This window comes from Paenibacillus sp. O199, assembly GCF_001636635.1.
Lineage (GTDB): Bacteria > Bacillota > Bacilli > Paenibacillales > Paenibacillaceae > Paenibacillus > Paenibacillus marchantiae.
This window is the reverse complement of sequence record NZ_LGRP01000006.1, coordinates 230686-285940: the sequence shown is the minus strand read 5'-3', so window position 1 is coordinate 285940 and position 55255 is coordinate 230686. Positions and strand designations below refer to the sequence as shown.

The 55255-nt window shown below is 45.0% G+C and carries 75 protein-coding genes (2 of these 75 running past the window's edge); 64 read left to right on the top strand and 11 right to left on the bottom strand.

The window, feature by feature from the left end; translation table 11 throughout:
* The 20 genes from A6049_RS12030 to A6049_RS11950 form a co-directional block, all read left to right on the top strand.
* Window positions 1-1647: the 3' portion of an AAA family ATPase gene (locus tag A6049_RS12030; RefSeq protein WP_063564861.1), read on the top strand. The gene continues 342 nt to the left of window position 1, outside the view; only the last 1647 of its 1989 coding nucleotides appear in the window; the start codon falls outside the window, past its left edge; it ends in the stop codon at window positions 1645-1647.
* Complete coding sequence (locus tag A6049_RS12025; RefSeq protein ID WP_063564860.1) at window positions 1648-2685, top strand: recombinase RecT; 1038 nt, start codon at window positions 1648-1650, stop codon at window positions 2683-2685. It abuts the gene before it with no gap.
* Entirely contained in the window at window positions 2685-3392 is a 708-nt protein-coding gene (locus tag A6049_RS12020; protein ID WP_063564859.1) for an MBL fold metallo-hydrolase, read from the top strand. The genes A6049_RS12025 and A6049_RS12020 overlap by 1 nt, the downstream gene beginning before the upstream one ends.
* A 4-nt stretch (window positions 3393-3396) precedes the next feature.
* Window positions 3397-3585, top strand: a complete 189-nt coding sequence (locus A6049_RS12015; protein WP_063564858.1) for a hypothetical protein — start codon at window positions 3397-3399, stop codon at window positions 3583-3585.
* A 2-nt stretch (window positions 3586-3587) separates the two neighbouring features.
* Window positions 3588-3782 carry a hypothetical protein gene (locus A6049_RS12010; RefSeq protein WP_063564857.1) on the top strand — a complete coding sequence of 65 codons (195 nt, stop codon included), beginning with the start codon at window positions 3588-3590 and terminating at the stop codon, window positions 3780-3782.
* On the top strand, window positions 3779-4060 hold the full coding sequence (locus tag A6049_RS12005) for a hypothetical protein (protein WP_063564856.1): 282 nt from the start codon (window positions 3779-3781) through the stop codon (window positions 4058-4060). Before A6049_RS12010 ends, A6049_RS12005 begins: the two co-directional genes overlap by 4 nt.
* 51 nt (window positions 4061-4111) lie before the next feature.
* Window positions 4112-5053, top strand: coding sequence for a DnaD domain protein (locus tag A6049_RS12000; RefSeq protein WP_063564855.1), 942 nt, complete (start codon window positions 4112-4114; stop codon window positions 5051-5053).
* Complete coding sequence (locus A6049_RS11995; protein ID WP_063564854.1) at window positions 5040-5381, top strand: replicative helicase loader/inhibitor; 342 nt, start codon at window positions 5040-5042, stop codon at window positions 5379-5381. Before A6049_RS12000 ends, A6049_RS11995 begins: the two co-directional genes overlap by 14 nt.
* Complete coding sequence (dnaB, locus tag A6049_RS11990; protein ID WP_240321376.1) at window positions 5353-6774, top strand: replicative DNA helicase; 1422 nt, start codon at window positions 5353-5355, stop codon at window positions 6772-6774. Before A6049_RS11995 ends, dnaB begins: the two co-directional genes overlap by 29 nt.
* A gap of 11 nt (window positions 6775-6785) precedes the next feature.
* Window positions 6786-6944 carry a DUF6906 family protein gene (locus A6049_RS33615; protein WP_162842437.1) on the top strand — a complete coding sequence of 53 codons (159 nt, stop codon included), beginning with the start codon at window positions 6786-6788 and terminating at the stop codon, window positions 6942-6944.
* A 53-nt stretch (window positions 6945-6997) separates the two neighbouring features.
* On the top strand, window positions 6998-7132 hold the full coding sequence (locus tag A6049_RS34395; RefSeq protein WP_275078626.1) for a hypothetical protein: 135 nt from the start codon (window positions 6998-7000) through the stop codon (window positions 7130-7132).
* Window positions 7120-7278, top strand: a complete 159-nt coding sequence (locus A6049_RS33240; protein ID WP_161490579.1) for a hypothetical protein — start codon at window positions 7120-7122, stop codon at window positions 7276-7278. The genes A6049_RS34395 and A6049_RS33240 overlap by 13 nt, the downstream gene beginning before the upstream one ends.
* Complete coding sequence (locus tag A6049_RS11980) at window positions 7275-7694, top strand: RusA family crossover junction endodeoxyribonuclease (protein WP_063564851.1); 420 nt, start codon at window positions 7275-7277, stop codon at window positions 7692-7694. The genes A6049_RS33240 and A6049_RS11980 overlap by 4 nt, the downstream gene beginning before the upstream one ends.
* A 21-nt stretch (window positions 7695-7715) precedes the next feature.
* Entirely contained in the window at window positions 7716-8573 is an 858-nt protein-coding gene (locus A6049_RS11975) for an ICP22 family protein (RefSeq protein WP_063564850.1), read from the top strand.
* A 55-nt stretch (window positions 8574-8628) separates the two neighbouring features.
* The gene (locus A6049_RS11970; protein WP_205412009.1) at window positions 8629-9075 is read left to right on the top strand and encodes a zinc-finger-containing protein; all 447 of its coding nucleotides are present in this window, start codon (window positions 8629-8631) and stop codon (window positions 9073-9075) included.
* Entirely contained in the window at window positions 9075-9347 is a 273-nt protein-coding gene (locus tag A6049_RS11965) for a hypothetical protein (RefSeq protein ID WP_063564849.1), read from the top strand. Before A6049_RS11970 ends, A6049_RS11965 begins: the two co-directional genes overlap by 1 nt.
* Entirely contained in the window at window positions 9344-9901 is a 558-nt protein-coding gene (locus tag A6049_RS11960) for a hypothetical protein (protein ID WP_063564848.1), read from the top strand. Before A6049_RS11965 ends, A6049_RS11960 begins: the two co-directional genes overlap by 4 nt.
* Complete coding sequence (locus tag A6049_RS11955) at window positions 9898-10077, top strand: hypothetical protein (RefSeq protein WP_063564847.1); 180 nt, start codon at window positions 9898-9900, stop codon at window positions 10075-10077. Before A6049_RS11960 ends, A6049_RS11955 begins: the two co-directional genes overlap by 4 nt.
* A gap of 2 nt (window positions 10078-10079) precedes the next feature.
* Window positions 10080-10205, top strand: a complete 126-nt coding sequence (locus A6049_RS34390) for a hypothetical protein (RefSeq protein WP_275078625.1) — start codon at window positions 10080-10082, stop codon at window positions 10203-10205.
* A 94-nt stretch (window positions 10206-10299) separates the two neighbouring features.
* Window positions 10300-10791, top strand: coding sequence for a hypothetical protein (locus tag A6049_RS11950; RefSeq protein WP_063564846.1), 492 nt, complete (start codon window positions 10300-10302; stop codon window positions 10789-10791).
* A 55-nt stretch (window positions 10792-10846) separates the two neighbouring features.
* Here A6049_RS11950 and A6049_RS11945 read toward each other — a convergent pair whose 3' ends face one another.
* Window positions 10847-11668, bottom strand: coding sequence for a hypothetical protein (locus tag A6049_RS11945; RefSeq protein ID WP_063564845.1), 822 nt, complete (start codon window positions 11666-11668; stop codon window positions 10847-10849).
* Window positions 11669-11778: 110 nt separating this feature from the next.
* Here A6049_RS11945 and A6049_RS11940 point away from each other — a divergent pair, with 110 nt between their 5' ends.
* The 7 genes from A6049_RS11940 to A6049_RS11910 all read left to right on the top strand — a co-directional run bounded on the left by A6049_RS11940 (window position 11779) and on the right by A6049_RS11910 (window position 17202).
* Window positions 11779-12123: a hypothetical protein gene (locus A6049_RS11940; protein ID WP_063564844.1), complete on the top strand. Its 345-nt coding sequence runs from the start codon at window positions 11779-11781 to the stop codon at window positions 12121-12123.
* 319 nt (window positions 12124-12442) lie between these two features.
* Window positions 12443-13279: an ATP-grasp domain-containing protein gene (locus tag A6049_RS11935; protein ID WP_063564950.1), complete on the top strand. Its 837-nt coding sequence runs from the start codon at window positions 12443-12445 to the stop codon at window positions 13277-13279.
* 514 nt (window positions 13280-13793) lie between these two features.
* Window positions 13794-14051 carry a hypothetical protein gene (locus tag A6049_RS11930; protein WP_063564843.1) on the top strand — a complete coding sequence of 86 codons (258 nt, stop codon included), beginning with the start codon at window positions 13794-13796 and terminating at the stop codon, window positions 14049-14051.
* Between the two features lie 18 nt (window positions 14052-14069).
* On the top strand, window positions 14070-14444 hold the full coding sequence (locus A6049_RS11925) for a DUF6173 family protein (RefSeq protein ID WP_063564842.1): 375 nt from the start codon (window positions 14070-14072) through the stop codon (window positions 14442-14444).
* 237 nt (window positions 14445-14681) lie between these two features.
* Window positions 14682-15500, top strand: a complete 819-nt coding sequence (locus tag A6049_RS11920; RefSeq protein ID WP_063564841.1) for a hypothetical protein — start codon at window positions 14682-14684, stop codon at window positions 15498-15500.
* 51 nt (window positions 15501-15551) lie between these two features.
* A complete protein-coding gene (locus A6049_RS11915; RefSeq protein ID WP_063564840.1) occupies window positions 15552-16856 on the top strand; it encodes a site-specific DNA-methyltransferase in 1305 nt (434 codons plus the stop codon).
* Between the two features lie 136 nt (window positions 16857-16992).
* A complete protein-coding gene (locus A6049_RS11910; RefSeq protein WP_063564839.1) occupies window positions 16993-17202 on the top strand; it encodes a hypothetical protein in 210 nt (69 codons plus the stop codon).
* Here A6049_RS11910 and A6049_RS11905 read toward each other — a convergent pair.
* Entirely contained in the window at window positions 17197-17622 is a 426-nt protein-coding gene (locus A6049_RS11905; protein ID WP_063564838.1) for a hypothetical protein, read from the bottom strand. The two genes, A6049_RS11910 and A6049_RS11905, sit on opposite strands and share 6 nt — an antisense overlap.
* Window positions 17623-17758: 136 nt before the next feature.
* On the opposite strand from A6049_RS11905, the gene A6049_RS11900 reads away from it, so the two are divergent.
* The 5 genes from A6049_RS11900 to A6049_RS11880 are packed head-to-tail and all read left to right on the top strand — an operon-like array spanning window position 17759 to window position 22683.
* Window positions 17759-18028 carry a hypothetical protein gene (locus tag A6049_RS11900; protein WP_063564837.1) on the top strand — a complete coding sequence of 90 codons (270 nt, stop codon included), beginning with the start codon at window positions 17759-17761 and terminating at the stop codon, window positions 18026-18028.
* Window positions 18029-18085: 57 nt separating this feature from the next.
* Window positions 18086-18976 carry a phage terminase small subunit-related protein gene (locus A6049_RS11895; RefSeq protein WP_063564836.1) on the top strand — a complete coding sequence of 297 codons (891 nt, stop codon included), beginning with the start codon at window positions 18086-18088 and terminating at the stop codon, window positions 18974-18976.
* Complete coding sequence (locus A6049_RS11890) at window positions 18957-20291, top strand: PBSX family phage terminase large subunit (protein ID WP_095206062.1); 1335 nt, start codon at window positions 18957-18959, stop codon at window positions 20289-20291. Before A6049_RS11895 ends, A6049_RS11890 begins: the two co-directional genes overlap by 20 nt.
* Window positions 20292-20303: 12 nt before the next feature.
* Window positions 20304-21803, top strand: a complete 1500-nt coding sequence (locus tag A6049_RS11885) for a phage portal protein (protein ID WP_063564835.1) — start codon at window positions 20304-20306, stop codon at window positions 21801-21803.
* Window positions 21790-22683, top strand: coding sequence for a phage minor head protein (locus A6049_RS11880; protein ID WP_063564834.1), 894 nt, complete (start codon window positions 21790-21792; stop codon window positions 22681-22683). The genes A6049_RS11885 and A6049_RS11880 overlap by 14 nt, the downstream gene beginning before the upstream one ends.
* Here A6049_RS11880 and A6049_RS11875 read toward each other — a convergent pair.
* Window positions 22680-23402 (bottom strand): hypothetical protein, encoded by a 723-nt coding sequence (locus tag A6049_RS11875; RefSeq protein ID WP_063564833.1) that lies wholly within the window; start codon window positions 23400-23402, stop codon window positions 22680-22682. The two genes, A6049_RS11880 and A6049_RS11875, sit on opposite strands and share 4 nt — an antisense overlap.
* A gap of 76 nt (window positions 23403-23478) precedes the next feature.
* On the opposite strand from A6049_RS11875, the gene A6049_RS11870 reads away from it, so the two are divergent.
* From A6049_RS11870 to A6049_RS11750, 25 genes are all read left to right on the top strand, one after another.
* Window positions 23479-24714: an XkdF-like putative serine protease domain-containing protein gene (locus A6049_RS11870; protein WP_063564832.1), complete on the top strand. Its 1236-nt coding sequence runs from the start codon at window positions 23479-23481 to the stop codon at window positions 24712-24714.
* Window positions 24715-24744: 30 nt separating this feature from the next.
* The gene (locus tag A6049_RS11865) at window positions 24745-25686 is read left to right on the top strand and encodes a phage major capsid protein (RefSeq protein WP_063564831.1); all 942 of its coding nucleotides are present in this window, start codon (window positions 24745-24747) and stop codon (window positions 25684-25686) included.
* 34 nt (window positions 25687-25720) lie between these two features.
* On the top strand, window positions 25721-26044 hold the full coding sequence (locus A6049_RS11860) for a hypothetical protein (RefSeq protein WP_063564830.1): 324 nt from the start codon (window positions 25721-25723) through the stop codon (window positions 26042-26044).
* Between the two features lie 5 nt (window positions 26045-26049).
* Window positions 26050-26436: a protein YqbG gene (gene yqbG / locus A6049_RS11855; RefSeq protein ID WP_063564829.1), complete on the top strand. Its 387-nt coding sequence runs from the start codon at window positions 26050-26052 to the stop codon at window positions 26434-26436.
* Window positions 26433-26777, top strand: a complete 345-nt coding sequence (locus A6049_RS11850; protein ID WP_063564828.1) for a DUF3599 family protein — start codon at window positions 26433-26435, stop codon at window positions 26775-26777. The genes yqbG and A6049_RS11850 overlap by 4 nt, the downstream gene beginning before the upstream one ends.
* A complete protein-coding gene (locus A6049_RS11845; RefSeq protein ID WP_063564827.1) occupies window positions 26774-27322 on the top strand; it encodes an HK97 gp10 family phage protein in 549 nt (182 codons plus the stop codon). Before A6049_RS11850 ends, A6049_RS11845 begins: the two co-directional genes overlap by 4 nt.
* The gene (locus A6049_RS11840; RefSeq protein ID WP_063564826.1) at window positions 27319-27753 is read left to right on the top strand and encodes a phage tail terminator family protein; all 435 of its coding nucleotides are present in this window, start codon (window positions 27319-27321) and stop codon (window positions 27751-27753) included. Before A6049_RS11845 ends, A6049_RS11840 begins: the two co-directional genes overlap by 4 nt.
* Window positions 27754-27757: 4 nt before the next feature.
* Window positions 27758-27967: a hypothetical protein gene (locus tag A6049_RS11835; RefSeq protein ID WP_063564825.1), complete on the top strand. Its 210-nt coding sequence runs from the start codon at window positions 27758-27760 to the stop codon at window positions 27965-27967.
* A gap of 2 nt (window positions 27968-27969) precedes the next feature.
* Window positions 27970-29295, top strand: a complete 1326-nt coding sequence (locus tag A6049_RS11830) for a phage tail sheath family protein (protein WP_063564824.1) — start codon at window positions 27970-27972, stop codon at window positions 29293-29295.
* 3 nt (window positions 29296-29298) lie between these two features.
* Window positions 29299-29763, top strand: a complete 465-nt coding sequence (locus A6049_RS11825; protein WP_063564823.1) for a phage tail tube protein — start codon at window positions 29299-29301, stop codon at window positions 29761-29763.
* Window positions 29764-29795: 32 nt separating this feature from the next.
* Window positions 29796-30224, top strand: coding sequence for a phage tail assembly chaperone (locus tag A6049_RS11820; RefSeq protein WP_063564822.1), 429 nt, complete (start codon window positions 29796-29798; stop codon window positions 30222-30224).
* 210 nt (window positions 30225-30434) lie between these two features.
* The gene (locus A6049_RS11815) at window positions 30435-33314 is read left to right on the top strand and encodes a phage tail tape measure protein (RefSeq protein WP_161490578.1); all 2880 of its coding nucleotides are present in this window, start codon (window positions 30435-30437) and stop codon (window positions 33312-33314) included.
* Window positions 33311-33958, top strand: coding sequence for a LysM peptidoglycan-binding domain-containing protein (locus tag A6049_RS11810; RefSeq protein WP_063564820.1), 648 nt, complete (start codon window positions 33311-33313; stop codon window positions 33956-33958). The genes A6049_RS11815 and A6049_RS11810 overlap by 4 nt, the downstream gene beginning before the upstream one ends.
* Entirely contained in the window at window positions 33955-35115 is a 1161-nt protein-coding gene (locus A6049_RS11805; protein WP_063564819.1) for an XkdQ/YqbQ family protein, read from the top strand. The genes A6049_RS11810 and A6049_RS11805 overlap by 4 nt, the downstream gene beginning before the upstream one ends.
* A gap of 6 nt (window positions 35116-35121) precedes the next feature.
* Window positions 35122-35520, top strand: coding sequence for a DUF2577 family protein (locus tag A6049_RS11800; RefSeq protein ID WP_063564818.1), 399 nt, complete (start codon window positions 35122-35124; stop codon window positions 35518-35520).
* Window positions 35504-35920 carry a DUF2634 domain-containing protein gene (locus A6049_RS11795; protein WP_063564817.1) on the top strand — a complete coding sequence of 139 codons (417 nt, stop codon included), beginning with the start codon at window positions 35504-35506 and terminating at the stop codon, window positions 35918-35920. Before A6049_RS11800 ends, A6049_RS11795 begins: the two co-directional genes overlap by 17 nt.
* Window positions 35913-36995 carry a baseplate J/gp47 family protein gene (locus A6049_RS11790; RefSeq protein ID WP_240321375.1) on the top strand — a complete coding sequence of 361 codons (1083 nt, stop codon included), beginning with the start codon at window positions 35913-35915 and terminating at the stop codon, window positions 36993-36995. Before A6049_RS11795 ends, A6049_RS11790 begins: the two co-directional genes overlap by 8 nt.
* Window positions 36988-37569 (top strand): putative phage tail protein, encoded by a 582-nt coding sequence (locus tag A6049_RS11785; protein ID WP_063564816.1) that lies wholly within the window; start codon window positions 36988-36990, stop codon window positions 37567-37569. Before A6049_RS11790 ends, A6049_RS11785 begins: the two co-directional genes overlap by 8 nt.
* Window positions 37569-37850, top strand: a complete 282-nt coding sequence (locus A6049_RS11780; protein WP_063564815.1) for a hypothetical protein — start codon at window positions 37569-37571, stop codon at window positions 37848-37850. Before A6049_RS11785 ends, A6049_RS11780 begins: the two co-directional genes overlap by 1 nt.
* Entirely contained in the window at window positions 37850-38893 is a 1044-nt protein-coding gene (locus A6049_RS11775; protein WP_063564814.1) for a pyocin knob domain-containing protein, read from the top strand. Before A6049_RS11780 ends, A6049_RS11775 begins: the two co-directional genes overlap by 1 nt.
* Window positions 38894-39520: a hypothetical protein gene (locus A6049_RS11770; RefSeq protein ID WP_063564813.1), complete on the top strand. Its 627-nt coding sequence runs from the start codon at window positions 38894-38896 to the stop codon at window positions 39518-39520. It abuts the gene before it with no gap.
* Window positions 39521-39524: 4 nt separating this feature from the next.
* Window positions 39525-40085 (top strand): hypothetical protein, encoded by a 561-nt coding sequence (locus A6049_RS11765; protein WP_063564812.1) that lies wholly within the window; start codon window positions 39525-39527, stop codon window positions 40083-40085.
* A 170-nt stretch (window positions 40086-40255) separates the two neighbouring features.
* Window positions 40256-40669 (top strand): phage holin family protein, encoded by a 414-nt coding sequence (locus tag A6049_RS11760; RefSeq protein WP_240321380.1) that lies wholly within the window; start codon window positions 40256-40258, stop codon window positions 40667-40669.
* On the top strand, window positions 40662-41384 hold the full coding sequence (locus tag A6049_RS11755; RefSeq protein WP_063564811.1) for an N-acetylmuramoyl-L-alanine amidase: 723 nt from the start codon (window positions 40662-40664) through the stop codon (window positions 41382-41384). Before A6049_RS11760 ends, A6049_RS11755 begins: the two co-directional genes overlap by 8 nt.
* A gap of 267 nt (window positions 41385-41651) precedes the next feature.
* Window positions 41652-42326 (top strand): hypothetical protein, encoded by a 675-nt coding sequence (locus tag A6049_RS11750; protein WP_063564810.1) that lies wholly within the window; start codon window positions 41652-41654, stop codon window positions 42324-42326.
* Window positions 42327-42504: 178 nt separating this feature from the next.
* Here A6049_RS11750 and A6049_RS11745 read toward each other — a convergent pair whose 3' ends face one another.
* The 4 genes from A6049_RS11745 to A6049_RS11730 form a co-directional block, all read right to left on the bottom strand.
* Entirely contained in the window at window positions 42505-43656 is a 1152-nt protein-coding gene (locus tag A6049_RS11745) for a helix-turn-helix domain-containing protein (RefSeq protein WP_063564809.1), read from the bottom strand.
* The gene (locus tag A6049_RS11740; RefSeq protein ID WP_063564808.1) at window positions 43643-44302 is read right to left on the bottom strand and encodes a hypothetical protein; all 660 of its coding nucleotides are present in this window, start codon (window positions 44300-44302) and stop codon (window positions 43643-43645) included. Before A6049_RS11740 ends, A6049_RS11745 begins: the two co-directional genes overlap by 14 nt.
* A 148-nt stretch (window positions 44303-44450) precedes the next feature.
* Complete coding sequence (locus A6049_RS11735) at window positions 44451-44852, bottom strand: type II toxin-antitoxin system HicB family antitoxin (protein WP_095206069.1); 402 nt, start codon at window positions 44850-44852, stop codon at window positions 44451-44453.
* A 259-nt stretch (window positions 44853-45111) separates the two neighbouring features.
* On the bottom strand, window positions 45112-45327 hold the full coding sequence (locus tag A6049_RS11730; protein WP_063564806.1) for a type II toxin-antitoxin system HicA family toxin: 216 nt from the start codon (window positions 45325-45327) through the stop codon (window positions 45112-45114).
* Window positions 45328-46037: 710 nt separating this feature from the next.
* On the opposite strand from A6049_RS11730, the gene A6049_RS11725 reads away from it, so the two are divergent.
* The 6 genes from A6049_RS11725 to pfkA all read left to right on the top strand — a co-directional run bounded on the left by A6049_RS11725 (window position 46038) and on the right by pfkA (window position 50246).
* The gene (locus A6049_RS11725) at window positions 46038-46799 is read left to right on the top strand and encodes a hypothetical protein (RefSeq protein ID WP_063564805.1); all 762 of its coding nucleotides are present in this window, start codon (window positions 46038-46040) and stop codon (window positions 46797-46799) included.
* Between the two features lie 123 nt (window positions 46800-46922).
* The gene (locus A6049_RS11720; protein WP_063564804.1) at window positions 46923-47126 is read left to right on the top strand and encodes a hypothetical protein; all 204 of its coding nucleotides are present in this window, start codon (window positions 46923-46925) and stop codon (window positions 47124-47126) included.
* A gap of 2 nt (window positions 47127-47128) precedes the next feature.
* Window positions 47129-47422: a hypothetical protein gene (locus A6049_RS11715; protein ID WP_063564803.1), complete on the top strand. Its 294-nt coding sequence runs from the start codon at window positions 47129-47131 to the stop codon at window positions 47420-47422.
* 14 nt (window positions 47423-47436) lie between these two features.
* Window positions 47437-47775: a YolD-like family protein gene (locus A6049_RS11710; protein WP_063564802.1), complete on the top strand. Its 339-nt coding sequence runs from the start codon at window positions 47437-47439 to the stop codon at window positions 47773-47775.
* A 365-nt stretch (window positions 47776-48140) separates the two neighbouring features.
* Complete coding sequence (locus A6049_RS11705) at window positions 48141-49220, top strand: tetraprenyl-beta-curcumene synthase family protein (protein WP_175381611.1); 1080 nt, start codon at window positions 48141-48143, stop codon at window positions 49218-49220.
* A 54-nt stretch (window positions 49221-49274) separates the two neighbouring features.
* On the top strand, window positions 49275-50246 hold the full coding sequence (gene pfkA / locus A6049_RS11700) for a 6-phosphofructokinase (protein WP_053783630.1): 972 nt from the start codon (window positions 49275-49277) through the stop codon (window positions 50244-50246).
* Between the two features lie 81 nt (window positions 50247-50327).
* On the opposite strand, the gene A6049_RS11695 is transcribed toward pfkA, so the two are convergent.
* The 4 genes from A6049_RS11695 to A6049_RS11680 form a co-directional block, all read right to left on the bottom strand.
* On the bottom strand, window positions 50328-51689 hold the full coding sequence (locus A6049_RS11695; RefSeq protein WP_063564945.1) for an MATE family efflux transporter: 1362 nt from the start codon (window positions 51687-51689) through the stop codon (window positions 50328-50330).
* A gap of 205 nt (window positions 51690-51894) precedes the next feature.
* Window positions 51895-53076 carry a putative glycoside hydrolase gene (locus tag A6049_RS11690; protein ID WP_063564801.1) on the bottom strand — a complete coding sequence of 394 codons (1182 nt, stop codon included), beginning with the start codon at window positions 53074-53076 and terminating at the stop codon, window positions 51895-51897.
* 162 nt (window positions 53077-53238) lie between these two features.
* Window positions 53239-53427, bottom strand: coding sequence for a hypothetical protein (locus A6049_RS11685; RefSeq protein WP_170867818.1), 189 nt, complete (start codon window positions 53425-53427; stop codon window positions 53239-53241).
* 175 nt (window positions 53428-53602) lie between these two features.
* Window positions 53603-54415: a YitT family protein gene (locus tag A6049_RS11680; protein ID WP_371121400.1), complete on the bottom strand. Its 813-nt coding sequence runs from the start codon at window positions 54413-54415 to the stop codon at window positions 53603-53605.
* Window positions 54416-54729: 314 nt separating this feature from the next.
* On the opposite strand from A6049_RS11680, the gene cshA reads away from it, so the two are divergent.
* Window positions 54730-55255, top strand: the 5' end (the start) of a protein-coding gene (cshA, locus tag A6049_RS11675; protein ID WP_063564799.1) for a degradosome RNA helicase CshA. The gene runs 1067 nt beyond the window's last position; only the first 526 of its 1593 coding nucleotides appear in the window; the start codon lies at window positions 54730-54732; its stop codon lies beyond the right edge, outside the window.

Here is a 55255-nt window from a genome sequence, read left to right as displayed (position 1 = left end):
GGTCATACAACGGATTATTACGTTGATGGGGTGCCAGTCAAACTCAGTCAATACACTGCAGAAGTCGATGGGCTGATCAGTGAGGACATATTCAAACTCCTGACAAGTCCTTCCTACTTTAACGAGATCCTTAAACCGGATGCGCGCCGCAAAGTGCTTCTGGAAGTGTGTGGGGAAATGACGGATGCCGAAATCATTGCAAGTAGCAAGCAACTCGCGCCATTAGCTGACATTCTTGGAGATCGAAGCCTTGAGGATCACCGCAAGGTAATCGCAGCTCGTCGATCAGAGATCAATAAGGAACTGGAGAAGATCCCGGTTCGCATCGATGAAGCTCGCCGGAGCATGCCTGACGTATCCGATCTGGACGCTGAACTGCTTCAGGAGGACATCGAAACGATGCGCGGCAGGGTCGATATCAAGACAGCCGAACTTCAACGGATTCAATCCGGTGGTGAATTGTCGGCTAAGGAGATCCGCTTGCGTGAAATCAATGCGGAGCTGGCCGAAATCAAGCAAGTGATTCAGGCGGATAGCTTGCAGGCAGTTGCTGATCAACGTGGATGGGTCATGCAACTAAAAGGCGAATCTAGTGAACTACAATCCCGGTTGAACGCGGGACAACGCGAGGCAGAACGTTATAAAGGACAGATCAATCGTATTGATAGCCAAGTTAAAAGGCTGCGGGCTGAATGGACGTCACTTGATAGCCTTCAGTATCCGGTTCACGAACACGAACATGATGCCAATTGCCCAACATGCGGGCAAACACTTCCGGATGATCAAGTACAGTCTGCTCAGGATAAAGCCCTTGAAGCCTTTAATCTGGATAAATCCAAGAGACTTGAAGCGATTAGTGCAGATGGCAAGCTGGCTGCAGCAGAGAAAAATGAACTGGAAAAGGCATTGAAAGCACTTGAAGGCGAGTTGACCAATCTGCAGGACGAAATTGCTTCAAAGGCTGCAGAAGTCATGGCAGCAGAAGCGACCCTGCAAAGCCTGCAAACCAACATTGCTGATCCTGCTGACAATACCAAGTATCAATCCATTCAACGAGATGGAGATCAAGTCCGTGCTGAAATCGAGCAGCTACGTTTTTCTGCTGCAGATGCTATGGGCAAAGTACAAGCTGAAATCCGAATCCTTCGCGGTCAGGTTGACGACCTGGAAGCGGACAAAGCGAAGCTGACGACTGTTGCGGCTACTGAAAAACGTATTGCTGAGCTGGCCGAAGAGGAACGCAAGCTCAGTTCTGAATTTGAGAAATTGGAACATGAGTTATTCCTTACCGAAGAGTTCACACGGACGAAGGTTAGCATGTTGGAATCCAAGATCAATAGCAAATTCAAGCATGCACGATTCCGGTTGTTCGAAGAGCAGGTCAACGGCGGTCTGAAAGACGTTTACAAGACACTGTATAACGGCGTGCCGTATGAAGGCGGCCTGAATAACGCTGCTCGAATCAACGTTGGATTGGACATCATCAACACGCTTGGACAGCATTACGGATTCTCGGCCCCGATTTTCGTGGACAATGCCGAAGCCGTGACGCAGCTCATCGATACAGATGCCCAAGTGATTCGACTTGTGGTATCTGAAGGCGACAAGAAGCTCCGTTTGGAGCATAACATCCAGGAGGCGATTTAATTGAGTACACAAAACCAACAAGCTCCCCAAACAGGGGAGCAAACTATTGCTAAAACGGAACCAACGCAATCTGAACGTTTCATGACGAAAGTCATTTCCGAGTTTGGTTCAAGCGTTGGTGAAGTTGCTCTTACCAACTTCCAGAAACGCCTTGCACAGAATTACTTCATTGCACTGGATGCAGTGCTGAAGACTGCAGAAGAAAAGCGCCTCAAAAAATCTGATCAGTATCGTGATCCTGTGGCTATGACGTGGGCGAACGTGAACATGGATAAGTTGTCACGGGATGTAGTTGCTTATGCTCGTATTGGTTTCGATCCAGCGCAGCCGAATCATATTAGCTTGATTCCTTTTAAAAACAACAATACAGGTAAATACGATATCGGCTTCATCGAAGGGTACCGGGGCCTTGAACTTAAATCAGTGAAATACGGTCTGGACGTTCCGGATCATGTAACTGTTGAACTGGTTTACTCCAATGATTACTTTGCACCTATTAAGAAAGATGCAAATCACCCGCATGAAAGTTACGAGTTTGAAATTAAAAATCCATTTGATCGTGGCACTATCCTTGGGGGATTTTATTTTCACTCATACATCAGAACCCCTGAGAAAAACAAGTTGGTGATGATGACCCTCAAGGAAATTGAGAAACGTAAGCCAGAAAAAGCGAGTGTTGAGTTCTGGGGCGGAGAGAAAGACGTTTGGGAGAATAAGAAAAAGGTTGGTAAGGAGACAGTTGAAGGATGGCACGAAAAAATGTGTTGGAAGACCGTTTATCGTGCGGCGCACAACGATATCACCATTGATTCACAGAAGATAGACGATGATTATCTGCGCTTGAAACAGATAGAGAGCGACTTGTCAGATGCTGAGGTTTCAGAAGAGATTAAAGCGAATGCAAATCGTAACGTAATCGATGTTACCCCGCCACACCTGGATGATGTTCCTAATGACGATCAACCTTCAGGTGATGGTCAGCCTGAAATGACTTTCGGTGATGAAGAGTCTTCCAGTGGAACAGGACCCGGATTCTGATGATAGAGATTACTTCTCTCGGCTCCAGCAGCGCGGGTAACGCCTACCGGATTACGGACGGGAAAACCCCGCTCCTGCTGGACGCTGGGCTACGGTATAAGGACATTCAGCGCGGTCTTGCCTTCCGCGTGTCGGAGCTGGCAGGATGCCTTGTGAGTCATGATCATGGCGACCATAGCATCGCTATCAAGGATCTGATCAAGGCAGGCGTGGACATTTACACCAGTTCCGGTACCGCTGAAGCCTTACGGATAGACAGTCATCGTGTGCGGCGTGTATCGGCACTTGAGCCATTCACCATTGGTACCTGGTCAATTCTACCCTTTGATGTTCAGCATGACGCAGCGGAGCCCTTGGGGTTCCTCTTGGCTAATACAGCAGGGGACAAGCTTCTGTTCGCGACAGATACCTATTATATTAAGCATCGATTTACTGGCCTGACTCACATCATGGTGGAGTGCAATTATTCTATTCAGATCCTTAATCAAAATATTGCCGCTGGCCGTGTGCCGGCGGTCATGAAACATAGATTGTTACGTTCTCACTTCTCGCTCGAGAACGTGAAGGAATTCATCCGAGCAAATGACATGCGGCGTGTGCAAGAGATTCACTTGCTACACCTCTCCGACAACAACAGCGACGAAGCATTGTTTAAACGGGAAATAGCGGCCATTACAGGCAAGCAAGTATATGTAGCGGGTAGGTGATCGCATGGACGATTTGACAGGCAAGCCGCTTCTCAAAAGCATGATGGGCAAACGGATATGGCAGCTGTTTGATACAGACAAAACAGCATTTCAACGGGAAACACGAGCGTACTTTGAACGTGGTTACCCGGATTGGGAGGTCAAGCGGGTCAAATATCCGCACGTATTCTTGCAACATAGAAAGGGGCACTGAAAATGCCTAAGGTAAAACAAATTTCTGTCGGTGCTTCATTTACGAAAAACCTTGGAAATTTCCAAAGCCTGAAGGTGGAGGCAACCATCGTTATGGAGTTGCATGACGGAGACGATCCGAGCGTTGCTTATGAAGATGCTTGGGCAAGGGTACAAGAGCAAGTCCGAAATGGATTAGGGAAGGGGCAACCAAAGTGAATAGCACTAAACAAAACAGAAAAGCAGTGTTCAACCAGTTGCAACAAATGTTTGAAGATGCCGCAATAGAAGGGCCGGAGGCTATCCAGTCCCATTTAAGAGACGTCGCTTTCTCGTTGGGGGCACAGGCTGCAGTGTCGTCAGAACCGGATCAAATGCCGCAAGCTATTAATGATTTGGTTACTCAATTTGGTCGTGGAATCCAAACCATTATTCAGGAGATAACAGGCAATGAAAGTAAGTTTGATGTCGCTGTTTACGCTGTTCAACAGAAATAACATTTGTTTATGGAACTGAAATCACGGCTGCTACGGGAGGGGGAGACGCAAGTGACCGAGACAGCCAGACCGACCCTTTCCGGGCTTCTGGAACAATTTGAAGCCATTGGCGGGCCGGAGGAATTTGGTCCTGAAGGGATAGCCATAATGGTTGCCTTATGGCGACGCAGTGCAAAGCTTGGATGGCGTAAGGCATGGAAAATGACCAATACGGATCTCATGGTACAAACGGGAATCACGAACAAAGGTACGCTAAATGCTCATCGGAAAAAGCTGGTTGAAGCAGGATTGATTGCTTACATTCAACCGCCAAGAGGACAATCCAAAGGAGATTACAGTGTCGAATTCGACTTGTTGGGTGTCGGAGTGGAACAAAATTTGAACCACTTCGATAGCTACTCCGAAGAAGTAGGACAGAAAGTGGAACAGAATTTAGACCACTTTGACGGGGTAGGTGAGAAAGTGGAACAAAATTTAAACCACTTTCCGCAAGTAGAACAAAAAGTGGAACAAATTTTAGACCCTGTATTAAAAGATCTTCTTCTTTCTTCTTCTGCTTCATCATCTGCTACTACAGACGCAAATCAAATTGATCGTCCACCTGATCCGGGGTATGAATCATTTTACTCTGCTCACAAGCGAGTGTTTGGATTCGAGTGCAATCCATTCCAAGCACAGCAACTTATCGTTTACATCGATGAGGACAAAATGGACGAGGCTGTGGTCATACGTGCAATGGAACGAGCGGCATTGGCTGCTATAGGGTATAGGTTCACCCTTATTACCAAAATCCTTGGTGACTATCTAAGGTCTGGGGCTAAGACGATTGAAGCAGCCAAAGCGCTGGACGATGCTTTCGAAGCAAAAAAGGGTTCCTCAGTTACAACAGGTTCGGTATCGAGTGGTCGGAGACAACAACCGTCAAGGCAGCAGCAAAAGAGAGACAGTCTACAGCAACGGTTGAGGGAGGAGGAGGCACGTGGAAAAGGCTGATGTTATTCGTTTGTTCATGGTCATCACTGATGAATATCCGAATTTTGATGACAGTGATGAAAACGTGGATCGCCATCTCAAGGCGCTGAAAGATTTCTCTTTTGAAACGGCTGTACAAAACGTTCAACGGCACATCGAGACAAACAGTTTTTACCCCAAAATCTCTGAGATACGGGGGTTTGCTGCTGATCAGGCTACGAGAGAACGAGAGCTGGAGGCAACCAGAGCGTACCTGGATCAACGAGAAGCTAACCGGGCAAAGGCAACACTGCCCCCCGCAGGATGGAAGGATGGTTTACTTGCAAAACTTCGCAATACCAGGGATTGATCTGCCACAGAACATTGAGACTGAACAAGCCATATTGGGTGCGGCTCTCATCGATGTTGAAATGGCTGAAGAAATCGCCACTAAACTTGATTCAGATGAATTCTTCAGCGCAAAGCATCGCTTGATTTTTCAATCACTCGTGGAACTGGCAGAGAATCAGGAACCTGTTGATTTGGTAACAGTGGTCGGGAGGCTCAAAGACAAGGGTGAGCTAGATGATATTGGCGGTGTAACTTATCTTTCCGAATTGGCAGGTTCAGTTCCAAAGGCGTCCAGCGTTGATCACTACAATCAGTACATCCATCAGCTGAAAGACACAGCGATTCGTCGGGATTTCATCCGGACAAGCATGCTGCAGATTCAACAAGCTGCGGCAGGGACTGAGGTTCCAAAACTGTTGGCTAGTGCTCATCAAACTAATGCGAAATTGGCAGACAGAGCAGCGCCTGAAAAAGACTTCAAGCCGATTCAATCAGTGTTGGTCGAATTCGTGGAAACGACTGAGACCAAGGCAACCAACTTGAAAAATGGCATTGTCACGGGCTTACAAACAGGTTTCGCTGATCTTGACGGCATCACAGGCGGTCTACAAAAGACGGATCTTATTATAGTCGCAGCTCGGCCATCCGTTGGTAAGACTGCTTTTGCACTCAACCTCGCACAGAACGTGGCAATTAAAACGGATGAGACTGTAGCGATTTTCAGTTTGGAGATGTCAGCGGGTCAGTTAGTGCAGCGGATGGTCAGTGCAGAAGGTAACTTGAATGCCAGTGTGATGAAGAGCGGGGATTTGATGGATCAAGACTGGACAACCCTCGCAGATGCGGTTGGCACATTGGGCGCAACTAATATTTTCATTGATGATTCGCCAGGTATAACGGTTCAAGACATTTGTTCTAAATGCCGCAGGCTCAAAAAGGAAAAGGGTCTTGGGCTGATCGTCATCGATTACCTGCAGCTGATTGAGGTGACCGGACGTTCTAAAGCTGGCGAGAACCGGCAGCAGGAAGTTTCCCTTATCTCTCGGACATTGAAACAATTAGCCAAAGAAATGGATGCTCCTATTGTTGCCCTCTCCCAGCTCAGCCGGGCAGTAGAACAACGTCAGGACAAACGTCCGATGATGAGTGATCTTCGCGAATCGGGTTCCATCGAGCAAGATGCCGACATCGTATCGTTCTTGTACCGGGACGACTACTACAACCAGGATTCGGAGAAGAAAAACATCATTGAAATCATCATAGGGAAGCAGCGGAATGGTCCTGTCGGTACTGTGGAGCTGGTCTTCCTGAAACAATTTAATAAATTTGTGAATTATCAACGCACTCATAACGATTCATTCGGGCCTAAACCGCCACAACCAAACGATATAGAACAACGCCAATGGGCATAAGGAGAATGGCCATGAAGCAAGGGAAACGGCCTACAAAACGGCAGAAAATTGAGATTAAGGCTAATGGCTTGAATGCAGAGAACTGGTTGGTTGAAAGGGATTTGCCAGACCAAATGGTCATTGTTCATCGCTTCTCAGGTAAGCCAAGAACTATTCGGCGGGGAGCATGATGGGCAGTCCTTATACCAGATGGTCCGTGTCAGAGTACATGAGGCATCGATTCATGAACACGGGACAAGTTCCTGATCAGGACGAGCTGCAGGCGGAATTCGCGGGGATTGATCAGACTGAGCTCCATGAAGGGATCGCTGAGTTTGATGCAATTGTCGGAACTGGAGGTGCAGCATGCGAAAGCTGATTGATCCGCACCATCAGACACATTTGAGTTACGACGTACGCGGTGACGATGGTCGGAAACTGGCTGAAATTTTTGTCATTCGGCGGGACATGCTGCCGGTACGGCAACGCAGAAAAGTAAGTGTGAAAGGACAGAAAGCCAAATGATCACTTTTACGGTATATGGGGAACCAGTAGCACAGGGGCGACCCCGAGCTTCCACGCAAGGCGGGTTCGTGAGAATGTACGACCCTGAGAAATCGAAGGATTACAAGGATTATGTCCGACTGGCTGCCGCCGAACATGCACCGGGTGCATTGTTGGAAGGGCCGCTCGGAATGATGCTGACAGTGTACAGGTCAATTCCTAAATCCTTCAGCAAGAAGAAAGCAGCATTGGCTGAGGTCGGGGAGATCCGGCCAGTCAGCAAGCCAGACGTGGACAATTACCTGAAAGGCGTAAAGGATGCACTTAAAGGAATCGTCTGGAAGGATGACAGTCAAGTGGTCGAAGTGTTTGCTCAGAAGCGATACAGTTCCCGACCGCGTATCGAAGTGAAAATCAAGGACTTATCAAAATCATAAAATTCGAGGAGATGAATGATCATGGCAAATGATTTCGCAAAATTTATGGCAACTACGGACAAAAAAATTGTATTCGGTGATAAGGATGTTGAGCTGAAGCTGACGATTCCTCACAAGGTGGCGCAGCAAAACCTTCAATTCCTGACAGGCTGCTTGAACAAAGAGATTCATGTCATTCTGGGAGATCCGCAAGCCGCATTTGATTTCGATGACGAAGAACGTGATGATATGTACCGCAAATGGAATGGTCATCGCGTGACCACTGATCAGTCTGGTGTAGTAACGCGGATTGAGAAGCAGGGAGATGAACCCGAGCAGGACGAGAACCAAGCTCAGATGTTTGGGCCAGACGGTGAGCCGATTCAGCCTCAGGAACCGACCGGAGACGGTCAGGAATCGGAGAATGAGAACGAACATCCTACTGTTCCGCCAACAGCTGGCGATGATCCGGGTAGCGATTCGGATGATCCTTACGGTGATAACGATAACGATGATATTCCGGACTGGATGAAGGAAGGCGGGGATGATCAGTCCGGATCGAAGGAAATGGACTTTACTTCTGAAGGTGGAGAAGGTGAAACGGAGCCGCCAATAGATGAACAGCAGGAAGTGAAGCAAGATCCACCTGCAGGTGATGCAGAAGGGTCTTCTGGTGAAATCGACAAGGATGCACTTGAACAATACATCATCACTGAACGTCCTGCCTACCCCGACATGCAACTTGATTTCCCTAATCTCTTCGAACAGAAGCGGGACCAAGGAGTCACATGGCGTGAAATCGCTAATAGCGTAGGCATGACCTCTGGACAATTCAGCGGCAAGCTGACCAAGTACAAAGAACGAGTAAAAGAACAAATGGCAGGTAGCGGAGTAGCTTAAAACCCTTAATATAGCAGCGTTCCCCGGTCGAAAGTTGGCGGGGGTGACCTACTGCATGTATCAATTGGAACGTATGATCGCAGAAAGGGGCGGTTTCTATATGAAGATTGCCAGATATCCGATACCCGTCACGTGTTCTTACTGCAGCAGTGACGTTATCTATACCATCAACGCAGCGATTTACGGTAAAGAGTATGGTAACGGCCGGGTGTACAAATGCACCGGTTGTGACGCTTATGTGGGTGTTCACACAGGTACAAGCATTCCGCTCGGACGTTTGGCCAACCGGGAGTTGCGGCAGCTCAAAAAGAAATGTCATTCCCTGTTCGATCCCGCTTGGAAAGGGAAGAAGGTTAAACGCCGCCAGGCATACAGCATCTTGGCCACGAGGTTAGGCATACCCGTTAATGAATGCCATTTCGGGTGGTTCGACAAGGATCTGCTGATTAAGGCTATTGTTGTCATGCAGGAACCTGATTGGTACAAGGGGGAGACAGCTTGATGGCCATCTCACCGAAGGTAATTCAGTTAATCGATCAGAAACTTGCACCGTTAATTCGAACCGGCTGCCGCATCGATCAGATCAAGATGGTATGCGCTGCAGGTACGGAACTGGTACAACAAGGATCAGTTGAAACGGGGTTTGGTAAGTTGCGGGTAGAGCCGAGTAATTTTGTGCCGCAGGGTAAGTCATATCTGATCGAAGATCGGTACCGAGGATTCACATGGGTACGAAATTCAAAAGACAAGCAGTCGGAGGATGAACGATCATGAGTATTAAACGAGATGTGAACGGATATATGATTATTGACATTCCAGCAGGTGGGCAGCTCCTATGGGCTGGAGAGGATCGGGTGTTGTTCGCTAGACCGAATGAAGATTGCACACCGTTGACTACTGATCCGAACGATCATTTAGAGGATGTCCTCGAAGCACTGGAACATTCACTCAATGAACAGGAACGACTCGCGGGGAGAATGGAACAATCACATAGAGACGCTGTACACGCCCGTGTAAAACAGGAAGAGGCTGAAGAAGAAAGAGATAGAGCCATTCAAGAACTTCGGGACTACAAGGCCAAACGCGGTGAGAATCTTGGTGAAATGTTGGATGCACGTGCTGAAGTTGATCGGCTCCGCAAGAAGCTTCAAGATTCACAAGTAAAGTGCGATTCACTTATGCACGTAGTTAAGGAAGTGTCTGAATTGCTGACCTGGAAGTATAGAAACAGGGAAGTAGCTAGGGAAGATGCAGTTAAAGTGATTTACTCCTGGCTGAAAGATAACAAGCCTGCTGCATTTCAAGAAGAGAAGGATGGGTCGAGATGACAGACTACCAAAAAGTGAAATCAGAAGTGTGGACACAGGAGCGAATAGCGGAACACCTGAAAGCAATTGGTGCTGAATATCCCCCGGAGCCACCCAAGAAGGGAGTAAAGAGTGTTACGGCTCCACAACAGCGCAACGGTAGCCAGAAGTATTACAAGCGAGGAGGTGAGTGGTAGGTTTGGATAGAGATTATAGAGCATTGCTTCTCCGATACGGTTATCCGGAAGAATTGGTAAGAGGATGGACATCAGATGATTGTGAAGCGGAGTGGATGCAATTTTGCAGCAAGGTCATTCCAGAATAACGAAAAGACCCCCAAATCCTTGGCCGGGCCGGGGGTCAATTCAAATAAGAAATTCAATCCTCTTGACATTATAACATAAAGGGGATTGAGGGGAATGGCGATGGTATGGGGTCAAGGGGAGCTCTTTGCAAAAGCATCTAAACAGGAAATCCAGCGAACAAAGTTCCTGCTCGATAAATATACAGATATGGTCTCCTTGATGAGAGACTTTGATCAATTCGAGCAGGATATGCAACAAGTAGGCATCGATGGCGAAGCAGCTCGCCGCATCGATCAGACAGATTTGCATGCTGACAAAACGGCAAACGCTACGATTCTTATAGAGAAACAACGCTGGGTGTACAAAAGATATGACTTCTATACACACCAGTTGGAAAGGGCGCAACGTCTAATTAAAGACGAAGAAGCCCGTAAGGCAGTTGACTACAGATACATCCAAGGCTACTCACGCAAGGAAACGATACTCTTCTTCAGGCGTTCCCTCAGTGATAGTACCATCAAGCGGAAGATCGATGAGGGTATTGAGAGCGTTGGCAATACATTGAAGCTTATCGGATTCTTTGAGCAAGATGATGCAAATTTCTAACTCTAAAAATAAAGAAGCTAAAATCCAGTTGGATTTTAGCTTCCATATAAGAAGGTCAAATAGGACTCTGACCTTTAATTTTTAATTCCCACCCATAATTGAAAACCTTATTATTATTAGACTGATTTATAAAACTCGTTTGAACTTTGAGACCTACTTGAGATGCCAATCCATCTTCAAGAACTTCTACCCAACTTGAAGGAGGGGTTACTAAATATGTTTTACCAAAATCTACAAGTGTAAAATTTCGGGAACAATCATATTTTTGATTCTTTGCCTTGGTGTCGATTCCTGGACCAATTTGAATTACTTGACATGAATTTGTACCTGTGGGTTTAGCATTATTGGTGCTCCAATTGGTGCCTTTATCATACCGATAGTAAACTTTATCCAAGCCGTTGTATATGAATCGATTTTTAGTTGTTGCATGATAGTACAGTGTGATTGTTAAATTAACTGTATTTTCGCTATTTTTGTTAGTGCCTGTCCAATGAAATTGGTCAGCATTCACTACCATATCGGTCTTGAATTGAGTAACTACTTCGCCTGTTTCAATATTTTGTAAATCTCTGTAGATATATGTCTCATTCTTTATAATTTCATAATCTACTTCTTCTGTAGAGTTGGTAGATTGAGATGTACTAAAAGTATTAGTATTAGTTTCATAATCAGGGTTGAAGCTACGTCCCTCTACTTGCATATCAACTTTATTACTTTCGTCAGCGGTATCATATTCCTTAATTACTTTGAAGCCTTCCGGAACGGTTGATTCATTAGGAAATACTTCTCCGTTTGGTGAAGCGGCTGCAACGGAGACGGAGCCAAATAACATCGTTGTTGCTAATAATGTACTAAATAACTTCTTTACTTTCCTCATCTTATCTCTCCTAAATTTTGGATTTTTATTTCATTTCTTAATTAACCTAAGTCCCAGTTATTGAATCAAAATTCACATTTTAGGTTATAATTAGGTAGGAGGGAAATAACATGAGAAAAATATTATCGTTATTTATTTGTTTGACTTTTCTTTTGATTATTTTAGGCGCATGTGGAAATGGTGATATTAAACATATTAAAAGTGAACACTGGGATGTCGCATTCCAGAGATCAACAGGATCATTTGGCATCACATATATTGGGGATGAGACACAAATAAATGATCTGGTATATGGTGTGACTGGTACGAATATCGACCAAGAGGGTAAGGCTTATGGCACAAAGGAAACACCATTTAAGATTTCTGGATTGGTGACCGATTCTGATAAAACCAAAGATCCAATCATATTTAAAATTGATTGGAATGGTAAAAGTGAGAGTGTAACTTTCGAATAAACTGAATTGTCAAACGAGCCTTAAAGAATTTAAGGCTCGTTTGACTTTAGTACAACATTATATTTTCAGAATTTTGAACCTATAATGACCCAATAATGGTTTTTCTTGAGACCATTTTGAACCCCACATGACCAATTTTCCATGATACATTAGGAGCATAGAAAAAGGCGCGAATGAAACGCACGGCTGCACAATGCGGCACATGACCGGGGCGTTCCTCTTCTCGCTTTTTCTTATTTTCTTTGAATAGGAGATTAACATCGTATAATATGTTAAGAATGAATTAATGAAAAAAAATACGAAAGTTAGGTGCTCCTACTTGAAGAAGTTGTTATTTGTAACAGACCTTTATTATCCAGCTAAAGGCAGAAACTATTATGAAGAAGACCTGTACCTCACTTCCCAGCTTAGAAAAGAGTTTGACTTGATTATTTGCCATCCGGAGGATGTCGAGAGCTTCGAGGATGTTGTAGATTTAATCGTCTTTCGAAATGCAGGTCCTGTTGCCAATTTTAAAGAAAAGTATCAAGCTTTTCGCAAGAGAATAGTGGATAAGCAATTAAATACTTACAATTCATTTAATGGCAAAGCAGATATGAATGGAAAAGAATATTTGCTGGAATTAACAAATATGAATTTCCCTGTTATACCCACGATAGATTCCGTTGAAAATGTTAAATATCTACCTGATGTTGAACACTTCATTGTTAAACCAAAAGATGGCGCTGATTCAATCGGAATGAAGCGAATTTCTCAAGAAGAACTAACTAATGAGATTGATAATGAAAACAATAGTATCCTAGTACAGCCGTTTATCCCCTTTGAATACGAGGTATCCTTTTACTTCATTGACAAGGACTTTCAGTACGCATTGTATGCACCGGATAAAGAGAAACGTTGGGAATTGAAAGAATATACACCTACTGAACAAGATTTATCTTTTGCTCAAAAGTTTATTGATTGGAATAACATTGACTGCGGTATTCAACGTGTGGATGCGTGTCGCACACCATCAGGAGAACTACTATTAGTTGAACTGGAGGACTTAAATCCTTATCTGTCTCTGTTGGAACTTTCTCCTGAAACTCGCGCCGAGTTTATTCGAAATATGAAGGATTCTTTAATAAAAGCCTTGAAGCCTAATCCTTTAGGATAAACCCATATCATTCGGTTGATAGTAACGAAATGATCGTAAACATGTCGAGGCAAAGTACGCTAGGGTCTAATTGCGAAATAGCAAGGGATAAGCAGGAAACGACGGGTTTGTTCCAAATCATCGGGACTCACCCGTTTTCTGTTCCTTGACCCGCTTTTGGTATCTTCAGTAAAATGGTCTTGTTCTTCCTCTATAGTTACAAAGTTCGTATGCTTTAAAGCGAAGAGCGCAGCGTTTTTGCGGCGACCGTCCGGGCGCATGCTTTTAGGACGTAACAACATAATACATAACACATTTAAAGTCGTTCCTTCGCGGATCGGCTTTTTTTTATTGGAGGTTTATATGATTAGCGGCAGAAGACGTAAAAGGAAACGGGCACGACCCAGAAAGCAGCCAGAGAAATGCAAAGGTTGTGTATGGGGCAGATGGGATGGAGTGAAGCAGTTCTGTAGTAGACCAGTTTGTCCAAAAGAGGTAAAATATCCCTAAACAACATAAGAAGGGATGTTACCAGATGTCAGATCGAGATGTAGTTTATGAAATTCTAAAGGTTATTCAATCAGGCAAAGAGCCGAAGAAAGAAGATATCGGAGCAGATAAGGAATCATTCCATGAATGGATGGAACAGATTCACGATGATAAACTTGCTGAAAGCATATCTTTTTCCAGGGGCGGATCGACCAACAAGATTCTAATCGTCTTCGCTAATGGTGCAAAACTTACTAAAGCTGGTCGAGAATACGTCGAACTTAAAGAGGCAGGAAAAATTTAAGATTGAGGAGGTTAAAAAATGGATTTTAAAGTACCGCACTTTGATTTACCAAGTTTTGAAGTGGTGAAACCTGTCAACACGCCAGCAGAAAATACCGCGAGTGAGTTTTACAAGAAAATCGTTAGAATGATCAATAACTTTGATCAGAGTTTGGACGATTCAAAAGAAGTAGGGGTAAGGTTAGTTTCTTATGGTCAAGCACTTACTTTCCATATCACAGATGTAAGCTATGAAAACCCTAGCTTGATTATGTTCAGTGGCATCTTAGATAATGGTGACCCTGTACATCTAGTACAACACGTTACCCAAATCAGTTTCTTGCTTACGGCAATGCAGAGAAAAGAACCGGAAGAACCAAAGAGACAGATTGGATTTAATACCACGACACCTTAACGGGTGTTTTTCTTTTGCTCTCATATGACGAGATGTGAGCCGTTTTAAGCTTGATTCAGTGAGAACGTCCGTTTGCAGGCGCAAGTCCTTTGAAGAGCGGAGAACAGCATCTGAGTGAGTGTACGCATGCATATGATGGTCACCCAATCGTTGAAACCAACTCAACACTAATAAAGGGAAACGAATATGGAATGTCTAATATAATTACTAGATTCTTAAGGAAGTGAGGATACATAAATGAATATTATTAATTTATTGAATAACGGTTTGTATAGTTCAATGAGAATTGCAGGAAGCGAGTTCTGGGAAATCGATGAATTGTTTAATGGAAACATAAGTTATGATTGTTTCTGTAAAGAATGTGGGCGAGATAGCGTGTTTCATAAGTTGAAAGATACAGGACCTAAGACCATTGGTGTAACTCCACAAGTAATTGATTTTTCAGATAGCATTCCATATGGCAAAACTGTTTTTAGAACTCTGACTTTGAGATGTACGAGGAAAGAGGATCACTTTGTAACATTTTATTTTTCTGTTTATAAAGAATTGACTAATTACATTGATTTTATAAAAATTGGACAATTCCCCACAGTTGCGGATTTATTAAGTGCAGACACTAAAAAATATAGATCTGTTTTGGATAAAACAGACAATCATGAATTAAATAAGGCTATAGGTTTATTTTCTCATGGGGTTGGAATAGGTTCATTTGTATATCTCAGAAGAATTTTCGAAAAATTAATTGAAAAAGCACACCAAGAAGCTATCAATGATCCACAGTGGGACGAGTCACTTTTTTTATCTGCCAGAATGCATGAAAAGGTAGCGCTTTTGAAGCAGCACTTACCTGAATTCCTTGTAGTAAATAGAGTAATATATTCGATTCTTAGTAAAGGGGTACATGAACTTACAGAGGAAGAGTGCTTAAAGGCGTTTCCTATAGTCCGAATTGGTATTGAACTAATCTTAGATGAGGAATTGGCTAAAAAAGATAGGGATAAAAAGAAGCGAGAAGCTACCCAAGCATTAGCATCACTACATCAAGAATTAAAATAAGTCACTCTATGAGTGGCTTTTTTATTTTTTAGTTAGGAAGGAGAGAGTTTTATGAACATCAGAATCATGCCAATCGATCAGATTAATGTAGCTGCCTACAACCCCCGCGTTGATCTCCAGCCAGGCGATCTGGAATATGAGAAGCTTCGCCGCAGCATAGAAGAATTCGGTTATGTTGAGCCGATTGTCTGGAACGAACGCACTGGGCATATGGTCGGTGGCCATCAACGGTATAAGATCATGGTCAACGAGCTGGGTCACACTGAGCTGCAGGTATCCGTGGTGGATCTCGACGATCAGCAAGAACGGCTCTTGAATATTGCTTTGAACAAGGTTTCAGGGCGCTGGGATGATGAAGCTTTGGGCAGGTTGTTGGACGAATTGCAGGAAAGCGGGGCAGATTTAACACTGTCCGGCTTTGACCAGGAGGAATTTGAGGATCTGATCGCAGAGTTTGGTACTGTTCCAGATACGGAGATTGAAGTTCCGGTCATTGAGGATGATTTCGACGTTCAAGGTGCACTGGATAATATTCAGGCTCCTGAGACACAACGGGGCGATATCTGGCAGCTTGGTCCACATAGATTGATGTGCGGGGATTCCACTAGCGAAGAGGATGTCAGTTGCCTGATGGATGGGGAGCTGGCCGACCTGGTAGTGACCGACCCGCCATACAATGTTGCTATAGAGAGCGATTCGGCGCGCCTTGCCGCAGACGGCCGGAGCAGTATACAAAACGATGACATGCCTGCAGAGGAATTTGCGGGCTTTTTACATGCCGTTTTTCAGAGGTATTCGGGCCTAATGGAACATAAAGCGGGCATCTATGTGTTTCACCCATCGTCTTATCAACGAGAATTTGAGGATGCCATGAACGCTGCAGGCATTGTGGTCCGTAGTCAATGTGTCTGGGTGAAGAACGCAGCATCTTTCGGCTGGTCACAGTACCGTTGGCAACATGAACCTGTTTTCTATGGACACATAAAAGGGAAGGCTCCTGGCTGGTATGGTGACCGCCGGCAAACTACAGTTTGGCGTTCTGGTCTGCCAGTAGAAGAGCCTGAGCAATCGACGGTCTGGGAGGTATCCCGTGGAGATGTCGGAAAGTACGTTCATCCCATGCAGAAGCCACTGGAACTATTGGCCATACCAATTAAGAACAGCAGTCGACCTGGAAATAACGTTGTGGATCTCTTCGGAGGCAGCGGGTCCACGTTGATGACTTGTGATCAGATGGATCGAGTATGTAGGACGATGGAAATTGACCCAAAGTTCTGCGATGTAATCAAGCAGCGGTATCAGGAGTCCACCGGCACTAAGCCTGTACTTATTCATCGTGTAGTTCCCATGACATGATAAAAAGGAGGACGCGGTAACGTCCTCCTTAACACCCAGGGTATCCCCCGGCTGAGATAGCGGCCCGCCGCGCGCGGCATTATCGACAACATCCGCTATCTCGCATTCCATAATACAGGAAAGCCGAGGGATACGCATGAGAACACCAAGTGAAATTTTGTTGCAGCACGAGCTTGAAGTCGCCGAGGGTATCCTTGAGAGTAAAGAGCAATACAGGAAGATCGTTAAGGCATCCATTGCCCAGTGGGTTAAAGACCTGCAGGCTGGAAATATAAAGATGCAGACCGTTCAGGATCTGGAACGTCTCATCGAGTTGGATATCAAGCTTCAGCAGGACGACCTATGATCCCATAGAATTTTGATCTTCTAATATCTCATCAATGAGTTTAATGAGAATTGTGTATGTACTGCATTTTTTGTAAGCATTACTATTAATCTTAACAAAATATAATAGCAATCCTGTGATGCTTAACAAAAAGAATAAATAAACGATTGCGAGAAAACCCTTATCAGACGTACTCAAACTAAATGATCCCATCGCAACAGACATTATGATAGCGATAACTGCTAAATGATTTGATAGGGCAGATGGTGTGACTAACTGGCTCTCAAATTTGGTTTTCGTATTCTTCAGTTCTAACGTAGTAGTTTGTTCAAATTTTAAACAATCGACCAACTTGTTTTTTGCATCTTGAATATCGTCTGGGGTAACTACTTTTATTGACCTCAGTTCCTCTTCAATTTTATAAATTCTATTGAAAGACATGTGCTTAACCTCCTGTAGTTTTATGATTATATCGGTGTGATTGAAACTTAACATTAGTATTTTACGGGGGTAGTGATGAATGTAGATGGTCAACAAATAAAGAAATTAGTAATGTAAAATGAATGGAGGGAGAACAATGTCCGTTAAAAGCTATCAGAAAATCATTCCGGCCACGGCCATTCAGTTCGAGGGAAACAGCTCAACGCATACAGACGAGATCTTCGCTTTTGTTCAGTTTCCCATTTCGATCAATCTGGCGGGGAACGTTGTAGAGCTTCGCGTAATCGTAGACCCGTTGAAACCCTTGGTGGTGCTAGTCGGTGATTATATTGTTAAGGACGCAACGGGGACACTGAAACATATGAAGCAGGCTGAATTTGAATCTGAATACACTGTAGTGAAATAGGGGCTGTGATGGGTGACTGTCACGGTCCTTCTTTGTTGGGGGTGGTGATGAATGTAGATGGCCAGAGAGAGAAGTCCTGAACGGGACAAGGCTAAGCTGATGTGGCTGGAGAGTGGCGGGTTGATGAAGTTAAAGGACATCGCCGCCGCTCTTTCTGTTGGGGAGACTCAAATTCGAAAGTGGAAGTCTCAGGACGGTTGGGCGGCTGAGTTGAATAGTAACGTTACCATTGAAACCATTAGTAACGTTACCAAACGAAGAGGCCCGCCGAAAGGTAACAAGAACGCTGTTGGGAATCGCGGGGGAGCACCGCCAGGGAATAAACGTGCTGTCGGCAATAAAGGCGGAAACGGTGGACCATACGGGAATAAGAAAGCCGTAACCACAGGTGAATATGAAACCATTTGGCTTGATGCTTTGGAAGATGACGAGCTGGATCTCATCGATCTGATTGATACTGACCCGATTCTACAAGCTGATGAAGCCATAATGAAGTTTGAGATCCGCGAACGTAGGATGTTGCTTCGGATCAAGAGACTGACCGACGGTCTGACCGAGAGGGAACGGCGTGTTCTTTACGAGCTCAAATCAATCAAGGAAGCCATGACGGTTCATGATGAAATGACGGGTAAAACGAAGACCATTCCTGTGACACGAACGGAGCTGGTCGAATCTCAGGTCGAAGAAAAGACCTTCCGCGTAATCGATGACATCATATCACTTGAAGAAGCGTTAACCCGTGTGCAGACTCAGAAGCTAAAGGCAATTGAGATGAAGGCCAGACTCCTGGACGAAGAGAAACGCGTCCGGATTGAGATGCTGAAACATGAGCTGATGATCAAACGCGGCGGTACTGAACCGGATAAAGTTGAGGATGACGGCTTTATGGATGCTCTGAGGGGACGAGCTGCGGAGGTGTGGGTTAAAGATGGCAACACTGAAGCTTAAACCTTCACCTTTCAAGTGGCAGCCTTTCTCTGATAAGCAAGTCCAAGTCCTGACATGGTGGATGCCTGAAAGCCCTCATCATGATAGGGATGCCATCATTTGCGACGGGTCGGTTCGTGCCGGCAAGACAGTGGCCATGTCCTTTTCATACATCGTTTGGGCAACGGAAATGTTCCGGTCTGAGCAATTTGGTATGGCAGGAAAGACGATCGGTGCGCTGCGCCGTAACGTTGTTGGTCCACTTAAAAGGATGTTGGCCAGTCGTGGGTACCAGGTGCATGACAACAAGACAGATAACGTACTGACTGTATCCCGTGGTCTTGTAAGTAACCAGTTTTTCCTCTTTGGGGGTAAGGACGAACGTTCACAAGAATTGATTCAAGGTATCACCTTGGCGGGCATGTTCTTTGATGAGGTAGCCCTGATGCCTAAGTCCTTCGTGGATCAGGCAACTGCCCGTTGTTCGGTTGAAGATGCAAAGATGTGGTTTAACTGTAACCCTGCAGGTCCGTACCACTGGTTCAAGGTGGAATGGCTGGACAACCTGATCGTTAAGCGTGCCGTTCATCTTCACTATACGATGGAGGATAACCTATCACTGTCCGAACGTGTTCGGGATCGGTACCGGAGGATGTACACGGGGATATTCTATGACCGTTTTATTCTTGGACTGTGGGTTATGGCTGAGGGCGTTATATTCTCCAAGTTCAGCGACAAGCTCCACAAGAAACCGCGTGAGTGGTTTCCTACAAAGTTTGATCGTAAGTTCCTTTGTGTTGACTACGGAGCCAACAACCCGACCACATTTCTTAAATACGGGGTCCTGGGTGATGTTTATTACGAGTTGGATGAGTATTACCACGACATCAAGTTAAAGGGAGAGAAGACGAACAGCGAATATGCCGATGACCTTCAAGGTTTTGCTGATGGTGATGAGTATGCAATATTCATTGACCCAAGCGCCAAGGCTTTCATCATTGAGCTGAAGCGCAGGGGCATAGGTCATATTCGTGCGGCTGTAAACGCCGTATTGGATGGCATACAAACTGTTTCCAATCGATTTCAGAACAACGAACTTTATATTTCTGCCGACAACTCCAACTCACTCAAAGAGTTGGTTTCTTACATTTGGGATAATAAAGCCGCTCAGCGCGGTGAAGACAAGCCCATTAAGCAGAACGACCATACATGTGATGCACGGCGGTATGGTGTCCATACGGATTACCTGATGCAACGTGCGAAGCAACGACGTTCCGAAAGGGAGAACGCACCGACACCGCGGCCGAAGCGAGAACGCCCGAGCCGAGGTCGGTAGAAGGGAGACCGCATGCGAAGAGTCAACGCACGAATTATTAAATCGACTTCAGTCAGCAAGAGCAGCACTTCAACTGCCATCAAGGATGATCCCAGTTCCTTCGGTGATCTCATTTATCCTCTCTATCATCCAGTCGATTTAATCGAGATGAGTAAGGAAAGCACAGTAGTCCCTCAATGTATTGATGCATACAAGCAAAATATCGCTGGTTTCGGGTTTGGTCTGCGTTACAAGCGGGACGACACCGATGTCGCAGAGACAACCGAAATGAAAGCCGAGTGGGATCAAGTAAAGGACATCCTGCAATTCTTCAATTTTGATAAACCATTCAAAGACATTTGGGCAGAAGCGATTATGCACCGTGAGCAAACGGGGAATGGATACATTGAGATTATTCGTGACGGTACCAATATGCCCATTGAAGCGGAGAACATGGAACCAGAACATATTAAGGCTTCCAAACTCGGTGATTATGTGGAAGTATCCGTTATCCGCAATGGTAGGGAATTTAAACGTAAGAAGCGATTCCGTCGTTACCAGCAGGAGATTGATGGAAAGAAGGTCTGGTTCAAAGCGTTTGGCGATCCCCGTAAAATGTCCTGGAAGACAGGTCAGTATGGCGAAGGTATTCTCCCAGAAGAAGAAGCTAACGAAATCCTGCATCTGAAAATTGGCAGCGGGGCATATGGCGAACCACGCTGGATTAGCCAGTCGCCGCATATGTCGGGCAGTCGTAAGGCGGAAATCCTGAATCTGAACTATTTTGATCAAGGCCGCCATGTGCCAATGGCCATACTTGTCAAAAACGGACTGCTAACAGACGAGAGCGTGAAGCAACTCGAAGAATATGCAAGCAATCTGAATGGTGTTGATCATGCGCATAAATGGTTAATCCTTGAGGTGGAAGGATTGGACGAAGGAATTACTGAGGATGAAAAGACCAAGGTCGATATTGAAATGAAATCGTTGGCCGACATCCTTCAAAGTGATGCACTTTTTCAAATATATGACGATAACTCACGTATGAAACAGCAGTCCGCATTCCGATTGCCGGATATTTTTGTCGGACGCAGTCGGGATTTCAACAGAGCTACCGCCGACAAAGCCAGGGAAATCACTGAGGAACAGGTTTTCCAACCTGAACGTGATAGCCTGGCTTTCATCCTGAATAATGTATTGCTTGAACCATATAACCTTCAGCATGTCGAAGTCTTCTTCGAAGGACCAGACATTTCGGACAGCGAAGACAAAGCCAAACTGTTGACTGTTTATAATCAGATCGGTGGAGTATCCCCGAATGATGTTCGCGATGATGTGGGCAAGATCCTCGGCAAAACGGTTGAACCCTTCGAAGACGAGGGAGCCAATATACCGTTGTCTCTTAGACAACAGCAGACAGGCAGTACATTCCCGATTGCTTTGCAAAAGGGGGCTTCACCATCGTCTGAGATCGTCAATGTGCTGAAAGACTTGCGGGACGTACTGGAGGGCATGGGCCATGGAACCAATTGACCGTTTGCTGACATCCATTGCAACCATCGTCAAAGCCGAGGAAGGCGACATCACAGAGGATATCCCGGATTTCCCCGGACTCCAAAAGGTGCCGGATTACGTGGAAGACTTTGAATCGGCGGTCGCCAAGCTGCTACGTGGTCAACGTAAGCATTTCGTGAACGGCATAAATTCATTCGTTGCCAAAGATGAAACCCTTGAAACGATCATTAATTATGTCATGAATGATCTATTTGCTGCTGATGAACTCGCTGAACTTTTGGGGATTGAAGCATCTGTCTTTTTGACACTGACTATCACGGATCTGGTGGCCGACATGATGTTTGCCATTGATAAGGACGTTTCTTTTAAAACCCTATCAGGTCGTACGACCAAATGGATTAAGGAGTGGGGCGATGATCTTGGTAAGATTATGGCCCTCAACTCACACAAGGCCGTGGAAGAAGCCCTGATCACAGCCGTGGACGAGGGTGAATCGGTTCAGCAAGCTGTTCAGCGGATCAAGGATCTTCCGCAGTTTGATCGTGAACGTGCTCGGGTCACCGCACAAACGGAGATACTGGCCGCGTCAAGTCGGAGCCAGTGGGAAGCGTACAAGCAAAGTCCATCAGTAATCTCCAAGCGGTGGAGGCACAGCGGGAGTAAAAACAATAATCCGCGGGAAGCTCACGTAAAGATGGATGGGGATGAGATTCCGGTTGACGATCCCTTTGACGTAAATGGTCATAGTGGAGATTATCCCCGAGACCCTTCTCTTCCCCCGGAAGAGCGAATTGGTTGCAAGTGTGTTATGTCACCTGTGACAGATAAGAATATCCTTGATCTTAGTCAGGAAGAGAAGGAGGAGATACAACAAAAAGTTTTGAGAGATTTAACTTAGTTCATGTTAGGAATGGGTATAGAACGGAGCATGGATGCAAGTACAGTTTTCTCTTTAACAAAATTATCTGCTAGATCCACGTAATCGGAGTTTGAGATAACAACTTCATATAAATCTAGCATATTCATGACCGATGTTGAATAAGCGAAAAGCTCTAACTGAGTCATATTAATATTCAGGAAATCATCATATGAATTATCAAAAAAACGTGTAGAAAGAATTTGGCCATTATTCATTTCTCTAACATTTAGGGCGACTGTTTTGAAATTAGAATGTGTGTAACCATTGAGGACTTTTTTATCAGACTCTATAATCTTTGATTGTTCAGGATAATCGTCCTTGATCCAGTCATACACTTTTTCCATAAACTTTTTTTTGAATATCAATTCTTCACCATTAACTGTATAAAATTTTTCTTGATCTGGATTATCAAGTGCATAGCATGCACTCATTGAAGCTTCCAAAGAGTGCCTCATAGTTAACTTTGCTTGAATCGTATGATGTCTTAGAATCGAGAGCAGTGAAAGAAGAGAAGATGTATTAGATTGATTCATAAATCCAATAAAAAAATTGGCTTCCTTTTGAATATTACTTTTTAAGAAATTAGATTGGAAAGTAGCTAAATGATTAGCTAAATCAAAATATATATGATACTTTTCTTGAGCAATTTCAATTAATCGGTTTTCTTCTTTCGATAAAGAATGAATATTTGGAAACATTTGTAATCCTCATTTCTTTTATGTATTTAGTGCAATTGTAATTATACACCAATTATTGAGAGGAGGTGAAAATTGAATGCCAAGAGAATTAACCAACGTGGATATCACGCATATAAGTTATGTTGATAAGGGCGCGAACCAAAAACGGTTCTTCCTTACTAAATCCGCTAAGAAGCCAGATTTCCAGAAGCAAGTCAGGCTGATTGCAAAGGCAGAAGACGCGAATAAGCTTGTATATGGTGTGGTGTATGAGCCAGGAGCAGAAGATACACATGGTGATATGATGACCGCAGCTGAGATTGAAAAAGCTGTTCATGGATTCATGAGCAACCTGGCAATTGCGAAAGGTGCTGTCATGGATACGCAGCATGATTTTGATCCTGGTGTGGGTGATGTCGTTGAGTGTTACATTGCCCCTGTAGATTTTGAATTGGGTGACGAGACGATCCTTAAAGGGTCGTGGGTACTCGTTACGAAAGCAAGTGATGAGATTTGGGAACAAATTCAGAGCGGTGAAATTACCGGATATTCGATGGCCGGGACCGCAGAAGCAATTGAAAAGCAAGATCAGGAGCCTGTGGCCAAGTCGGATGACGAAGCTATGGGCTTTTTTCGTACCATGAAAGCATTCTTCACGGGTGGAAGCACTGAGAAGATCGCTAAAGGCGAAGTGGCTGAAAAATACGAACGTGATCGTCGACGTCGTGAATTTTGGGCGGCACAGGATGCGCTCAATAGTGTCATCTTCAATTGGGACGATTGGAACAGTGAGGTAGAACGCGATCCTGAAACGATCCGCGAAGCACTCCAAGACTTCATTACAATTGCCCAAGAAGTGTTGATCCAAGAGGATATTGCAAAAGCCATTGGTAAATCACCTGAAAGCATTGTTAAGGCAGGCAAGAAGATTTCCGACGGTAACATGAAGCATATCGATGATGCCATTGCTGCACTAACCGACTTGAAAAACAAAACAGTTCCTGCAGATGACGAGCAGGACGATGAGGGGGACGAAGAAGTGAAGAAAGAAGACATTGCGCAGATCGTGAAGAGCGCACTTGCTCCGGTTACTGATCGTTTGGACAAGTTAGAGAAGGGTGAAGGTGACAATCCGGAAGGGACTACACCGGAGACTGAAGGCGGTATTGCGGATCAATTGAAGGACGTTCTTAAGGAAGCTTTAGCGCCGATTGAATCCCGGTTGGCAACTGTGGAGAAAGCTCGTGGTATTTCCCGTCAAGAAGAAGCTGGCGGACAGCAGGAAGTTACGAAATCGGCTGGCCCCTCTTACATGGCTCATTTTAACAACTAATAGTAATAACTAATCGAGAGGATGAATCAATTGGATAATCAAACAATTATCAGCAAAGACAAAGGGCTTGCTTCAATCCGCAAGTCGGTTAACATTACGATGCCACGAAACGATGCGCAAGCGTTCTTGGTCGATACCGTTGGAAAAGCAACTACATTGGCAAAACTTGCTCCATTCTATCGCAATACCCCAGCGGGGCAAATTGATACGTTGGGCGTGAAAAAACGCCGTATTCGCCAACACACTGGCGATGAGAGTCCTACGGGAGTCGGTGGTATCACTAACGGTAAGATTGATTACGCAGTGAAGAAAGTTTTTTGGGATGAATGGATCGCGGATGATGACGTTTGGTACAACGATAATGCTCGTGACGAAGATATTGAGAGCAAGGTAATTGACCTTGTGCAAACGCAATTCGGTATCGACCTCCAAGATCTGATGTTTAACGGCGATACAACGGCGAAACTGGCTGACGGTACAACCGCTGACCCGTTTTTGTCCATCTTGGACGGCTTCGTCAAAAAAATGAAGACATCTGATTTCAAAACAGAATTGGGAGCTGCCGAACCTACCATTGATGATTTCATCAACCACGCTCTGGTTCTTGACGAAAAGTACTTGAACTTCCCTGATATGACATGGTTCATGAGTAGACGCCTTTATCAAAAAATTGTGGCTCTAATCACAAAACGGCCTACGAACCTGGGGGATACAACATTGGTTAACGGTAAGCTGACTGAAATCGGTGGCTTCCCGATTGAAGTGGTAGAAAACTTGGGCAGCGGCTTTGCAGCACTAACCCCAATGAGCAACCTGAAGCCTGTGTTTACACGCGAATTGCGTTATAAACGTACCGCTGAGGGTGCTGTTGCTGCTGTGAAAGACTCTACTTATCACATCTTGTTTGCCTACGCTGATGCAGTTGTCCGAGAAATCGATGCGGTTGGTTGGATGTCTGGTGACAAGCTGTAATATCCCACACTTTAAACAGGAGGTGCATCAAAAGATGCCGTATTTGAAATATAACAAACAGAAGGGCGCGCTTCACATTGGTGGAGGGCGCTTTTTTTATCCCAATGAGCCGATCGAGGTTAGCGAGGATGAAGCTGAAGCGTTGTTGAAAAGACATTCGGATCTGGAGGAAGTCAGGGCAGATGATAAGATTACTCCTGCAGCCGGTACCGATGTAACCAAGAAATACACTAAAACGCAGCTTAAAAAGCTGACGGAAGATGAACAACTTTCCCTCCTGGTAGAATTGGGTGGTAACCCGGAAGATTCGAATTCGGAGGACGAGCTGATTGAGCAAATCCTGAAGCTTCAGGGGTAAAGAATATGCTTCTAATCACACCGCAAGAAATCATTGATTACACGGTGTTCAAGAAGGTCAAGGCGAGAGCCCCACAGTTGCTGCAGATGGACATTTTGCAGGCGGAGACGGAAGTATTTGAAGAGGTCGGTCACGATTTTAGTGATTCGACCCTTTACCCTGTTCTGCCACCTGCAGCACGCTTAGCTTTGGTCCAGCTGGCGCAATACTATGCCTTGATTAATGGGGATGAGTCAATTGCCAAAGGTATCAAGTCCGAAAACATCGGCGGTTATTCATACACCTTGGATAACGGCCAGATTATCAGTAAGGCGTCTATCCTGGCCATGTTGCGTAAATTCAAAGCGCAGCCGGTGCAGGGTAACGTCAATATGAGGATGCGATTGTTATGAGCTACGAGGATTTGTTGGTTGATCGATGCGATATCTACCATATGCAGTCAAGCGCAGGACCTGGCCGTTTCGGCGTGCCGGGTGCGCTTGAACTTAAATATGGATTGGTACCAGACACGGCTGATGTGCCGTGTTGGTTCGTGGAGAAAGGCCAAACTATCAACCAGGCTGAACCAAATAACGAGATCCTACATTCCTTTCTTGTCCATTTTCTCCCGGATGTTGATATCAGGGTAAATGACAAGGTGGTATGGAACGGGGTTGAACTGACGCTGCAGGTGACGCGGGATCTCCGGGGGCATCATTGGGAAGTCACAGCAACCAGGAGGGGAAACCTATGAGCAGGAACCGTGCAGAGATCCGCGGGTTGGACGAATTGATTAGCGGTTTGGATCGGGCAGCCAATGGTGGATTACGACAAGAATATGCTGTTTGGTTGGATGCCATGGGTTTCGAATTTTTGGAGCTCATCCAGGATGAAATTATCCGGACGAAGACGGTAGACACTCGGCGGCTGCTTAACAGTTTTGACAGGGGCGATGGTGATAACGTTTGGTCAATGTCTAATGGGGGGTTGCGGCTTGAGGTCGGTACCAATCTGGAATATGCCCAATTCGTTAATGACGGCCATTGGACGACAAAAGAGGGTGTGCAACAGCGTTGGGTTCCTGGCCGTTGGCACGGTGAACGGTTTGATTATGATCCCGGAGCAAGCACGGGCATGATGCTCAGACGCCAGTGGATTGAGGGTACACATTATTGGGACACGGCGCTGATGATCTTTGAGCGCTTATTTGAGCGATCCCTGGAACGTCGTCTGCAGGAATGGCTGGATGCTTTGCCGAGTGGCCGACGTGCCAATAGGCGAGGGGGACGACGCCGGTGAATAGTGACGTAGGATCGATCATGGCGGCTTGCTTTCGGGTACATCCCGTTCAAGTTTACACCGATCGAATGCCGCAGGATTTTGTTGTGCCGTCTCTTTATTTCCCGCAGCCGATTACAACGGACGCGCCCAGCTCTATCAGTTCGTACCGATTGGATTGTTCTTTGGCAGTTAAGGTATTCGCCAAAACGGACGAGCAAGCAGCTGATGAGGCTGAACAAATCGCTCAGACAATCAGACAATCCCGTATGGCCATTCCCATCATCGATGAGGATGGCCGTAACATGGGCAAATACATGCGACTCCGAAAAATGGACTCTCGCACTATAGATGAAGGCGTGGCACAGCTCACTTTTGCGTGGACTTCCCGGTATCAGTACAACCGGGTGGATTACGACAAGATGGGCTCTTTAATCTTGAATCAGAGGTGAAATCATGAGTGATGTAAAAGAAGCACGGGCAACGAAAGCTGCAAAGACTGTACCTTCAGACCAGCGTTTCAGCAAGGAACAGTTCTTGCAGTCGACCATGTACAGTAATGCAGAAAAGGACGTGTTCGTGGCCTTGCTGCAGGACGGTCAAACGTATACGCATGAAGAAGTACAACGGCAAATGAATGCATTTAAATCAAGGGAGGTGCGCTAATCATGGCCGGAGGAATTTGGACAAGACAAAATAAAGTGCGCCCAGGCGTATATATCAATTTCGAATCTGTTGGAACTGCAACAACTGCCCTCGGAGAACGCGGAACAGTCACAATGGCTGTTCCGCTTAGCTGGGGGCCGAGCAAGCAACTAGTGAAAGTGGAAGCTGGAGCTGATCCGTTCGATACACTGGGTTACGACATAACGACAGCAGAAATGTTACCCGTTCGTGAGGCACTGAAGCGAGCGCAAAAACTGTTGCTATATCGCTTGAATACAGGTATCAAAGCAACCGCCACAAGCGGGAACTTGACTGTAACTGCCCTATATGGCGGCGTGCGTGGTAATGACATCACTGTGGTTATTCAAGCCAATATTGACGATCCATCTAAATTCGACGTCCATACTTTGCTGGCAGGAGCGGAGCGAGATAAACAAACCGTAGCTGACATTGACGGACTGATCGGAAACGCGTGGGTGAAATTTGCTTCGACGGGAACTGACAAAGAGTTTGCTGCTTCCGCGGGTGTGCCGCTTACTGGCGGCTCAGATGGAACGGTGACCAATGCTGATCACACCGGATACTTGGAGCTGCTTGAAGTGACTGACTTCAATACTGTGGGTCTGATGTCGGATGATATGACCCTCAAAGCGCTATACAATGCCTTTGTTAAACGGCAGCGGGAGAATGAAGGTAAGAAGATTCAACTGGTACTGCCGAACTATCCGACGGCGGATTACGAGGGTGTCATCAGTGTCAAGAACGGCGTGGTGCTTTCCGATCAGACAGTTATTGACCGAATCAAGGCGGTTGCTTGGGTCGCAGGCGCAACTGCAGGTGCCCCGGTGAATGAGTCTTTGACGTATTCGGTGTACGAAGACGCTGTAGATGTGGATATCAAATACACGAATACACAGATTGAGGATGCGCTGTTGGCCGGGGAATTTGTATTTGTTGCAAGCAAAGGGCGCGCCATCGTAGAACAGGACATTAACACGTTCCGTAGCTATACGATGACTAAAGGTCGGGAACGCTCCAAGAACCGCGTTATCCGGGTGTTGGATGGCCTGGCTAACGACTCCAAAGAAACCTTTGATCAATACTACATTGGTAAAGTTGGTAATTCAGCAGATGGCCGTAACTTGCTACGGTCTGCGCTCACTAATATCGCAAACACCTATCAAGGATTCGGCGCTATCCAAAATTTCAATAGTCAAACGGACATTACCGTTCTTGCTGGTGAAGCAACTGATGCGGTGTATGTCGAAATGGATATCCAGCCGGTGGATGCAATCGAGAAAATTTACATGAGAGTGAAGGTGAAGTAATCCATGGCCTTTTTAAAAGCTCAAGATACTATATCGGGTCAAGAAGGGCGGGCGTACGCAACCATTGACGGCCAATCAGAAGAAATGTTTTACGTTAAATCTTTGGAAGCATCCATTGAGAAGCAAAAGGCCGAGGTAAAGACGTTGGGCCGCCGAGGTGTGCAACATAAAGCGACGGGCTGGTCCGGTTCTGGATCGATGACGATCTTTTATACCACATCTCGTTATCGTGAGTTGATGATGAAATACATCAAAGATGGCGTGGATACGTATTTTGACATCCAAATTGTCAATGACGACCCGACATCTTCCATCGGACAACAAACCGTTGTTCTCAAAGGAGTCAACTTAGACAGTGTGGTCATGGCGAAAGTCGATACCGAGTCAGATGCATTGGATGAGGAAATTAGTTTTACATTTGATGATGTGGATTTGCCGGATATTTTTAGTGCGCCGACATTGGGATAACAAACTTATAATAGAAGAGGAGCAAACAATACATGAGTAAGAATATGGCGTTTTTCATGAAAGGCAAGGCTGCTGAGGTTAAGGAAGAGGAAGTCATCATCACTCAACGGTACAAGGACGACGAAGGCAAGCCGATCCCATTTATTATGAAGGCATTGAACACAACCAGGATTGATGAGCTGGAATCTGAGTGCACTAAACCGGAAATCAAGAAAGGCAAGAAGGTTGGTGAAAAGCTTGATGGCAAACGGTTATCCCTCCGGATTGCCATTGAGTCGACGGTGTATCCAAACTTTAGGGATGCCGAATTGCTCAAGTCATATGGCCTGACCGATCCAGTTGATTTGGCTAAGGCTGTCCTTTCCGTTGGTGGTGAATACATGGAGTGGATGCAAGAAGCGAACCGGATCAACGGTTTTGACGAATCGGAAGATGAGCTGAACGAAGACGTAAAAAACTAATCAAGTCCGGTGATCGGGATGCCGTATACGCCCACTATGCCTTGCATAAGCTTCATATCTTGCCGCAGGATCTATGGGGGATGGACCCGTACCATCGGGCTTTTATTTACGGCTCAATCGATCAGTATCTTACTGATCAAGAACGAGAAAATAAGAAACGTAAGTAGGGGGCCAAAATGGCCCCTTTTTTGCGTAGGAAGGAAGATGTTAATGGCAACGTTAACCGCCATGTTTGACATCCGAGATCGTATAAGTAATCGCGTTAGGCAAATGAGCGGAAATTTTCAACGACTGAGGGATACTGTAAACCAAGTGCAGCGGCGGGTTGAATCGTTGTCGCGTACCAGGGCGATTATCCAAACTAGACTTCGTGATAATGCAACACGGGGGCTAAATCGGATCAGGGATCTGCAAAACTATTTGAATCGGCGTGCCACGGTTATTCGGACAGCTGTTCGAGATCGGGCCAGTCGAGGTTTAGCACGACTGAGACGCTTGGCTGATGATATTCGTCGCAGACCAGTAACGGTTGCAGCTCGTGTAAGAGACTGGGCTACCAGGGCTCTTAACGATTTAGCCGCACGAGTACCGCGTATAAGTCGCCTGGTTGCTGTAATCAGTACACGATTGCGTGACGATGCATCAGCTGGATTGGTTCGGATCAGGGCGACCATGGCTTATCTCAGATGGCGCCGAGCTGTATTAAGGACACATTTGAGAGATATGGCGACTAGAGGACTTGTACGCATACGCCGTTTGGGGGATGCCTTACATCGTAGAGCTGTAGTAATTGGGACTAAACTTAGGGATATAGCCAGTCGAGGATTGACCCGCTTACAATCCATGGCTACAGCGCTTAGTGGATACACAGCTACAGTCAGGACTAGACTGCGTGATGTGGCGATGCGAGGATTAACTCGATTGCGTTCGTTGGCCCGTAACCTTGGGCGTATGAGAGTTACGATACAAACACGAGTTCGGGACATGGCTATCCGAGGATTAAATAAAGTACGTGCGTTGGCTCGTCGAGTGGGGGCTGTAACGGCAACTGTAGTGGTCAAGGTCAAAGACTTGGCTACTCGTGCCATAGCACGGATTGAGAGCAGTTTGGCTAGGTTGCAAAACAAATTCTTGGGCATCGGGGCTGCACTAGGTGGTACGGCCATTCTGGCACAAAGTGCAAACGCATTTGAGACCGACGCACGGGCATCAGCAATCAGCGGTATTAGCCAACCACAAGTTACAACCATGACCGATCAAATCTATTATGGCGAAAATATCGGCACTGAACGTTCCGGCGTCGCTCAATCTCTTGTTGATTTCGCTCAGCAAACTAACCTGCAGGGCAAGGCGCTTCAAGAAGCCGCCCGAACATCAGCCATGTTTGCGCAGTTGTATGGTAAAGACATACCTGAGGTGGACCGTGCCTTTGCCGCAGCTTATAAAAACCAACTGGGTAGTATGAGTGAGATTGGCGATGTGTCTGCCTATGTCATTAAAAACGCAGGGGATCAGTACGATGATTACCTGGATACGATCAATGAGTACAGTTCTACCTTCAAGGATTTGCAGCTCAACATGGGTCAGGTCGGGTCTGCATTCGTTGCAGCCGTTCAAGCTGGTGGTCGGAATTTTGATGAACCTGCCGATATGTTCCGTGAATTTAATATCAGACGTAATGAGCTTACAGACAACCAGATTACAGCAATGGCTAAAGTATTGGGCAAGTCCCGTACCAGGGAACTTTACAAGTCTATGGATGCGGGAACGTTATCCGGTGAAAAAGTTATGTTTGAATTTGCTACAGCCTTGTCCAAAATACCCAGCGAAGCCCAACGTGCCTTGTATGCTACGGAACTACTCGGCACCAAGTATGAAGACATCAAGGAGCCGGTTTTGGCAGCAGCGCGTGCTATCAATGAGCCAATCGAAGCCAGCAAAGAACTGGAGAAACAATTCACATCGATGCGGGAAAACAATCCCATGACACCTATCAACGATGCAAGTCGTACCCTCGCTAAGACACTTAAGACTATAGGGCAATCAGTGATAACCGCAGTTACTCCAGCGTTCATTGAGCTTAACAAATGGGCATCCTCACCCGAAGGACAAAAATCGATAGCCAAGTTTACCGAGAGTGTAGCTGAACTGTCGGGCGAACTTGCCAATGGGTTGTCCAAAGGCATCCAATGGGTGATTGAAAACTGGGACACTTTACTGCCCATCCTGAAGGTTGTAGGTGCAGCATTTTTAGGTGTCTATGGTGCTGCGAAAGGATATCAGGCTGTAAAAGTCGCGACTCCTGTGTTCAAAGGATTGTGGAAGGTGCTCAAGGTCGTATGGAGTGTATTGAAATGGGTAGGAAGTGCACTACTTTGGTTGGGTAGAGGATTTGTAACGGTCCTCAAATGGGCTAAACCATTTTTACCTTGGATCGGTAGAGTGATTGGTGGGTTGGTGCGATTTTTGCCCGTGATTGGATGGGTTGTAACTGCGCTTACTGTGCTCTGGGAGGCCTGGAAAAATTGGGATACGATAAAAAGCGTTGTGGCAGGTGCCTTTGAAGGAGCCAAAGACATTGTTGCACGTGGTGTTAACTGGATCATAGAACGAATTAACTGGATGATTAATCAACTAAATAAACTTAGTATACCAATGCCAGAAATTTTAGGCGGTGGATCTGTTGGTTTTGACATACCAGAAATTGGACTAATTGAGACTCAAGGAATGCGCGACACAAATAAGACAGTTTCCCAAGTTGCTCACGAATCAGGGTTACCCAATCTCGTTGAAGCGTACACCAAAAACAAATTTGCAAAGGGAATATCCGATGTTCCTTTTGATAATTTTCCTGCTACCTTGCACAAAGGTGAAACCGTTCTTCCACGCGAAGAAGCTGATCTGATCCGTGGAATGGCAGCATCCGGAGGAAGTCAAACTGCTTCAACTACAGCAGCGCCAATCAGCATTAATATTACAGGTGATAACCACTACTCCAACGACATGGATGCTAATAAGGTGGTTCGTGTCATCAAAAAGGCATTGCAAGAAGAATTGAATCTTGGACCTCAGGGGGTGCAATTCGTATGAGTCGTGAAGTCTGGCTATCATGGAACAACAACGCTGAGCGGTTGCGCCTGCCGGTCAATCCGCCGGATATCACAATCGGTAACGCCAGCCAAACGACAACAGTGGACGTGGCCGGGATTGGTGAGGTGGCCATAATTAATGATCCGGTTCTCAAGACGTTTGAATTCAGCAGCTTCTTTCCCGCTACTTGGGGGCCGTATTGCGAATATGAAGATATACCTGTCCCTAAACAGGCGGCAGCTACCATAAGCAAGTGGAAGGAGTCAGGAAAGCCGATTCGCTTTCTTGTCTCCGGTACTGCTTGGAACTTTGCTGTCACCATTGAAGATTTTGTATATCGAGAAGAAGGCGGCGATGTCGAAACGATCTATTACGACCTTTCATTGCGAGAATACAAATTCGTGACTGTCCGGAAGTTGGATACCTCCAAAAAGGCCAGTAATGGAAGCGCGAAGGTTACCACGAGCAGCACGGCGGCACGACCCAGTACAAAGACGACACCAGCCAATTACACAGTGAAGCCTGGCGATAGCTTATGGAAGATCGCGCAAGCAAACGGAACAACCTGGCAGAAGCTTGCCGAGTTAAACAAAATCAAAGCGCCGTACTCTATTAAGCCAGGGCAGGGGCTGAAGTTGAAATGATGGAACTGTTTGTTGTTCGAAGCGACGGGACGTATGAACTGCCAGTGCAAGATGCGGAATGGTCTGGCCAAAAGTTGAGAGCCCCCCGAACTCTTTCCGCGAATATCCTATCTACGACGCGTGGAATGCATCGCAAGCAGCCAGTGGATGTGGGGGATCAGCTATTATTCAAGTGGAAGGGTGAGGAGCTTTTCCGTGGAACGATCTTTTCAAAGGAAAGGACCAAGAGTGGCAGCCTTGCTTTAACGGCTTATGACGATCTGGTGTATCTGACCAAAAGTGAAGACAAATACGTATTTACCGGGAAAACGCTGGGTGAGATAGTCCGGCGTATTTGTGGTGACTTCGGTATCCCGATAGGGAAGATTGCAGACACACCGCATAAGCTTACCCGCATCTTGCAGGGAACGCTATTTGATATGATCTTGACGGCCATCTCCCTGACCTACAAGCATACTCGTGTTAAATACTACTTGTATTCCGACAAGGGCAAATTGCACCTGACTAAGCGCGTGGATCTGGCTCGTAAATGGGTGATCGAGGACGGCGTTAACCTGGTGGATTATTCATTCGCGCAATCGATAGAAGACACCTATACCCAAGTTAAATTGACGTCTACAACCAATACGACCATTGAAACCAAGGTCAAAAAGGGTAAAAAGGAAACGGTCCAAAAGAAAAAGGTCAGTGCCACTCACATTGCGAAGGTGGATAACTCTACAACCAAAAAGCGGTTCGGTACTCTTCAATATTATGAAGAGGTCAGCGATGAGTTAAACAAAGCGCAACTGATGCAGCGCGCAACGTCCATGATGATGGAAAAAGGCAAGATAGGCGAGACGTTTTCCATCGATTCGCTGGGTATTGCTCCTGTTATATCTGGATCTGCAGTATATGTAATAGCGAAAGAGCTCGGCGTAAGCCGGGCCTTTTATGTTGATGAGGATAACCATTCCTTTAATGGCAATGAACATTTGATGTCAGTCACTTTGACCAAGACCGATGACCTACCGGATATCGACGTGACTGTTGAACCAGAGGAAAGCGATTCTGATAAAGACAAGGACAAATCCAAGAAGAAAGACAGCAAGAAAAAGAGCAAGGAAGATGAGGACAAAGAGTTTGCAGAACAACTTCGCAAGGAGATATTGGGGTGATTTACGATGTTGGACATTATCAAACAGGCCGCTGTGGCTGCTGTAGCCGCTGCAGGTCCTGTTCAATTGCTTGAAGCCACTGTATTAACTCCGCCGCCTGGACTGAGTATCCAAATAGGGTTGGACACCAAGAATCCGATACCAGCCGAAATGCTGTCAGTGTCGGAACGTCTTACCTCCTATACTCGTGAGGTGGAAATAGAAGGTGATTTTGAAATGGAAGGTACGATTCAAACCGATGAGTATTCAGGGAATGGAAAAATAACGGGTTCGGGTATTTGTTCGGGAACGGTTACGTTCCTTGATGAGCTGAAAGCAGGAGACAAAGTGCTGGTTATGAGTGTACAAGGTGGTCAGTCTTTCGTCATCTCAGAAAGGCTGGTGAAGTATGGCGCTGACTCCTGATTTAAATATACAAGTCCCGGATCTCTTCAGCTCAGATATCCAGCCGACACGGACTTATTCGTTTGATCCGGTCACTGGTGAGATTGGTCGTGTTATAGATGGGCTTCCGGCCATGAAGCAATTCATAATCAAGGCACTACGGACCATTCGCTTTGAACACGTCATATACCCGGAGAGTTACGGAACTGAATCGGACACGGTTGTCGGTCTGGCGACAAGTGCGGGTTTTGTAGCTTCGGAGTTGCCGCGAGTCATAACTGAGGCATTGATCTACGATGAGCGGATCAGAGAAGTTAAAGATTTCGATATTGAGCAGGAAGGCGACACCGCGACGGTCACATTCACCGTTATCACAAACGAAGGAAATCTGCGGCTAACGGAGGTGGTCGGTAGTGTATAACACGGAGGAATACGAATATGAAGCCATCTTGCAACGGATGCTGGACCGGGTACCGGAAGATGTAGACAAGCGGCCTGGAAGTATTATTTATGATTCTTTAGCACCTGCAGCAGCTGAATTCGCTCAGATGTACATCAATTTATCTGCCGGTGACGATTTATACAATGTCGATACAGCAACAGGTGATTATCTTACGGAAGGCGCAGCCGAATGGGGTGTCAACCGGAAGGAAGCAACGTTTGCAGTGCGAAAAGGTACGTTCTTGGATGCCAATGGAGCAGGGATTGATGTAGCGATCGGCAGTCGCTTTTTTATTGAGGATTTGAACTATGCAGTTACCGAAAGAGTTTCACAAGGCGTGTACAAAGTGACTTCTGAAACTGCAGGAGTTTTGGGAAACGCCCCATTTGGATCGATGTTACCTGTGGAGTACATCAACGATTTAGCAACGGCAACTCTCAGCGACATTCTGGTACCTGGGGAAGACGAAGAAACGGACGATCAGCTGCGTGAGCGGTTTTTTGTTGAAATAAATGAACAACCCTTTGGCGGGAATGTTGCTGACTACCGGCAGATGATGAGAGCGTTGGAGGGGGTGGGGGCTGTGCGGATTACTCCTGTTTGGCAGGGCGGCGGGTCGGTGAAAGCAACCATTATGGCAACGGGGCATGTACCACCTTCGGCCGCGCTGATCAATCAGTTGCAGGAGCAGGTGGACCCTGTACTGTTTGGAGGACAGGGTCTCGGTTTAGCTCCAATTGGCCACACCGTTACATTGAATGGAGTTGACTGGATCACAATCAACATCACTACCACGCTGACGTTGGGGGATACAAGCGTTGGACAAGTGCAACAGGACATCGAAGACGTGATTGATGCATATTTGTTGGCTCTTAGATCAACGTGGGAAGAGGATGCCCCGCTTGTTATACGTGTCGCACCTCTTGAATCACGCATATTGACCGTTTCAGGCGTTGTAGACGTGATTGGTACACAGCTAAACGGATCTACTGCCAATATCACTCTGACGGTTGATCAGGTGCCGCAACGAGGGACGGTGACGCTTAATGAGTAGACTCATGGAGTATCTGCCGCCGTATTATGTGGACAGCAAGCAGATGACTTCATTACTGATGGCACAGGAAATGGAGCTGGACAATATTGCTGCTGGGATCTTGCGACAGCGTAATGACATGTTCATCATGACGGCCAGTTCGCAGGCGATCAGACGCCGCGAAAAAATGCTGCGTATCCAGGCTGATCCTTCGAAGGAGTCTTTGGATTTCCGGCGCCGGCGTATCATCAATCGACAATCCACCAAGCCCCCATTCACACAACGTTGGCTACAATCGCAACTGGATCGTTTACTTGGTCCGGGATTGGCGGTGGTAACGGTGAATGCGGCAGAGTTTTTGCTATTGGTAACGACAAACATTGAAAATGCCAACCTGTTTAAAGAAGTGCAGCATACCATCCAAACCGTCAAGCCTGCTAACATGGTGTATCAGCAAAATACGTCTCTGCGGCACAAGATAGGCATTAAACATACGACCGTCAGAAGGGATGTATCCTGGAATTACAAGCTTGACGGCAGTTGGAAACTTGGCGAGAAGTCGTTTGCGGATTTAGGGCCGGAGGTGACATTGTAATGGATCAAGAGATATTGAACGATCTGGCTGTACATCTAAATTCGCGAATAACGAAGGTGGTCCTGAATGGCGTGTACGAGATCACGGATTTTGTGGAAAAAGCGGTCACGGAATCAACAGTTGCAATCAACTTCTTGATTCCGGCTGCAGATGTATCTATGGTTACATTGATTGAATTAAAAGGCCCAAATATCCGAGTCAGTTCAAAAGCTGTAAACGTCCCAAACCAGTCGGATACGCTCATGCTCGAAACTTTTGAAATAGAAGAGGTGACAGATTAATGGCAAGGACGAATTGGACAGTTAAGGATTCTGTTTTGCCGAGTGATATGAACGCGATCGGAGAGGAAATTAATGAGCTGCAAGATGGATTCGTTAAGAAATCGATTGTCATTCCTGCTGGATCAGACCTTAATACCTACATGGAAGAGGGTGGTTACTACTGCCCAGCAAATGCCACTGTAGCAACATTACTTAATTCTCCGACAGCAGAGGCGTTTCATTTGACGGTTGAGCCACATGCTGGAGTGTTACAAACCTTGACCACTTTTCAGCCTGATAACATGGAAGTGTTCCAAAGAAACTACTATTTCGGCTGGGGGCCGTGGGAGAAAGTGCCTTCAAGAGACGAACTTGAAGAAATAAAGCAATCTGGTGATAATGCGAAACAGGAAGCAATCGACGCAGCGCTGGCAAATGACGAGGAAGTTATTTTGCCGCAGGCTAACGCGAATGCCCAGGGATATGCCAATGCAGCGGTATTGCCTATTATCAATGCTGAAAACTCAAACGGAATACTAAACTCAGCAGCGAACCAAGGTTTGACTAGCTGGAAGAATATCGGAACAGTGTTGTGGGATACCAGCTGGATCACCCCTAATAACAGGGGTTTCAACTATTTCGCCGTGACCGCAGCGGTGCCCATTAACGCTAATGCAACACTGGAAGCGGTGGATCAAGTATTGGTGAGTTCCGGCCCTTACAATCTACAAGCTGTTTTTAATACATCGGGCATGGGGGCGACAGGGCAACTGAAGGTTGAAATCATAAACACATCAAGTGGGCTTCAGATTGGTACACTTGAGGCTAATCCGAATACGACATGGCACCGTAAATCTACGACAATAACGATCCCGGCCGGGGTTTTATCTGTTAAAATTCGATTGGTTGTTTTTGGTGGTTCAACCGGGGTGGGGGCGACGGTCAAGGGGGTTACAAGAATTAAATTTTCCGCTGGTGCGGGTGATGTGCCTTACACCGACGAATCTGATAGCCTTTCGGTGTTGCAGTACGCAAATAAAATGAGATCATGGGGGGCGTTATAGGTGGCAACAACTTTTAAAAGGCTAGGTGCCGGAAATCTCGCCACCGCAAACGATATAGTCACGGCCTACACCGTTCCATTGCTTTGTAAAGCTATAATTAAGTCGTTCATAATTTCAAACGGGTCTGCATCTACCGTTTCGGTTACTGTTCGTTTCGCTAGTACGGCGATCATGTATACTTACGTCATGAAACCGAACGACACAATACTTGTCCCTGCGATGGATCAACTGTTAATCGCTCAAAGTTCAATAACTATATCCGCTAACGCAGGCAATTCGATAAGTTATTATATTTCAGGTATCGAAGCACTGGTAACCGATCCTGAATATTCATATGTAGTTAGGTTGGGACTTGGCACTATACCTGTATCATCGGGCACTATCGTTAACGCAAATTCTTCAATAGATAGGATAGTTAAAGGGATTGTCCTTTGTAATACGTACGCTTCAGATGCAAAGGTTTCGATAGAGGTTTTTGGGCGGAGCATATTGCAAGCAATCACGGTGAAAACACTCGAAACCATACTCGTGCCCACCAGCGACTTGTTTATTCCGTCCACGGAATATATGACCGCTTCCGCCAGCAGTGGCGGAGTCCACTACTACATCACAGGCAAGGAGTTGTGACGACATGCCCAGGTTAGACAAATTCTCGTTGTCTAATTTTTCGATAGACGGGGGTAAGAGCGGCGTTGAAAGTGGTTATTTTGCCCCTTATGCCAATAACGCAGGACTTACTTGGACAGGCGGAGCTAACAACATGGCACCCACCTTCGATATCGCCACCATACCAGCAGGGACAAGGGTTTTAAACATCGCACCGATGGGCACCACGGCAAGGATGACAATAAGGTATAGCACTGGCGGGAATGTTCAGATGTATCTTGCGCTTGCGGATGCAAATGGTGTTATCTGGCGTTTAATGCAAGCTGGTGCCGGGCCGGGTAATGACTGGTTAAGCTTCATGCAAGTTAGTATAAAAATAGACATGGGTGCCGCTTACTCTACGTACGTCATTGACACGAGACAGGTAGGAGAAACGGTTCAATGGCTTGCTACCTCATCCGTTACAAGGCCGTCAAACTTTAATCCAGATGCTGGACCAATGAAACTTGGTGTAGGAATTACGGGTAATACAGGAACAGCAACGGGAACGTTATACATGCAATATTTTTGGATCGTCACGGGATAAAAGTCATATGAACATACAGAGAAATAGAGAACTGAGTCTTGGGGGAGGGGATGCCAACAATTGAATATGTAGACGTAGCACGTCCGAAAGCGGAGCGTGTTTTTTTTGTTGTGCCTGAAGTGGTCAGAGGATCTTATTTGAAAGAGATGGGGGATAGGAAATTGGAAAACATGGGGAAATGGGCTTTGGCCATGGGTAGCTGGTTAGTGTCTTATTTATTTGGGGGTTGGTCTGGAGTGTTGGGAGTACTGCTGGTGTTCGTGGTGCTTGATTATCTAACAGGTGTCGTAGCAGCCGGTTCTAATGGAGGATTGAAAAGTAAAATTGGCCTTATCGGGATTGCCCGTAAGGTCTTTATTTTTGCGATGGTTGCGGTTGGCCACTTGGTGGATGGCATCCTTGGTGATGGCCACTTATTCAGGGATACGGTGGCGTTTTTCTATATCGCAAATGAGCTGTTATCGATCACTGAAAATGGTGGGAAAATGGGTGCGCCTATCCCGTCTGTGATCAAGCAGGCAATTGAAGTCTTGAAGGGCAAAGGTGGCAACGACAACGATAAAGGAGCTGGTACAAATGTTTAAAGTATGGATCGACGCAGGGCACGGAGGTAAGGATCCAGGAGCAGTGGCAAACGGCATCCAGGAGAAAGATATTGTTCTGAAGGTGTCGCTTGGCATCAAGAACCGACTGGAAGAGGATTATGAGAACGTTCAGGTACTTCTATCGAGATCCACGGACGTATTCTTGGAACTGAAAGAACGGACAACGAAGGCTAACGCTGCTGGTGCTGACATCTTGGTATCCATTCATTGCAACGCTGGCGGTGGCAAGGGGGGCTTTGAGTCCTTCAGATATAAGTCTGCTTCGGAAAACAGCATTAAGCTGCAGGACATCCTACACAAGGCTATTATGGGCAAGCTTGGCGGAATAGATCGTGGAAAGAAGGCACAGAACTTACACATGGTTCGCGAATCCCAAATGCCGGCAGTTCTGACAGAAAACCTGTTTGTAGATGTGGTTGCTGACGCGGATCGGTTGAAGCAAGTGAGTGTGATTGATGTGATTATTGCAGGACACGTTCAGGGGATCGCTGCATACTTGGGACTAGTTCAAAAGACGAAGGAGGACAAGCCAGTGTTACTGAGGGATATCAATGTGCTCAGCAAATGGGCTGAAGTAACATGGAAAGAGGTAACCGAAAAGGGATACTTTGATGGCAGTCGACCGGGGTCAACAGTCACACGTGAGGAACTGGGGGCTGTCGTCAGTCGCTTGTTAAAGAAGATTGAATCATAAGGATAAATGTGGTAAAATAGTTGGAAATCCGATGGCATCGGTAAAAAGGGCACAGCTGGCATAACGCTGGCAGTGCCTTTTTTTGTTGTTCATAAATTTGTACGTGCTGATATAATATGGGTTATTATTTCCTTGAATAAGGTATAGTTCAATAATTTACCAAAAAAAGACTTCCCAAAAGAAGGAAAGCGTAGTAAGCTGATAGGAGATTAGAGAATTATTCCCTATTCTAAAAATTACACTACAGCAAAGGACGTGCTTTTACAGATGAAGAAAACAGGCCTCGCACTCTCTGCAATTCTGGCTGCATCCACATTAGTTGCAGGTATTTCCGCAGCTGATCCTGTAATTCAGGACACGACTTCTCCCGAATCAATCATTATTGACCTTAATAGTCAAGTAATTGATTGGGAAGTTAAAAAACTTACTCCAGAAGAATTTCTAGTGAAATATGCTGAAGCTACTGGGAAAAGTTACAGCGAAGTTCGTAAAGAGTTTCCAGAAAAAACTTCGAAATCAGCACGTGCAGCTGATGGAATAAATCAAACCTACGATACGGAGTATTCCGCAATTATTGATTTGGGTAATGGTGTAAAGGCAAAAGCTGGAGTACTTGTTCAGATTCATGAGGTTCAATTTGGTGGATCTGTAGGTAGAGTGTTCAAAAAAGTGTATTCAGAAACAGGCTACTTGGCTCCTTACAGTGGTGGAACTTTCACTGTTGTTAAAAACTATGTTCAAGCCACATTGCAATCAGAAACTAGATTACAAGTAAGCTATAGTGGATATGCAGAGACTGCAGTCACTAATGAAATATCGTCAGGTTTGAACTTAGGTATAGATAAATTAGTCCAAGCAGGTTGGAGTGTATCTTCTACTAGCGGAAAAACAACCTACTATCGAACGCAATTTAATGGAAGTGGATTTGTTTCCCCTAAATAAAATATGATGCTCACTGTTTTTAGCTGTGAGCATTCAAAAAAGACACTGCTGGCGTAATGCCGGCAGTGTCTTTTTTGTTTACATATATAGAGCTTTATAGTAAAAAACACTCAGCTTGCATTCAGCAGCTGAGTGTTTTTTAGTTTTAAACGGTTCTTTATCTAAGACGGTTCTTTATCTAATCCTTTTTTTTAAAATTGAGAGGAATTACATTGGACTCAAGATTTTGAATTAAATAACCAACTTCAAGATTTGCCAATATTTCAATTTCTTCTCTGGGAAGGCTTAATTCACTCAGGAAATCCTGTTTGGTACGTACTCCGTGTTCAATTATAGCTTTGATAGCCTGATTCAATACGGAAGGTTCTTCAAATGTAAGTACATCGTCCAAAGGCTCAGAAGACAATTGATTGTTTTTAGCCAGTCGTTGTCTAAGATTAATGTGCTGAAATTCACTGAATATACCTAGAGATGTAGCGCGATAAGCCATAGCTTGTATGGAAACCTTCCAACGTTTTTTTAATGAAATGAAGTGCTCAATTGATGTTGAAACAACTTCCGTTCCAAAACTAGATGAAGGCAACAGAAAAGCACTGGCAAAACGGTTTGCTTCTTTTTCCATAAGTTTGTAATTAGTCTTATTGTTGAATTCTGTCATTTTTATGTTGGAGTGTAAAACCAAGTGACCTAACTCATGAGCAATGTCAAATCTGGATCTAGAAGCAGTTTTATCATTGCTTAATAAAATATACGGACGCTCACCTTGTTCCCAGATAGAACATGCATCAATTTTATAGGAGCTAAACGGGGACCTCGCAACTATAATTCCTGATTTTTCTAACAATAAAGTAACGTTGCTTATTGGGCCATTGCCTAAATTCCATGATTTTCTTACATAGTTAGCCATAAGATCGATTTCCTCAAAGTCTGTCTGAATGTAATTGTCTCGAGTGATAATTCGCGGGACAGACACTTTGGGGAAATCGAGGAAATTTTCAAGGTATTTATGAATTTCTTTAATCCAGCCAATCTTACGTGCGTGCACATTTTTAGATTTTTTTGTAGCCATTGCCATACTACGAAAGTAGACAACGCTCTCCGATGATTCCATAGGACTTTTATAAAAAAAAGTCACAGGTACTTCAAGGATGTTAGACATTTTTTCAATTGTGTCAAATGTTGGCTGCGCTTTGTTATTTTCGTATTTTGATACAGCCTGATGCGTTACTTTAAGGTTGTCAGCTAACTCGGTTAAAGTTAAACCTCTTGCTTCTCTTGCCTCAATAAGACGATCAGGAACAAACTTGGAAAAGCGGTTATTCGCTTCCAAGGCCCTCCACCTCTTTTACATAATTTCTAAATTCAATCAACGTCTCAGGAGTGATTGTTTCTTCTGGTGCCACTTGCGGGTTATCCGAGACAAGAACACGCGTTTCCTTCAAAAGGTCAATTCGCTCGTTCCATTGGTGGGGGAATCCAATGTTCACAAATTTTGGTTCAGATCCTCCACGACTGTAAGTAAGAAGTAAGTAACAGTCATCTGCATGGCTAGGAATGTTAGGGTCCATGTCAGAGAAATACATCTTTCCCTGGTTTAATAGCTGCAATTTATTCCTAAAATAAGCAGGACGAGCAACGTGGGTCCTTGCCTGCACTTGGCTAAAGCTGATTTTGATATTTTCAAAAGATAACACAATGAACTTGTAGCTTCGATTTCGATTGTATTCATATAAATATGAAAAAGGAAGGTTACCAAGATCAATTTGCTGTTTAAAGAGGTATCCGATTGCAATGTTTCTTAAATACCCTTCATGTTTTGCCCCAAGTTCCCAATTAAGCAGAGTGGTTTGTTGGATGGCTTCTCTTGTCAGTGAATAAGCCTTTTCCACGATTGTACAAATCTTCGATCTCACAAGAACAGGTAGTCTGCCTCGAATAACCTCTTTAGTATCAATATGCAAAATAATCGGCTCCATCCCAATACACTCCCTTGACAATTCATCGTTGCAACCATACTACTAAAAAAACGTGTTTTTTGCAACCGAAATAAAAAATATATATGAGGTTCCTGATTAAAATGTTTCTGAGCAAAAAGAGATGGCGACAAGTAGGCCGCCATCTCTTTTATTTAATCCCTAGAGCATCCTTCACCGAATTCTGCAAGAGCTGAGAGAAGTTCAAATCTGCATCCTTGCCTGCATCACGTAGCCATTGTGGTACGGTGCAGTTGACTGTCACAGATTTGTTCGCAGCAGCGTCACGATAGGGAGGTAGAAATACCTCAACAAATACAATTCTGTCACTCGGATCATTCATCTCAATAACATCAAGATCGGAAGGCGCGGGAATTGCCATATTATTTTGCTCCATCTCAAGTATACGATCAATCAGCATGTTTTTGGCGTCCTTAACCGCTGTTTGGATGTCAGGGGCAAGAACAGCTGTACCTGGCACATCAGGAAAGTACAAACCGACACCGCCGTCATCTGCTTTTTCAACCACGGCAGGATATATAAATGTGTTCACCAATTTATCAAACCTCCAAATAATTTATAGTTTTTACCGCAAAAAAAATGTCAGTACATTATTCAGCTTTTGGGCGGTTTTTGAATTATATAATTCAACTTTTAAGCAGTAATCAACCACGCTAGGATATATAAATGTGATTACCAATTTATCTCTCTCCTTTAAATTCATTTTATTTTACACCTGTCGTGTTATGTATAGATAACACGACGAACCGGTCTATGCCGGAGGCAAGCGATGGCTTTAGAGAAGGGAGGGGTTAAAAGATAACCCCTGATGTCTTCTCAATGCTTTTGAGTGTGCCAATTGGTATTGTCTGACCGCTGTTGTGGAAACTGATGTCAGCGTATCTTGTTGCATCATCTTTGTGTTTCCAACGGCCATGACTGCTACCACCGGTGTGTGAAGGGGATTTGATGAATCCTTCTTCTTTCAACCGTTTGAGCACTTCTCGAACCGTTCGCTGTTTCGGCATCGCTTACCTCCTCTCTATATTATAATTATAACACGTGTTATTATGCGTGTCAAATATTCATGCGTGCAATTATGCGTGTTTTCACTTTTGAATGGAATAAAAAAAAGAGCAGGACTGATAATCTCGCTGCTCTTTTTAGAATATTGAACGTCATAAACAAATAGATAATTTAATTATGAATATTGACTCATTGCGTCAAACCATTTAAATGTTATAATACTCAAAATGCAAATTATTAATAATTTCATCAAGGAGTGATTGTTATTTTAACAGAACAAGTTACGGATTCTACTCCAATACATATAGGAACTCCTATTACATTCTATATTCCCTATATCGAGTGGATTGCTATAATGATTTTAATAGTTCTTGGGATAGTTTTTATTTTTCGTATTGGACAGAGAGTTATTAAGCTACTGGATTTGATAATTATTGAAAAACAAAATCATAAGCTGTCTGTTAAAGATAAGAAAGATAAAAATTCTCTTAATTAGAATCAATTAATGAAACGAGCCCGGATTTTTCAAGGCTCGTTTTTTCTTTTAATAGATAGGGAATTAGGACGACAAAATATATATGACTAGTGTGTAATTCGACAAATTAATACACCAAACTATTAATTATTTGGGAGTTTTATACTATTTAATAAATTATAAATTTGGTTTATATTAGACTTAGTTACATATTTTTGGGAAAAGGAGATGGATTATTTGAAAAAAGCTATTCCATACGCGCTATTATTATCTCTGTCTGTTACTTCATTGTTTTCGGCAGCAAGTAGTGTATCTGCTGATGAGGTAAGTAATTTGCTAAAGGATGCTCCTAAGATCGAAGCAGCAAAGCAAATAAATAGTGAAGATCTAAAAGAGGTTGCTTCTGTTAATTCATTTGAAGAGGTTTTGGAACAATATGGTGATAGAATCAGAGAAATGACCCCAGAGGAAGCGGAAAAAGCAAAAGAAGTTGGTGTAATTGATGTTAAAACACCACAAGAGTTAGCAGCTTTGTTGGAGGAATCTGAGAATATTGAAGCTAAAATGAATTTGGAAGCAGAATTATTTGAGTGGAGAACTACAAATACTCCAAATGTAGCAAATGACATGACAATTATGGCAGCAGCAAGATCCTCTCATATTAAAGAGACTCTTTTAACTGATTGGGGTACAAATTTATTTAATACTTATGGTAGGCTTTTAGGTAGAACTCAAATCTACTATTGGTCTGATACTCTAAAAATTGATCAAACTACTATTACTTCATTTATGGATGGAACTGTATCTGGAAGAGAGTGGGTACCTGATACTCCAGTTATGGTAGCTCCTGCCGATTATTATAGATTAGTACAATACATTGGAACGCTAAAACAGTTTACAACTGTTAACGGGCAAAAATCATATACAACATTTACATCTATTGTAAAAAATGCTAGTGTTGCTCCGCCGGGGTATGTTGGACCAATCCCTGAATACTGAATAAAATTTAAAATACCCATTTAAATTAAAAATTAAATGGGTATTTTTTCTGTTGAATAACGAACATATATTCGCATATAATAAAAAAAGAAAACATACGTTCTGTTAATCGAAGGGATGAACATGCCAGTTAAATACTTGGGTTGGTTAGTGGAGATCATTTATGAGGACCAAAGCGGAAAAATCACGAAACGCCGTATCCAGGTCAAAAGCATCCGATCCGGAATGATCAAAGCTGATGATCTATTGTCGGGGCAGCCACGTACCTTCCGCGAATCAGGTTTACTGGCATGCTATCCGATCAGGACGACAGCACAGGGGGCTTAAACATGTTGACGGATCATGAACGGAAGGTACTGAGGATCTTATACAACTACAGTAGTGGGCGACGACGGCTGCCTACAATCCATGAATTGACTGTTAAAACGGGTAAGGGGGATAAAGTAGTTATGGCCGCCTTAGAGACCCTTATTACAACTGAATACATACACTGGGAGGATAAGTCTAACACGGCCAATATTGTGATCCTGGAAGGCTGGGAACGAGAGTTGGAAAAGCCTAAGCTTCCCAAGTTACCGATAACGGCGCTGCCAAACGATTTAAGCTATTGGACCCAATACTGAGGAGAGCGTACACTATGGCTAGCAAATTAACGGGTAACGGGATCATTGAAGGATCTCGCATTATTCTTCCGGAACATCGAGAAGCGTACGTACTGGCTATGAGTGAACAGGAGAGAAGGGGGAAGCCGGTTCTGGACGAACAGGAAGTACAGCTGATCGAGCAAGCGATTTTGGAATCGTACCAGGAATGCAGATCTATCACGTTGACCGTATTCAATCCGTTTGATGACGAGGAGTTGCGGGGCGTTGTCACATCGATCGATAAGCCAAACAGGAGAATCAAACTTGTACGGGGAGAAGAGGACTACAGTTGGCCAAGAATAGAGGAGATTATAAAAGCCAACATAAATTAAAAGCAGAAAGACTCTGTCATAATTGAACAGGGTCTTTCTGCTTTTAAAAGGTGCTTTATTTCGTGATGTGATTGAAACAAAAAATCACAAAAAAATCACGATCTCTGCGAATGCAGGCGAACGTGACCGAATGATTTCTTGAAATTCATTAAAAAGTATTGGTTAGATAAAGCTAAACGGTTACGTACGAACATGGGTGATAAACAAAAACATATGCCTAGTATATCACAAAGCCTTGGAAGCGGATGCGATTTTTTGTGCGGAATATGCGGGAGATCATTTGTACAATTAAGGGGATCATATTATAATAGAATTGGTTAAAAATCGCTCTAATACGTATTCAACCAAGTGGAGGCACATTTATTTTGAGCCAATCAAATCGAAATCGTCATCAATATCCGCGTGGACCGTTGGCATTGATGAGAGGGGTGTACAAATACACCATTCCGGAAACGCGGAAGGAATTGGATGGATGGCGTGCCCAGGCTGAGAAAATTCCGAATGAGGAATTGCGCAATCAGGCACTGGCCAGTCTCAGGGACAAGCAGTTCCACTGTGAAGGCGGGACCGTTTATGCTTTACCTGATTTGCCGAACAGGCACATTCTGATTCCACTGATCGTTTCATATCAGACTATTAGTGATTATTTGGACAATCTGTGTGATCGCAGTACATCGATGGACCCGAATGACTTTCGGCTTCTCCATCAATCAATGCTTGATGCGGTAGATCCCGAAGCAACCCCTGTCAATTATTACGCGCTCCGTGAGGAGCAGGATGATGGTGGATACCTAAGGAATCTGGTGACCTCATGTCAGGAGCTGACCCGTCAGCTGCCAGGCTATGCATCCGCCAAGCCTCAAATTCAGGATCTGGCAGGCCTATACACGGACCTGCAGGTATATAAGCACATCAAGCCGGAACTGAGAGAAACGGCATTGCTGGAATGGTGGTCGGAACATCGTCACCGCACACCTCAGTTCCGTTGGAACGAATTTGCCGCCGCTACCGGCTCTACGCTGGGCGTATTCATGCTGTTTCTGGCTGCGAGTGATGATCAGCTGACAGAGGAGCAGGCGGCTTCGATCCACACTGCCTATTTTCCTCATGTATGCGCATTGCACATTATGCTCGATTATTTAATCGATCAGGATGAAGATCGCATCGGAGGAGATCTCAACTTCTGCAATTATTATGAGAATGTGGAGACAATGCTGGACCGAATTGCTTTTATTGTGGAGATGGCCCGCAGTGATGTGCAGAAGATTCCGGGAAGTTCGTTCCACCGGATGATTATCGAAGGACTGCTTGCCATTTACCTGTCTGATCCCAAAGTCAGCGAACAACAGGAAGTTCGCGTCGTTTCCAAGCGTCTGATGAAGAATAGTCCGATGACAAGAGTATTTTTCTTTATCTTTAGCCGCTGGATTCGTAAGCATATGTAAGTCAGGCGTATTGTGGTGGGAGCCTGAAGTGAAACTAGAGGAGGAAGAAACATCATGACAGCAGTAAAGAAAATCGCAGTTTTAACGAGCGGTGGTGATTCACAAGGGATGAACGCGGCTGTTCGTGCGGTTGTTCGCAGCGGACTGTTTCACGGTCTCGAAGTGTACGGGGTTCAACGTGGATACCAGGGTCTTTTGAATAACGATATTTTCCCAATGGACTTGCGGAGTGTAGGGGATATCATCCAGCGTGGGGGAACGGTTCTGCAATCGGCACGCTGCAAGGAATTCTATACCGCTGAAGGTCAGCAAAAAGGTGCAGACATTCTGCGTGCACGCGGCATTGACGGGCTGGTTGTTATTGGTGGGGACGGTTCATACAACGGCGCCAACAAACTGAGCAAGCTGGGCATCAACACGATGGGTCTTCCGGGAACGATTGATAATGACGTTTCTTTCACCGATTACACGATCGGATTTGATACAGCAGTAAGCGTAGTAGTAGATGCAGTTAACAAATTGCGCGATACCATGTCTTCACACGAACGTTCTTCCATCGTTGAAGTAATGGGTCGTCACTGTGGCGATATCGCTTTACATGCAGGACTCGCATCGGGTGCAGAAACCATTCTTGTACCGGAAGTTCCGTTTGACATGGACGAAGTGGCAGATCGCATGAAAGCCAACTTTGCACATGGCAAACGCCACAGTATCATCATCGTTGCTGAAGGCGTGGGCAAAGGTGAGGATGTAGCAAAAGAACTGATGGAACGCTGCCCAACATATGAGCCACGTGTAACTGTTTTGGGTCACATTCAGCGTGGAGGTACGCCAACTCCGTTTGACCGTAACCTTGCCAGTCGTCTGGGAGATTTCGCTGTTCGCAGTCTGATTGCAGGTGAGACAGACAAAGGTTGCGGTATTATCAAGGGAGAACTGACCCTGACCGATATTGATAAAGTTGTTAATACGAAAAAAGACTTCGATATGGTGACTTACGAGCTTGCACAGCGTTTGTCCCAATAATCCAGTTATCATCAAAAGTTCAAAACAAAAAGAGCACAGTCCCGATTTACAGCGGGCTGTGCTCTTTTTGTTTTATTTCCATTATTTATTTTCAGCCATACGAACCGAGGCTTGCTTCTGCACAAGGAACAATCTCCAGAGAAGCGCCGTTGCTCCAACGGCGAGGCCGGCAATGAGTCCAACCCAGTATCCAAAGGCACCGAGTGAAGTATACGTAGCCGTGATGTAGCCGACAGGTAGACCGATGATCCAGTACGCGACAAACGTTATGATCAATGCAGGATTCACGTCCTTGTAGCCCCGAAGTGCTCCCTGCGTTGGGGTGGCAATGGCATCAGAGATTTGAAAGAAGATGGCGTAAATTAGGAAATGCTGTGTCAAAGCAATAACCTCGTGATCATTCGAGTACACGCCTGCAATTTGTTCCCCGAATACCAGTAATACCACAGCTGTTAACAGAGAGAGCCCAATGGCACCTCCGATACCCAGGAGACTATATTGCTTTGCGTCTCTCACACGCCCTGCACCCGCCTCATAGCCCACAAGAATTGTAAGGGCCATACATATACTCACAGGCAGCATATACAGCGTAGAAGCGAAATTCAGGGCTGCCTGGTGGGCAGCAATCGTAATGGTGTCGAACCGGCTCATTAATAATGTGACTGCTGCAAAGATGGAAGTTTCAAAAAAAGTAGCGAAACCGATGGGAACGCCGATCTTGAGCAGCTCTTTCCATTTGGTCAATGAAATTTTGGGCATTTTCCGAAAGATACCATATTGGGCAAAGGGCTCAATCCGGTGTACGAAAAAGAGGCTGAGGAGAAAAATGAGCCAATATGTACTTGCTGTAGCCACACCTGCTCCAACACCTCCCAGTTGTGGGAAGCCCCAACGTCCGAAGATAAGTAAATAGTTCAGGAAGATGTTTACTGGCAGCGAAACCAGCGTAATCATCATGGTGATCCGTGTCTGTCCCAGTGCATCCATAAAACTCCGCAGCACAGTGTAGCCGAAAAGGGGGATAACCCCAAAAGCCAAAGCACACAGGAAATAGAAGGCGACTTGGGCAACTCGGGGCTCCAAAGGCATTCCGTTTAGAATCGGACTGAGCAGCAATGTGCCTGCTGCAAGAACGACGATTCCGACCGCCACACCGAGATATAAGGCTTGAATGACGCTATGACCAATCTTGTCATTACGCTTCGAACCGAGCAGGTGGGAGACGACAGGTGTAATGCCAATCAGAATTCCACTTAGTCCTGTCTGCACCGGCAACCACAGACTTGTGCCAATGGCGACACCCGCGAGATCAGCAGGGGAGAACTTGCCTGACATATTGGTATCGAAAAACGACATGGCAGAGAGGGCGATTTGTGTGGTGAAGATGGGTAGGAATATAATCAGGAATTGCTTTACTTTTTGAGAAAAGCTGGTGGTGGTCATGTTCACTGGCAGTGCCTCACTTCTTAAGAGTTATCACTAAACTGTCATGTACGGACAGCTATTTATTGTAGTAGATTTTGCCCGATTTGAATAGGGAGGGGAACGTGGTTATACGGAAGGTAAGATTGAGAGCATAGTAAAAAAACCTCGCTCCGAGAATACGGAACGAGGTTATTGGAGTAAAGTAAACAAAAATAAGAGTGCATTATTTATAGTTTACATCTGGTGTATATCGATTGGAGGCATTCCAGAGCAGGTACTCATCCACATCCATGTCTTTCATCGCACGAATTTGGTCCTCTACCTGTTTTTTGCCGTATTTGATGTAATGTCCACTGCCTAACCAGCTTGCTGTAAAGTCCTGAATCCATGGGCGGATAACGGGTTTCAGTTCCTTGGTTGGATCCAGTTTCTTATGTGTATCTTTCATAGAGCCTTTGATGGTTGTATAGGGATCTTTGTCAGGGTCCTTCACACCGTACCAGCCGGTGGAGTAATGACTCGGGTAAACCATCGGCGAGATGACATCCACGTTTTCAGATATCTTCACAAAATCCTGTCCAATACCCTCGGCTGCTGGAACAGAGGCGGCGTAACCGAATATATCAACCGAGACTCGAACACCCAGCGGTGCGAGCTCCTTGCGTGCATACTGCACGAATTCGGCTACAATGTCGACCCGGGACTTTTCAGACTTGGTGTATTTCAATGCGTCTGCACGCGTTTCAAAACCTTCCGGAAAACGAACATAGTCGAACTGGATTTCCTTAAATCCCAATTTAGCAGCTTCCTTGGCAATCTCTATATTGTAATCCCATACTTCCTTGCTGTAGGGATTCACGAAGCTGTCGCCTTTACCATTGGTCCATACAGAACCGTCCTTATTGCGGAAAGAGAGCTCCGGATTTTTCTTGGCGAGAATCGTATCCTTGAAAACTACCACTCGTGCGATCGGGTAAACATCATGTTTTTGCAGACGTTTCATCAAGGCATCAATATCGCGGATAAAAGGCTGAGATTTGCCCATTTCCTGTAACGTCTTGTTCTCCGTAGGGTAAGTTATGTATCCGAGATCGTCCTTGATATCAATGACCATGGAATTGAGCTCTGTGTTATCCATCAGATCGAGTAATGATGTCATCCGTGAACCACCGGCGCTGTAAGCCGTCACATAGATGCCTTTGACAACGGGTGCATCGGGTTGTGGGTCAAATTTTGCAGGTGGGTTATCCGCATCAATAACGACTTGATCTTTTTGAGATTGAATGATGGCGGTGTTGAAACTGTTTGTTAATGATTGAAAGGGTTGATTCCCTTGATCAGCTGTAGCTGGTGTACCACTGAAGGTTCCCCAGGCCATAGCCAGTAAAGCCCAAAACATGTTCATTCATTTCCACTCCCCTATGTGCATTCCATGTTTGAATTATACAATAAAGCCTCTGGGCTTTTAACCATATTATTCAAGTGATGAAACACATGGGGAAAATGAAAACCGCTTCCTGTTGAGGGGTAACCCCCCACAAGAAGCGGCGTGATCAATCTAAAAAAATTATTGAATATAGATCTCATTTTGATGCTCACAAATACTGTACTGAATGATTTCCATTGCGTCTCCCTGTTCCAGGATGCCCAGCCCATCCCGGAGAACAATCAGTGAGTCGAGCTCATTCGGTTTTAAGAAAGGGAGCATTTCCGGGCACCATTTGTTGACGATTTCAAACAGTTTTACCGTTTCCATATCCACAATAATCACCCTTCCCTACTCGAATTCCAAAATGGTAAGTCATTCGGCGCGATTCGGAAAAGCACATGGTTCTGTGAAATTGAAGGGCACATTCTGCTATACAACATATTTAGGAGCCGTACACCGTTATTATACCACAATGTTTAGAATTGTTAACCGTACATCTGTCTCAACTTCGGCGGAAAGAGCCCATAACTCCAACCGTTTCCACAATATTAACAAAGGCGTTCGGATCCGTTTCCTTGATAATTCGTTTGATTTCAACGAGTTCGTAGCGAGTAGTCACTGTCATTAACATGTCCTTTTCGATGTCTGTATATGCTCCCTGGGTTTTGATTTTGGTGACCCCACGAGGGCGAACAAGCAATTTTTTCAACATCGCTTCGGTTTCATTGGTAATAATGTACAATGTGACTTTGACATGGCTGATATGAATCAGATCCAGCACTTTACCTGTGATATAAATCGATACCATGGAGGCAAGCGCGATGTTCCAGTCATCATTCAGATATCCTGCCAGCATAATAATGGCTCCGTTCATGCCAGCCATTACCGTACCAATCGGGAAATCACGATTACGGGTGAAAATGGAACCAACAATGTCCAGCCCGCCCGTCGAGCCGCCGACTCGGAAAGAAACTCCGGTACCTAGTCCCACTAACACGCCGCCAAATACACAGCTCAGAAGGGGGTCTGTTGCCACAGCAAAAACAGGCAGAAGCGCGATGAACCATGAAGTGGCTGCTACCGAAACAATACTTAATGTAATGAAGCGTCGTCCAAGAATAAACCAACCTGCAATGAGCAGAGGGATGTTCAGAACAAAATACATTATACTAAGATTCAAATTCGTAAAATAGCCGAGAAGCATGGAAATACCGGATACCCCGCCGCTAAGAAGCTGATGGGGAACCAAAAACCAGTTGAAGCCGCAGGCAATAGCTGCAGCACCCAATACGATCACTAAAAAGTGCCAAATCATTTTGGGCAATTTAATCACCTCATTTATATTTAAAGCCAGATTGCTGGTAATCTTGAATTGTTTTGTGATATAATAATTTGTGGATATTCTTGAGTAGGAAACTTTTCCTAAATGGAGCAATAAAATTTTGAAATGTTTCAAACACATGTATGTAGTTTTAGTCTTATGTTTGGGACCCATTCATGGAATTATATTCGTTCGTGAAAATAATTTGGCTTGATGGGATACCCTATAAATATTAACGCTACTTAAGAATACAGACAACAAAGTGGATTGTCCACCATGTCCACCATATAAAAGGAGCATGAATAATTTTGACAAATTTAAATTTCACAGATTTCAATCTTGAACCACTGGTGCTGCAAGCCATCACTGAGCTCGGGTTTGAAGAAGCAACACCGATCCAATCCAAAGCGATTCCTTTGGCACTCGAAGGCAGAGATTTGATTGGTCAAGCACAAACAGGTACGGGTAAAACAGCTGCATTCGGTATTCCGTTGATCAGCAAAATCACTAAAAGTGACGAGAAAATCCGCGCCCTCATTATGGCACCTACACGTGAACTTGCAATCCAAGTTGCTGAAGAAATCGAAAAACTCACTCGCTTCAAAGGTCTGCGCTCCCTGCCAATCTACGGCGGACAAGATATCGTTCGTCAGATTCGTGCATTGAAAAGAAAACCACAGATTATTATTGGTACACCTGGACGTCTCCTTGACCACATCAACCGCAAAACAATCAAACTTGATGATGTACAAACTGTTGTATTGGATGAAGCAGATGAAATGCTCGACATGGGTTTCATGGAGGATATTCAATCCATCCTGAAACAAGTTCCAG

Coding starts and splice junctions, on each gene's coding strand:
- A6049_RS34395 (WP_275078626.1), top strand. CDS start 6,998: ATGAACACGGGACAAGTTCCTGATCAGGACGAGCTGCAGGCGGAATTC.
- A6049_RS33615 (WP_162842437.1), top strand. CDS start 6,786: ATGAAGCAAGGGAAACGGCCTACAAAACGGCAGAAAATTGAGATTAAG.
- A6049_RS11720 (WP_063564804.1), top strand. CDS start 46,923: ATGCCAGTTAAATACTTGGGTTGGTTAGTGGAGATCATTTATGAGGAC.
- A6049_RS11870 (WP_063564832.1), top strand. CDS start 23,479: ATGCCAAGAGAATTAACCAACGTGGATATCACGCATATAAGTTATGTT.
- A6049_RS11915 (WP_063564840.1), top strand. CDS start 15,552: ATGAACATCAGAATCATGCCAATCGATCAGATTAATGTAGCTGCCTAC.
- A6049_RS11685 (WP_170867818.1), bottom strand. CDS start 53,427: ATGGAAACGGTAAAACTGTTTGAAATCGTCAACAAATGGTGCCCGGAA.
- A6049_RS11930 (WP_063564843.1), top strand. CDS start 13,794: ATGTCAGATCGAGATGTAGTTTATGAAATTCTAAAGGTTATTCAATCA.
- A6049_RS12015 (WP_063564858.1), top strand. CDS start 3,397: ATGGACGATTTGACAGGCAAGCCGCTTCTCAAAAGCATGATGGGCAAA.
- A6049_RS11800 (WP_063564818.1), top strand. CDS start 35,122: ATGTTGGACATTATCAAACAGGCCGCTGTGGCTGCTGTAGCCGCTGCA.
- A6049_RS11860 (WP_063564830.1), top strand. CDS start 25,721: ATGCCGTATTTGAAATATAACAAACAGAAGGGCGCGCTTCACATTGGT.
- A6049_RS11895 (WP_063564836.1), top strand. CDS start 18,086: ATGGCCAGAGAGAGAAGTCCTGAACGGGACAAGGCTAAGCTGATGTGG.
- A6049_RS33240 (WP_161490579.1), top strand. CDS start 7,120: ATGCGAAAGCTGATTGATCCGCACCATCAGACACATTTGAGTTACGAC.
- A6049_RS11710 (WP_063564802.1), top strand. CDS start 47,437: ATGGCTAGCAAATTAACGGGTAACGGGATCATTGAAGGATCTCGCATT.
- A6049_RS11740 (WP_063564808.1), bottom strand. CDS start 44,302: ATGGAGCCGATTATTTTGCATATTGATACTAAAGAGGTTATTCGAGGC.
- A6049_RS11730 (WP_063564806.1), bottom strand. CDS start 45,327: ATGCCGAAACAGCGAACGGTTCGAGAAGTGCTCAAACGGTTGAAAGAA.
- A6049_RS11945 (WP_063564845.1), bottom strand. CDS start 11,668: ATGAGGAAAGTAAAGAAGTTATTTAGTACATTATTAGCAACAACGATG.
- A6049_RS11830 (WP_063564824.1), top strand. CDS start 27,970: ATGGCCGGAGGAATTTGGACAAGACAAAATAAAGTGCGCCCAGGCGTA.
- A6049_RS11750 (WP_063564810.1), top strand. CDS start 41,652: ATGAAGAAAACAGGCCTCGCACTCTCTGCAATTCTGGCTGCATCCACA.
- A6049_RS11795 (WP_063564817.1), top strand. CDS start 35,504: ATGGCGCTGACTCCTGATTTAAATATACAAGTCCCGGATCTCTTCAGC.
- A6049_RS11880 (WP_063564834.1), top strand. CDS start 21,790: ATGGAACCAATTGACCGTTTGCTGACATCCATTGCAACCATCGTCAAA.
- A6049_RS11775 (WP_063564814.1), top strand. CDS start 37,850: ATGGCAAGGACGAATTGGACAGTTAAGGATTCTGTTTTGCCGAGTGAT.
- A6049_RS11975 (WP_063564850.1), top strand. CDS start 7,716: ATGGCAAATGATTTCGCAAAATTTATGGCAACTACGGACAAAAAAATT.
- A6049_RS11890 (WP_095206062.1), top strand. CDS start 18,957: ATGGCAACACTGAAGCTTAAACCTTCACCTTTCAAGTGGCAGCCTTTC.
- A6049_RS11760 (WP_240321380.1), top strand. CDS start 40,256: ATGGGGAAATGGGCTTTGGCCATGGGTAGCTGGTTAGTGTCTTATTTA.
- A6049_RS11805 (WP_063564819.1), top strand. CDS start 33,955: ATGATGGAACTGTTTGTTGTTCGAAGCGACGGGACGTATGAACTGCCA.
- A6049_RS11905 (WP_063564838.1), bottom strand. CDS start 17,622: ATGTCTTTCAATAGAATTTATAAAATTGAAGAGGAACTGAGGTCAATA.
- pfkA (WP_053783630.1), top strand. CDS start 49,275: ATGACAGCAGTAAAGAAAATCGCAGTTTTAACGAGCGGTGGTGATTCA.
- A6049_RS11765 (WP_063564812.1), top strand. CDS start 39,525: ATGCCCAGGTTAGACAAATTCTCGTTGTCTAATTTTTCGATAGACGGG.
- A6049_RS11980 (WP_063564851.1), top strand. CDS start 7,275: ATGATCACTTTTACGGTATATGGGGAACCAGTAGCACAGGGGCGACCC.
- A6049_RS11920 (WP_063564841.1), top strand. CDS start 14,682: ATGAATATTATTAATTTATTGAATAACGGTTTGTATAGTTCAATGAGA.
- A6049_RS11715 (WP_063564803.1), top strand. CDS start 47,129: ATGTTGACGGATCATGAACGGAAGGTACTGAGGATCTTATACAACTAC.
- A6049_RS11925 (WP_063564842.1), top strand. CDS start 14,070: ATGGATTTTAAAGTACCGCACTTTGATTTACCAAGTTTTGAAGTGGTG.
- A6049_RS11820 (WP_063564822.1), top strand. CDS start 29,796: ATGAGTAAGAATATGGCGTTTTTCATGAAAGGCAAGGCTGCTGAGGTT.
- A6049_RS11680 (WP_371121400.1), bottom strand. CDS start 54,415: ATGATTTGGCACTTTTTAGTGATCGTATTGGGTGCTGCAGCTATTGCC.
- A6049_RS11785 (WP_063564816.1), top strand. CDS start 36,988: ATGAGTAGACTCATGGAGTATCTGCCGCCGTATTATGTGGACAGCAAG.
- A6049_RS11825 (WP_063564823.1), top strand. CDS start 29,299: ATGGCCTTTTTAAAAGCTCAAGATACTATATCGGGTCAAGAAGGGCGG.
- A6049_RS11885 (WP_063564835.1), top strand. CDS start 20,304: ATGCGAAGAGTCAACGCACGAATTATTAAATCGACTTCAGTCAGCAAG.
- yqbG (WP_063564829.1), top strand. CDS start 26,050: ATGCTTCTAATCACACCGCAAGAAATCATTGATTACACGGTGTTCAAG.
- A6049_RS11950 (WP_063564846.1), top strand. CDS start 10,300: ATGGCGATGGTATGGGGTCAAGGGGAGCTCTTTGCAAAAGCATCTAAA.
- A6049_RS12010 (WP_063564857.1), top strand. CDS start 3,588: ATGCCTAAGGTAAAACAAATTTCTGTCGGTGCTTCATTTACGAAAAAC.
- A6049_RS11875 (WP_063564833.1), bottom strand. CDS start 23,402: ATGTTTCCAAATATTCATTCTTTATCGAAAGAAGAAAACCGATTAATT.
- A6049_RS11755 (WP_063564811.1), top strand. CDS start 40,662: ATGTTTAAAGTATGGATCGACGCAGGGCACGGAGGTAAGGATCCAGGA.
- A6049_RS11940 (WP_063564844.1), top strand. CDS start 11,779: ATGAGAAAAATATTATCGTTATTTATTTGTTTGACTTTTCTTTTGATT.
- A6049_RS11845 (WP_063564827.1), top strand. CDS start 26,774: ATGAGCAGGAACCGTGCAGAGATCCGCGGGTTGGACGAATTGATTAGC.
- A6049_RS11965 (WP_063564849.1), top strand. CDS start 9,075: ATGGCCATCTCACCGAAGGTAATTCAGTTAATCGATCAGAAACTTGCA.
- A6049_RS11970 (WP_205412009.1), top strand. CDS start 8,629: ATGTATCAATTGGAACGTATGATCGCAGAAAGGGGCGGTTTCTATATG.
- A6049_RS11815 (WP_161490578.1), top strand. CDS start 30,435: ATGGCAACGTTAACCGCCATGTTTGACATCCGAGATCGTATAAGTAAT.
- A6049_RS11955 (WP_063564847.1), top strand. CDS start 9,898: ATGACAGACTACCAAAAAGTGAAATCAGAAGTGTGGACACAGGAGCGA.
- A6049_RS11695 (WP_063564945.1), bottom strand. CDS start 51,689: ATGACCACCACCAGCTTTTCTCAAAAAGTAAAGCAATTCCTGATTATA.
- A6049_RS11780 (WP_063564815.1), top strand. CDS start 37,569: ATGGATCAAGAGATATTGAACGATCTGGCTGTACATCTAAATTCGCGA.
- A6049_RS11810 (WP_063564820.1), top strand. CDS start 33,311: ATGAGTCGTGAAGTCTGGCTATCATGGAACAACAACGCTGAGCGGTTG.
- A6049_RS11835 (WP_063564825.1), top strand. CDS start 27,758: ATGAGTGATGTAAAAGAAGCACGGGCAACGAAAGCTGCAAAGACTGTA.
- A6049_RS12020 (WP_063564859.1), top strand. CDS start 2,685: ATGATAGAGATTACTTCTCTCGGCTCCAGCAGCGCGGGTAACGCCTAC.
- A6049_RS11900 (WP_063564837.1), top strand. CDS start 17,759: ATGTCCGTTAAAAGCTATCAGAAAATCATTCCGGCCACGGCCATTCAG.
- A6049_RS11850 (WP_063564828.1), top strand. CDS start 26,433: ATGAGCTACGAGGATTTGTTGGTTGATCGATGCGATATCTACCATATG.
- A6049_RS11960 (WP_063564848.1), top strand. CDS start 9,344: ATGAGTATTAAACGAGATGTGAACGGATATATGATTATTGACATTCCA.
- A6049_RS11910 (WP_063564839.1), top strand. CDS start 16,993: ATGAGAACACCAAGTGAAATTTTGTTGCAGCACGAGCTTGAAGTCGCC.
- A6049_RS11690 (WP_063564801.1), bottom strand. CDS start 53,076: ATGAACATGTTTTGGGCTTTACTGGCTATGGCCTGGGGAACCTTCAGT.